Source organism: Cellulomonas sp. JZ18 (genome assembly GCF_009720485.1).
GTDB lineage: Bacteria > Actinomycetota > Actinomycetes > Actinomycetales > Cellulomonadaceae > Cellulomonas.
This window is the reverse complement of the sequence record NZ_CP045245.1, coordinates 2,180,953-2,238,623: the sequence shown is the minus strand read 5'-3', so window position 1 is coordinate 2,238,623 and position 57,671 is coordinate 2,180,953. Positions and strand designations below refer to the sequence as shown.

Annotated in this window: 51 protein-coding genes and 2 pseudogenes (2 of these 53 only partly in view); 28 read left to right on the top strand and 25 right to left on the bottom strand. The window is 75.7% G+C overall.

Translation table 11 applies throughout. The annotated features are described in order from the left end of the window. The 3 genes from fabG to GC089_RS10145 form a co-directional block, all read left to right on the top strand. Positions 1-243, top strand: the 3' end of a protein-coding gene (gene fabG / locus GC089_RS10155; protein ID WP_230685229.1) for a 3-oxoacyl-ACP reductase FabG. It extends 444 nt beyond the left edge of the window; only the last 243 of its 687 coding nucleotides appear in the window; its start codon lies off the left edge, out of view; the stop codon is at positions 241-243. Between the two features lie 62 nt (positions 244-305). After that, positions 306-1,073 (top strand): enoyl-ACP reductase FabI, encoded by a 768-nt coding sequence (gene fabI / locus GC089_RS10150; protein ID WP_155377587.1) that lies wholly within the window; start codon positions 306-308, stop codon positions 1,071-1,073. Between the two features lie 79 nt (positions 1,074-1,152). Next, entirely contained in the window at positions 1,153-1,674 is a 522-nt protein-coding gene (locus GC089_RS10145) for a histidine phosphatase family protein (protein ID WP_155377586.1), read from the top strand. A 52-nt stretch (positions 1,675-1,726) separates the two neighbouring features. Here the strand turns inward: GC089_RS10145 and serB are convergent, their stop codons facing one another. Both serB and glgC read right to left on the bottom strand, forming a co-directional pair. After that, a complete protein-coding gene (gene serB, locus GC089_RS10140; RefSeq protein WP_255449008.1) occupies positions 1,727-2,398 on the bottom strand; it encodes a phosphoserine phosphatase SerB in 672 nt (223 codons plus the stop codon). A 46-nt stretch (positions 2,399-2,444) separates the two neighbouring features. Beyond that, entirely contained in the window at positions 2,445-3,686 is a 1,242-nt protein-coding gene (glgC, locus tag GC089_RS10135) for a glucose-1-phosphate adenylyltransferase (RefSeq protein WP_155377585.1), read from the bottom strand. A gap of 108 nt (positions 3,687-3,794) precedes the next feature. On the opposite strand from glgC, the gene glgA reads away from it, so the two are divergent. Next, positions 3,795-5,021 (top strand): glycogen synthase, encoded by a 1,227-nt coding sequence (gene glgA / locus GC089_RS10130; protein ID WP_155377584.1) that lies wholly within the window; start codon positions 3,795-3,797, stop codon positions 5,019-5,021. A gap of 33 nt (positions 5,022-5,054) precedes the next feature. Here the strand turns inward: glgA and GC089_RS10125 are convergent, their stop codons facing one another. From GC089_RS10125 to GC089_RS10115, 3 genes are all read right to left on the bottom strand, one after another. Then, positions 5,055-5,813: a hypothetical protein gene (locus tag GC089_RS10125; protein WP_155377583.1), complete on the bottom strand. Its 759-nt coding sequence runs from the start codon at positions 5,811-5,813 to the stop codon at positions 5,055-5,057. 81 nt (positions 5,814-5,894) lie between these two features. Further along, a complete protein-coding gene (locus GC089_RS10120) occupies positions 5,895-6,356 on the bottom strand; it encodes a GatB/YqeY domain-containing protein (RefSeq protein ID WP_155377582.1) in 462 nt (153 codons plus the stop codon). Positions 6,357-6,432: 76 nt separating this feature from the next. Continuing rightward, positions 6,433-8,916 (bottom strand): DNA topoisomerase (ATP-hydrolyzing) subunit A, encoded by a 2,484-nt coding sequence (locus GC089_RS10115; protein ID WP_155377581.1) that lies wholly within the window; start codon positions 8,914-8,916, stop codon positions 6,433-6,435. A 151-nt stretch (positions 8,917-9,067) separates the two neighbouring features. Here GC089_RS10115 and GC089_RS10110 point away from each other — a divergent pair, with 151 nt between their 5' ends. From GC089_RS10110 to GC089_RS10100, 4 genes and pseudogenes are all read left to right on the top strand, one after another. Further along, a complete protein-coding gene (locus GC089_RS10110) occupies positions 9,068-11,902 on the top strand; it encodes a GNAT family N-acetyltransferase (RefSeq protein ID WP_155377580.1) in 2,835 nt (944 codons plus the stop codon). Between the two features lie 32 nt (positions 11,903-11,934). Beyond that, positions 11,935-12,506: pseudogene (locus GC089_RS19100) on the top strand (DUF5998 family protein). Further along, a complete protein-coding gene (locus GC089_RS10105) occupies positions 12,503-13,663 on the top strand; it encodes an alkaline phosphatase family protein (protein WP_230684726.1) in 1,161 nt (386 codons plus the stop codon). Before GC089_RS19100 ends, GC089_RS10105 begins: the two are co-directional and overlap by 4 nt. Before the next feature lie 25 nt (positions 13,664-13,688). Beyond that, the gene (locus GC089_RS10100; protein ID WP_155377578.1) at positions 13,689-14,366 is read left to right on the top strand and encodes a thymidine kinase; all 678 of its coding nucleotides are present in this window, start codon (positions 13,689-13,691) and stop codon (positions 14,364-14,366) included. Positions 14,367-14,403: 37 nt separating this feature from the next. On the opposite strand, the gene sepH is transcribed toward GC089_RS10100, so the two are convergent. Further along, entirely contained in the window at positions 14,404-15,501 is a 1,098-nt protein-coding gene (gene sepH, locus GC089_RS10095; RefSeq protein WP_155377577.1) for a septation protein SepH, read from the bottom strand. A gap of 159 nt (positions 15,502-15,660) precedes the next feature. On the opposite strand from sepH, the gene GC089_RS10090 reads away from it, so the two are divergent. Together GC089_RS10090 and GC089_RS10085 are read left to right on the top strand one after the other, a co-directional pair. After that, positions 15,661-16,533, top strand: a complete 873-nt coding sequence (locus GC089_RS10090) for an inositol monophosphatase family protein (RefSeq protein WP_155377576.1) — start codon at positions 15,661-15,663, stop codon at positions 16,531-16,533. Between the two features lie 244 nt (positions 16,534-16,777). Further along, the gene (locus tag GC089_RS10085) at positions 16,778-17,077 is read left to right on the top strand and encodes a DUF4193 domain-containing protein (RefSeq protein WP_135973448.1); all 300 of its coding nucleotides are present in this window, start codon (positions 16,778-16,780) and stop codon (positions 17,075-17,077) included. A 79-nt stretch (positions 17,078-17,156) separates the two neighbouring features. Here the strand turns inward: GC089_RS10085 and GC089_RS10080 are convergent, their stop codons facing one another. After that, positions 17,157-17,648 (bottom strand): DUF3093 domain-containing protein, encoded by a 492-nt coding sequence (locus GC089_RS10080; protein ID WP_155377575.1) that lies wholly within the window; start codon positions 17,646-17,648, stop codon positions 17,157-17,159. Positions 17,649-17,758: 110 nt separating this feature from the next. Here GC089_RS10080 and dut point away from each other — a divergent pair, with 110 nt between their 5' ends. The 4 genes from dut (at position 17,759) to GC089_RS10060 (ending at position 20,234) form a co-directional block, all read left to right on the top strand. Next, positions 17,759-18,280, top strand: a complete 522-nt coding sequence (gene dut, locus GC089_RS10075) for a dUTP diphosphatase (RefSeq protein WP_155377574.1) — start codon at positions 17,759-17,761, stop codon at positions 18,278-18,280. Between the two features lie 88 nt (positions 18,281-18,368). Further along, a complete protein-coding gene (locus tag GC089_RS10070; RefSeq protein ID WP_230684725.1) occupies positions 18,369-19,103 on the top strand; it encodes a DUF3710 domain-containing protein in 735 nt (244 codons plus the stop codon). Then, positions 19,100-19,468 carry an OB-fold nucleic acid binding domain-containing protein gene (locus GC089_RS10065; protein ID WP_155377572.1) on the top strand — a complete coding sequence of 123 codons (369 nt, stop codon included), beginning with the start codon at positions 19,100-19,102 and terminating at the stop codon, positions 19,466-19,468. Before GC089_RS10070 ends, GC089_RS10065 begins: the two co-directional genes overlap by 4 nt. A 4-nt stretch (positions 19,469-19,472) precedes the next feature. Further along, the gene (locus GC089_RS10060) at positions 19,473-20,234 is read left to right on the top strand and encodes a DUF3159 domain-containing protein (protein ID WP_370513984.1); all 762 of its coding nucleotides are present in this window, start codon (positions 19,473-19,475) and stop codon (positions 20,232-20,234) included. Here the strand turns inward: GC089_RS10060 and GC089_RS10055 are convergent. Together GC089_RS10055 and GC089_RS10050 are read right to left on the bottom strand one after the other, a co-directional pair. Next, the gene (locus tag GC089_RS10055) at positions 20,167-20,841 is read right to left on the bottom strand and encodes a TrkA family potassium uptake protein (RefSeq protein ID WP_155377571.1); all 675 of its coding nucleotides are present in this window, start codon (positions 20,839-20,841) and stop codon (positions 20,167-20,169) included. The two genes, GC089_RS10060 and GC089_RS10055, sit on opposite strands and share 68 nt — an antisense overlap. Then, positions 20,838-21,488 carry a TrkA family potassium uptake protein gene (locus GC089_RS10050; protein ID WP_155379108.1) on the bottom strand — a complete coding sequence of 217 codons (651 nt, stop codon included), beginning with the start codon at positions 21,486-21,488 and terminating at the stop codon, positions 20,838-20,840. Before GC089_RS10050 ends, GC089_RS10055 begins: the two co-directional genes overlap by 4 nt. A gap of 105 nt (positions 21,489-21,593) precedes the next feature. On the opposite strand from GC089_RS10050, the gene GC089_RS10045 reads away from it, so the two are divergent. The 5 genes from GC089_RS10045 (at position 21,594) to GC089_RS10025 (ending at position 28,686) form a co-directional block, all read left to right on the top strand. Further along, positions 21,594-23,597 carry an APC family permease gene (locus GC089_RS10045; protein WP_155377570.1) on the top strand — a complete coding sequence of 668 codons (2,004 nt, stop codon included), beginning with the start codon at positions 21,594-21,596 and terminating at the stop codon, positions 23,595-23,597. Further along, positions 23,587-24,849, top strand: a complete 1,263-nt coding sequence (locus GC089_RS10040; RefSeq protein ID WP_155377569.1) for a class I SAM-dependent RNA methyltransferase — start codon at positions 23,587-23,589, stop codon at positions 24,847-24,849. The genes GC089_RS10045 and GC089_RS10040 overlap by 11 nt, the downstream gene beginning before the upstream one ends. 90 nt (positions 24,850-24,939) lie before the next feature. Continuing rightward, positions 24,940-25,116 (top strand): translation initiation factor 2, encoded by a 177-nt coding sequence (locus GC089_RS10035; RefSeq protein WP_155377568.1) that lies wholly within the window; start codon positions 24,940-24,942, stop codon positions 25,114-25,116. Between the two features lie 266 nt (positions 25,117-25,382). Continuing rightward, positions 25,383-28,190, top strand: a complete 2,808-nt coding sequence (locus GC089_RS10030) for an aconitate hydratase (RefSeq protein ID WP_155377567.1) — start codon at positions 25,383-25,385, stop codon at positions 28,188-28,190. 70 nt (positions 28,191-28,260) lie between these two features. Beyond that, on the top strand, positions 28,261-28,686 hold the full coding sequence (locus tag GC089_RS10025; protein ID WP_155377566.1) for a DUF1801 domain-containing protein: 426 nt from the start codon (positions 28,261-28,263) through the stop codon (positions 28,684-28,686). 26 nt (positions 28,687-28,712) lie between these two features. Here GC089_RS10025 and GC089_RS10020 read toward each other — a convergent pair whose 3' ends face one another. The 4 genes from GC089_RS10020 to GC089_RS10005 all read right to left on the bottom strand — a co-directional run bounded on the left by GC089_RS10020 (position 28,713) and on the right by GC089_RS10005 (position 32,492). After that, positions 28,713-29,609, bottom strand: coding sequence for an aminoglycoside phosphotransferase family protein (locus GC089_RS10020; protein ID WP_230684724.1), 897 nt, complete (start codon positions 29,607-29,609; stop codon positions 28,713-28,715). Then, positions 29,606-30,244, bottom strand: coding sequence for a CoA pyrophosphatase (locus GC089_RS10015; protein WP_155379105.1), 639 nt, complete (start codon positions 30,242-30,244; stop codon positions 29,606-29,608). Before GC089_RS10015 ends, GC089_RS10020 begins: the two co-directional genes overlap by 4 nt. 68 nt (positions 30,245-30,312) lie before the next feature. Further along, positions 30,313-31,038 carry a type 1 glutamine amidotransferase gene (locus GC089_RS10010; RefSeq protein WP_155377565.1) on the bottom strand — a complete coding sequence of 242 codons (726 nt, stop codon included), beginning with the start codon at positions 31,036-31,038 and terminating at the stop codon, positions 30,313-30,315. Next, positions 31,035-32,492, bottom strand: a complete 1,458-nt coding sequence (locus GC089_RS10005; protein WP_155377564.1) for a GuaB1 family IMP dehydrogenase-related protein — start codon at positions 32,490-32,492, stop codon at positions 31,035-31,037. Before GC089_RS10005 ends, GC089_RS10010 begins: the two co-directional genes overlap by 4 nt. Positions 32,493-32,660: 168 nt before the next feature. Here GC089_RS10005 and GC089_RS10000 point away from each other — a divergent pair, with 168 nt between their 5' ends. The 6 genes from GC089_RS10000 (at position 32,661) to pflA (ending at position 42,020) form a co-directional block, all read left to right on the top strand. Then, positions 32,661-33,860: a glycosyltransferase family 4 protein gene (locus tag GC089_RS10000; RefSeq protein WP_230684723.1), complete on the top strand. Its 1,200-nt coding sequence runs from the start codon at positions 32,661-32,663 to the stop codon at positions 33,858-33,860. Then, positions 33,857-35,965, top strand: coding sequence for a glycogen debranching N-terminal domain-containing protein (locus GC089_RS09995; protein ID WP_155377563.1), 2,109 nt, complete (start codon positions 33,857-33,859; stop codon positions 35,963-35,965). Before GC089_RS10000 ends, GC089_RS09995 begins: the two co-directional genes overlap by 4 nt. Before the next feature lie 43 nt (positions 35,966-36,008). Then, positions 36,009-36,620 carry a DUF4126 domain-containing protein gene (locus GC089_RS09990; RefSeq protein WP_155377562.1) on the top strand — a complete coding sequence of 204 codons (612 nt, stop codon included), beginning with the start codon at positions 36,009-36,011 and terminating at the stop codon, positions 36,618-36,620. Between the two features lie 120 nt (positions 36,621-36,740). Then, positions 36,741-38,618 carry a 1-deoxy-D-xylulose-5-phosphate synthase gene (gene dxs, locus GC089_RS09985; protein ID WP_155377561.1) on the top strand — a complete coding sequence of 626 codons (1,878 nt, stop codon included), beginning with the start codon at positions 36,741-36,743 and terminating at the stop codon, positions 38,616-38,618. 164 nt (positions 38,619-38,782) lie between these two features. Next, on the top strand, positions 38,783-41,047 hold the full coding sequence (pflB, locus tag GC089_RS09980) for a formate C-acetyltransferase (RefSeq protein WP_155377560.1): 2,265 nt from the start codon (positions 38,783-38,785) through the stop codon (positions 41,045-41,047). Between the two features lie 85 nt (positions 41,048-41,132). Continuing rightward, positions 41,133-42,020: a pyruvate formate-lyase-activating protein gene (pflA, locus tag GC089_RS09975; RefSeq protein WP_155377559.1), complete on the top strand. Its 888-nt coding sequence runs from the start codon at positions 41,133-41,135 to the stop codon at positions 42,018-42,020. Between the two features lie 17 nt (positions 42,021-42,037). Here pflA and GC089_RS09970 read toward each other — a convergent pair whose 3' ends face one another. From GC089_RS09970 to GC089_RS09945, 6 genes and pseudogenes are all read right to left on the bottom strand, one after another. Then, the gene (locus GC089_RS09970; protein WP_155377558.1) at positions 42,038-42,712 is read right to left on the bottom strand and encodes a maleylpyruvate isomerase N-terminal domain-containing protein; all 675 of its coding nucleotides are present in this window, start codon (positions 42,710-42,712) and stop codon (positions 42,038-42,040) included. A 118-nt stretch (positions 42,713-42,830) separates the two neighbouring features. Beyond that, entirely contained in the window at positions 42,831-44,951 is a 2,121-nt protein-coding gene (locus tag GC089_RS09965; protein ID WP_155377557.1) for a 3-hydroxyacyl-CoA dehydrogenase NAD-binding domain-containing protein, read from the bottom strand. Beyond that, positions 44,948-46,165: a thiolase family protein gene (locus tag GC089_RS09960; protein ID WP_155377556.1), complete on the bottom strand. Its 1,218-nt coding sequence runs from the start codon at positions 46,163-46,165 to the stop codon at positions 44,948-44,950. Before GC089_RS09960 ends, GC089_RS09965 begins: the two co-directional genes overlap by 4 nt. Positions 46,166-46,286: 121 nt before the next feature. Further along, positions 46,287-47,548 (bottom strand): annotated as a pseudogene (locus tag GC089_RS09955) (HRDC domain-containing protein). An 82-nt stretch (positions 47,549-47,630) separates the two neighbouring features. Next, a complete protein-coding gene (locus GC089_RS09950) occupies positions 47,631-48,164 on the bottom strand; it encodes a LuxR C-terminal-related transcriptional regulator (protein ID WP_230684722.1) in 534 nt (177 codons plus the stop codon). A 149-nt stretch (positions 48,165-48,313) separates the two neighbouring features. Beyond that, positions 48,314-48,895: a DUF3000 domain-containing protein gene (locus tag GC089_RS09945; protein WP_155377554.1), complete on the bottom strand. Its 582-nt coding sequence runs from the start codon at positions 48,893-48,895 to the stop codon at positions 48,314-48,316. A gap of 160 nt (positions 48,896-49,055) precedes the next feature. Here GC089_RS09945 and gndA point away from each other — a divergent pair, with 160 nt between their 5' ends. The 3 genes from gndA to GC089_RS09930 are packed head-to-tail and all read left to right on the top strand — an operon-like array spanning position 49,056 to position 52,494. Beyond that, positions 49,056-50,510: an NADP-dependent phosphogluconate dehydrogenase gene (gene gndA, locus GC089_RS09940; RefSeq protein WP_155377553.1), complete on the top strand. Its 1,455-nt coding sequence runs from the start codon at positions 49,056-49,058 to the stop codon at positions 50,508-50,510. Next, positions 50,507-51,781 carry a carboxylate--amine ligase gene (locus GC089_RS09935; protein ID WP_155377552.1) on the top strand — a complete coding sequence of 425 codons (1,275 nt, stop codon included), beginning with the start codon at positions 50,507-50,509 and terminating at the stop codon, positions 51,779-51,781. The genes gndA and GC089_RS09935 overlap by 4 nt, the downstream gene beginning before the upstream one ends. Further along, a complete protein-coding gene (locus GC089_RS09930) occupies positions 51,778-52,494 on the top strand; it encodes an aspartate/glutamate racemase family protein (RefSeq protein WP_155377551.1) in 717 nt (238 codons plus the stop codon). The genes GC089_RS09935 and GC089_RS09930 overlap by 4 nt, the downstream gene beginning before the upstream one ends. Positions 52,495-52,574: 80 nt before the next feature. Here GC089_RS09930 and GC089_RS09925 read toward each other — a convergent pair whose 3' ends face one another. The 6 genes in view from GC089_RS09925 to GC089_RS09900 are tightly spaced (at most 5 nt apart) and all read right to left on the bottom strand, a layout consistent with a single transcriptional unit that may run on beyond the window. Further along, positions 52,575-53,060, bottom strand: a complete 486-nt coding sequence (locus GC089_RS09925; protein ID WP_155377550.1) for a hypothetical protein — start codon at positions 53,058-53,060, stop codon at positions 52,575-52,577. Next, complete coding sequence (locus tag GC089_RS09920) at positions 53,057-53,893, bottom strand: dihydrofolate reductase family protein (RefSeq protein WP_196250679.1); 837 nt, start codon at positions 53,891-53,893, stop codon at positions 53,057-53,059. The genes GC089_RS09925 and GC089_RS09920 overlap by 4 nt, the downstream gene beginning before the upstream one ends. Positions 53,894-53,898: 5 nt before the next feature. Beyond that, positions 53,899-55,107 carry a uroporphyrinogen-III C-methyltransferase gene (cobA, locus tag GC089_RS09915; RefSeq protein ID WP_155377549.1) on the bottom strand — a complete coding sequence of 403 codons (1,209 nt, stop codon included), beginning with the start codon at positions 55,105-55,107 and terminating at the stop codon, positions 53,899-53,901. Then, entirely contained in the window at positions 55,104-56,543 is a 1,440-nt protein-coding gene (locus GC089_RS09910; RefSeq protein WP_155377548.1) for a sulfate adenylyltransferase subunit 1, read from the bottom strand. Before GC089_RS09910 ends, cobA begins: the two co-directional genes overlap by 4 nt. After that, positions 56,543-57,484: a sulfate adenylyltransferase subunit CysD gene (gene cysD, locus GC089_RS09905; protein WP_155377547.1), complete on the bottom strand. Its 942-nt coding sequence runs from the start codon at positions 57,482-57,484 to the stop codon at positions 56,543-56,545. Before cysD ends, GC089_RS09910 begins: the two co-directional genes overlap by 1 nt. Next, on the bottom strand, positions 57,481-57,671 hold the final stretch of the coding sequence (locus GC089_RS09900) for a phosphoadenylyl-sulfate reductase (RefSeq protein ID WP_155377546.1). 529 nt of this gene lie beyond the right edge of the window; the window shows 191 of its 720 coding nt (coding positions 530-720); its start codon lies off the right edge, out of view — the gene reads right to left on this strand; its stop codon occupies positions 57,481-57,483. Before GC089_RS09900 ends, cysD begins: the two co-directional genes overlap by 4 nt.

The following is a 57,671-nucleotide window of genomic DNA, read 5'->3' as shown; positions in this document are numbered from 1 at the left end:
ACGCGCGAGCTGGGCGGGCGCAACATCACCGCGAACGTCGTCGCCCCCGGCTTCATCGACACGGACATGACGAAGGCGCTGCCGCAGGACCGCCAGGACGCCTACCTCGCGTCCATCCCCGCGGGCCGGTTCGGCCAGGCCGAGGAGGTCGCGCGCGTCGTGGAGTTCCTCGCCTCGGACGCCGCGGCCTACGTCTCCGGCGCGGTCGTGCCGGTCGACGGCGGCCTCGGCATGGGCCACTGACGCCCGTCCCGCGCGCGCCGCACCCCGCACTCTCTCCCCGCACCACCCACGGAAGGCATCCCATGGCACTGCTCGAGGGCAAGACGCTCCTGGTCACCGGCGTCCTCACGGACGGCTCGATCGCGTTCCACGTCGCGCGGCTCGCGCAGGAGCAGGGCGCGCAGGTGGTGCTGTCGTCGTTCGGCCGCCAGCTGCGCCTGACCCAGGCGATCGCCCGTCGCCTGCCGCAGCCGGCCCCCGTCGTCGAGCTCGACGTGACGTCGGCCGACGACCTCGCCGCGCTCGCGGACCGGGTGCGCGAGCACGCCGACCACCTCGACGGTGTCGTGCACTCCATCGGCTTCGCCCCGCAGTCCGTGATGGGCGGCAACTTCCTCGCCGGCGAGTGGGACGACGTCGCCACGGCGGTCCAGATCAGCGCGTACTCGCTCAAGTCGCTCGCCGTGGCGGCGCTGCCGCTCATGGGCCCGGGCGGCTCGGTCGTCGGCCTGACCTTCGACGCCCGGTACGCGTGGCCCGTCTACGACTGGATGGGTGTCGCGAAGGCGGCGTTCGAGTCGACGGCGCGCTACCTGGCCCGCGACCTGGGGCCGAAGGGCATCCGCGTGAACCTCGTCTCGGCGGGCCCGATCCGCACGACGGCCGCGAAGTCGATCCCCGGTTTCGAGTCGATGGAGGGCGGCTGGCCCGAGCGCGCGCCGCTCGGGTGGGACGTCACGAACCCGGAGCCGACCGCCCGCGCGGTCGCCGCCCTGCTGTCGGACTGGTTCCCGGCGACGACGGGCGAGATCGTGCACGTCGACGGCGGCGTGCACGCCATGGGTCTGTGACCGCGGACGTCGTGCACGTCACCTCCGGCGCCCGCCCGCACGACGGCGCGGGCGCCGGCGACGGTGGGACGCTGGTCCGGTGACCGCCCACCGACTCGTGCTCCTGCGCCACGCGAAGGCGGAGCCCGCCGGCAGCCTGCCCGACCACGAGCGGCCGCTGGCGCTGCCGGGCCGGCGTCAGGCCTCGGCCGCGGGTGCCGCGCTCGCGGCGGCGGGCCTCGCGCCGGCGCACGTGCTGTGCTCGTCCGCGTTGCGCACCCGCCAGACCTGGGAGCTGGTGCGCACGGCGCTCGCCGCGGCGGGCGCGCAGGACCCCGCGCTGGTGGTCACGGACGCGCTGTACGACGCGACGTCCGGCGACCTGGCCGAGCTCGTCCGGCAGGCGCCGGAGGACGCGGGGACGGTGCTCGTCGTCGGGCACGAGCCCACGACGTCGCACGCCGCGGTCACCCTCGCCGGGCCCGGCTCGGACGACGAGGTCGTCGCGCGGGTGCGGCGCGGGGTGCCCACCGCGAGCTGGTCCGTGCTCGAGCTCGACGGCCCGTGGGACGCGACCGCGCCCGGCGCGCTGCGCCTCGTGCGGCTGGCCACCGGGGACTGAGGCGACCGCCCGGCCTGTCCGCGCACGACGGCGGGGGAGGCCGCGCCGGGCGTCAGCCCGCGAAGGGCGGCACGGCGAGCACCGCGTCGAGGCGGCCGTCCAGCGCGACGTCCGCGGCCTGTGCCACGACGGGCTTCGCGTTGAACGCGATGCCGGTGGCCGCGGTGGCGATCATGTCGAGGTCGTTCGCGCCGTCGCCGATCGCGACGGTGCGGTCCAGGGGCAGGCCCAGCTCGTCGGCCCAGGCCGTGAGCGTCGCCGCCTTCGCCGCCCGGTCGACGACCGGTCCGTCGACCCGCCCGGTCAGGTGCCCGTCGCGGACCTCGAGGCGGTTGGCGTGCACGCGCGTGATGCCCAGACCGGCCGCGAGCGGCCGCACGACCTCCAGGAACCCGCCGGACACGAGCCCCACGGGCCAGCCCCGCCGGCCGAGCTCCGCGACGAGCTCGACCGCACCGGGTGTGAGCTCCACCTCGGCCAGCACGTCGTCGAACACCGAGACCGGCAGGCCCGCGAGCGTCGCGACGCGCTCGCGCAGCGACTGCCCGAAGTCGATCTCGCCCCGCATCGCCCGCTCGGTGATCGCGGCGACCAGCGGCAGGGACCCGGCGCGCGCGGCGAGCATCTCGACGACCTCGCCCGTGATCAGCGTGGAGTCGACGTCCATGACGACGAGCCGCCGGGTGTCCGTCGTGACGTCGGCGCGCGCAGGGGTGCTGTCCACGCCCGGCAGGGTAGTGCGGCGCCGGGCGCGGACGCGCGCGCGTCCGTCAGTCGGTGATGACGGTGCCCTTCGGCACGACGGTGATGCCGCTCTCCGTCACGGTGAACCCCCGGGCGCGGTCGTGGTCGTGGTCGAGGCCGATGCGGGCGCGCTCGGGGACGACGACGTTCTTGTCGAGGATCGCGCGGTGCACCTGCGCGTACCGGGAGACCTCGACGTTGTCCATGAGCACCGAGTCGGTGACCTGGGCCCACGAGTGCAGCCGCACGCCGGGGGAGAGCACCGAGGACGACACCGTGGCGCCGGACACCAGCACGCCGGGCGACACGATCGAGTCCGCGGCGTGACCGAGCCGTCCCGCGCCCGCGTGCACGAACTTCGCCGGCGGCAGGCCCGTGTAGCCGGTGTAGACGGGCCACGCCTCGTTGTAGAGGTTGAAGACCGGCTCGATCGAGATGAGGTCGTGGTTCGCCTCGTAGTACGAGTCGATCGTCCCGACGTCCCGCCAGTAGTCGCGGTCGCGGTCGGTGGACCCCGGGACGTCGTTGCGGATGAAGTCGTAGACCCCGGCCGTCCCGCGCTCGACGAACCACGGCACGATGTCGCCGCCCATGTCGTGGCGCGAGTTCACGTTCTGCGCGTCCGCGGTCACGGCGCGCACGAGCGCGTCCGCGTTCGCGACGTAGTTGCCCATCGACGCGAGGATCTCCGTGGGGGAGCCCGGCACCGGCGTCGGGTCCGACGGCTTCTCCCGGAACGCCGCGATGCGTGACGGGTCGTCCGCGTGCGTCTCGATGACGCCGAACTGGTCCGCCATCTCGATCGGCTGGCGGATGCCGGCCACCGTCAGCTCGGCGCCCGACTCGACGTGGGCGTCGACCATCTGCGAGAAGTCCATGCGGTAGACGTGGTCGGCGCCCACCACGACCACGATGTCGGGGCGCTCGTCGTCGATGATGTTGAGGCACTGGTAGATCGCGTCGGCGCTGCCGAGGTACCAGTGCTTGCCGACCCGCTGCTGCGCCGGGACCGCGGCGACGTAGTTGCCCAGCAGCGGCGACATGCGCCACGTGCGCGACACGTGGCGGTCGAGGCTGTGGGACTTGTACTGCGTCAGCACGATCACGTGCAGGTAGTGGGAGTTGATGACGTTCGACAGGGCGAAGTCGATCAGTCGGTAGATCCCGCCGAAGGGCACCGCGGGCTTGGCGCGGTGCGTCGTGAGCGGCATGAGCCGCTTCCCCTCCCCCCCGGCGAGGACGATGGCGAGGACACGCGGCGCTGGCATGGACCCAACCTAGGGCCGCCGGCCCCTCGCAGCGAGGCGACGCGTCGTGCGCGCTAGCGTGTCGTCCAGGACCGGCTGACCAGGCCGGTCACCACCTGGAGGCACCCCGTGCGCGTCGACCTGCTGACCCGCGAGTACCCGCCGCACGTCTACGGCGGGGCCGGCGTCCACGTCGCCGGGCTCACGGCCGTCCTGCGCGACCTGGTGGACGTGCGCGTGCACGCCTTCGACGAGCCGGTGGCCGAGCCCGGGACGCACGGGTACGCCGTGCCCGACGCCCTGCAGGGTGCGAACGCCGCCCTCGCCACCATGGGCGTGGACCTGGCCATGGTCGACGGCATCGGCCGCGACGACGCGGGTGGCGGCACCGACCTCGTGCACTCGCACACCTGGTACGCGAACCTCGCCGGGCACCTCGCGTCCCTGCTGTACGGCGTGCCGCACGTCGTCACGGCGCACAGCCTCGAGCCGCTGCGTCCGTGGAAGGCCGAGCAGCTCGGCGGCGGGTACGCGCTGTCGTCGTGGGTGGAGCGGACGGCGTACGAGGCCGCGGCGGGCGTCATCGCCGTGAGCGCGGGCATGCGCGACGACATCCTGCGCGCCTACCCCGCGGTCGACCCCGACCGCGTGCACGTCGTGCACAACGGCATCGACCTGGACGGCTGGCGCCGTCCCGAGGGCGACGAGGCCACCGCGCGCGCCCGCGCCGTGGTCGAGGGACTCGGCATCGACCCGGACCGTCCCGCGGTCGTGTTCGTCGGCCGCATCACCCGTCAGAAGGGCCTGCCGTACCTGCTGCGGGCCGCCGAGGCGCTGCCCGCGGACGTGCAGCTCGTGCTGTGCGCGGGCGCCCCCGACACCCCGGAGATCATGGCCGAGGTCACGGGCCTGGTCGAGGGCCTGCAGAGCCGGCGCGGCGGGGTCGTGTGGATCGAGCGCATGCTCCCGCGCGACGAGCTCGTGGCGGTCCTCGCGCACGGCACCGTGTTCGTGTGCCCGTCCGTGTACGAGCCGCTCGGCATCGTCAACCTGGAGGCGATGGCCGTCGGGCTGCCGGTCGTCGGCACCGCCACGGGCGGCATCCCCGAGGTCGTCGAGGACGGGGTCACCGGGTGGCTCGTGCCGATCGAGCAGGTGCAGGACGGCACGGGCACGCCGGTGGACCCGGACCGGTTCGTGGCCGACCTGGGCGCCGCGCTCGCGGGCGCGGTCGCGGACCGGGAGCGCGCCGCGGCGTTCGGGGTCGCCTCCCGCCGGCGCGTCGAGGAGCACTTCTCCTGGCGGGCGATCGGCGAGCGGACGCTCGAGGTGTACCGGACGGTCCTGAGCGCCTGAACCGGGCCCACGGGGCCGACCCGGCGCCGGCGGTCAGCCGCGGTCGAGCCGCGTCGCGGCGGCCGCCATCGCGCGGCGTGCCACCCGGTCGACCTCGCGCAGCGCCGTCGCGCGCTGGTCGGCCTGCCAGAGGTTCACCGCGCCGCCGTCGTCCCGCGCGGCCAGCCGCACGATGGCGCGCAGCCGGGCCGCGCTGGTCAGGACGCGCAGCCGCTGCCCCTCGACCCGGTCCGGCAGGCGCGACGGCGTGAGCGCCCCGTCCCGCACGCGGGCGATCTCGTCGGCGGCGTCGGCGCTCCAGCGCGCGACGTCGAGGCCCACGAGCGCCTCGGTCGCCTGGCGCAGCCCGTCCCGCAGCGCACGCTCGGCCTCCTCGAGCGAGCCGACCTGCGCGTGCGCCGCGGGCCGCCAGTCGGCGACACCGACGACCGTCCACCGCACGAGGTGCCCGGGCTCGAGGTCCGAGCCGAAGCGCTCGACCCGGGGCACCACGACCGTCGTGGTGTCCCCGCGCGCGACGAGCAGGCACTCGCCGGCCTCGGTGGCCTCACCGGACGCCGGCGGCGGCACGGCGACGGGCTCCCCGGGCACGGGCAGGGCGACCCCGACCTCGGTCGCGGCGGCCGAGTCGGTCAGCCACTGCACGAGCGGCACGACGTCGTCGTCGCCGCGCCGCACCACGTGCGGCTCGTCCTCGCCCTGCACGGCCAGCGTCGCGCGGCGCGGGTCGCCGGGGGCGGACAGCCACAGGGCGAGCAGGACGGAGCGGGGGAGCTCGAGTGCCGGTGCCACGCGCCCACGGTAGGACGGGCACGGCCCTGCCGAGGCGCGGCGGGGCCGTGCCCTGCGTCACCGCCCGGGACGTCCCGGGCGTCAGGACGCGCGCGCGGCGAGCTCCTCGCGCACGAGCGTCGACAGCGTCCGCCCGTCCGCACCCCGCCCGGCGCGCGCGGAGACCTCCTTCATGACGCGTCCCATGTCCCGCGGGCCCGCCGCGCCGAGCTCGTCGACGACCGTGCGCACGAGGGCGGCCAGCTCCTCACCGGTCGGGGCGGCCGGCAGGTACGCCGCGATGAGGTCGGCCTCCGCGGTCTCCGTCGCGGCCCGGTCCTCGGCCCCGGCGTCGGCGTAGATCTGCGCGGACTCCCGGCGCTTCTTCACCTCGCGCGCCAGCACGGCGAGGACGTCGTCCTCGGCGAGCTCGCGCGCGGCGGGACCCGCCTTGGCCTCGGCGCGCACGGCGGCGATCGCCTGGCGCAGCGTGTTCGTGCGGACGGTGTCGCGGGCCTTCATGGACGCCGTGAGGTCGGCGTCGAGGCGCTCCAGGGTGCTCATGCCCACCAGGGTGCCCGCCCGGTGCGCCGTGCGTCGCCCCGATACCCGGGCGGGCAGCGGGGCGACGCCGGGCGCCTCAGCCGATCGCGTGGACCGGTGCGGACAGCGGCGTGCCCGACCCGTCGCGGCGCGGGTCGGGGTCCGGCAGCGGCACGGGCTGCCCGCCGGAGCCGGTGGCGCGGGCCGGTGCCGGCCCGACGTGCGCGAGGATCAGCGCGTCCTCGCCCTTGAGGAAGCGGTGGGCGCGCACGCCGCCCGTGGCCCGGCCCTTGGCCGGGTACACCGCGAACGGCGTGACCTTCACGGTGCCGGTCTGCGTGCCGGGCAGCGCCGACGAGGCGCCGGCGACGGTGACGACCACGGGGTCGACGTCCTCGGGGCGGACCACGTCGAACGACACGACACGGGCGCCGGCGCCGAGCTTCATGCCCGCCATGCCGCCCGCGGGCCGGCCCTGGGGACGCACGGACGCCGCGGCGAAGTGCAGCAGCGACGCGTCGGACGCGACGAGCACGAGCTCGTCCTCGTCGCGCGCCGGCGCGGCACCGACCACCTCGTCGCCGTCCTTGAGGCCGATCACCTCCCACGCGTCCCGGTTGCCCGGCGCGTCGCCCGGCGCCACGCGCTTGACCACGCCCTGCACGGTCGCCAGCGCGAGCGGCGGCGCGTCCGCGGCCAGCGGGACCAGCGCGACGACGCGCTCGTCCTTCTCGAGCGTCACCGCCTCGCCCACGGGCAGCCCGCCCGACAGCGTCGGCGGACCGTCGGTGGGAGGCAGGGCGGGCAGGTCGAGCACGGGCACGCGCACGACGCGGCCGCGGTTGGTGAGCGCCCCGACCTCGGCGCGCGCGGTCGTCGCGACGGCGGACGCGACGACGTCGTGCCGGCTGCGGTGCGTGCCGTCGCCGCGCACCGGCTCCGTCTCGTCGCCCGTGCGCGCGAGCAGCCCGGTCGCCGAGAGCAGCGCCCAGCACGGGGTGTCGGCGATCTCGAGGGGCGCCGCCGCCTTGCCGCGGCCCGTCGGCGCGGCCGCGGCACCGGCGACGCTCGCGCCCCCGGCGTGCTCGAGCAGGATCGTGCGGCGCGGGGTGCCGAACGTCGCGGCGACCTCCGCCATCTCGTCCGACACGAGCCCGCGCAGCAGCGCGTCGTCGGCGAGCAGCGCCTGCAGCCGGGCGATCTCCTCGGTCAGCTCGGCCTGCTCGCGCTCGAGCTCGAGCCGCGAGAACCGGGTGAGGCGGCGCAGCCGCAGCTCGAGGATGTACTCGGCCTGCGGCTCCGACAGGTCGAAGACCGTGCGCAGGCGCGTGCGCGCCTCGTCGGAGTCCTCGGAGGTGCGGATGACCTGGATGACCTCGTCGATGTCGAGGATCGCCACGAGCAGGCCCTCGACGAGGTGCAGGCGCTCCTGCCGCTTGCGCAGGCGGTAGCGGGACCGGCGCCGCACGACGTCGATCCGGTGGTCGACCCACACCTGCAGCAGCTCGCGCAGGCCGAGCGTGCGCGGCTGGCCGTCGACGAGCGCGACGTTGTTGATGGAGAACGACTCCTCCATCGGCGTGTAGCGGTAGAGCTGCTCGAGCACCGCCTCCGGGTGGAAGCCCGTCTTCACCTCGATGACGAGGCGCAGCCCGTGCTGACGGTCGGTGAGGTCGACCGCGTCCGCGATGCCCGAGAGCTTCTTGGACTGCACGCCCTCCTTGATCTTCTCGATGACCTTCTCGGGCCCGACCGTGTACGGCAGCTCCGTGACGACGATGCCCTTGCGCTTCGGGGTGACGTTCTCGATGCGGGCCGTCGCGCGCGTGCGGAACGCGCCGCGGCCCGTGCGGTACGCGTCACGCACGCCGTCGAGCCCGACGACCTTGCCGCCCGTGGGCAGGTCCGGCCCCGGGACGAACCGCATGAGGTCCTCGAGCGTGGCGTCCGGGTGCAGCACCAGGTGCCGGGCGGCCGCGACGACCTCGACGAGGTTGTGCGGGGCCATGTTCGTCGCCATGCCGACCGCGATGCCCGTCGCGCCGTTGACGAGCAGGTTCGGGATCGCCGCCGGCAGCACCGCCGGCTGGGTCAGCTTGCTGTCGTAGTTCGGGACCAGGTCGACGACGTCCTCGTCGAGACCCTGCGTCATCGCGACCGCCGCCGGCGCCATGCGCGCCTCGGTGTACCGGGACGCGGCCGGCCCGTCGTCGAGGGAGCCGAAGTTGCCGTGCCCGTCGACGAGCGGCAGCCGCAGCGAGAACGGCTGCGCGAGGCGGACCATCGCGTCGTAGATGGGCGCGTCGCCGTGCGGGTGCAGCTTGCCCATCACCTCGCCGACCACGCGCGCCGACTTCACGTACGGGCGGTCGGGGCGCAGGCCCATGTCCGCCATCTGGTAGACGATGCGCCGCTGCACGGGCTTGAGGCCGTCGCGCGCGTCCGGCAGCGCCCGGGAGTAGATGACCGAGTAGGCGTACTCGAGGAACGACCCCTCCATCTCGGTCGCGACGTCGATGTCGACGATCTTCTCGACGAGGTCCTCGGGCGGCAGGTCGGGGGTCGCGGGACGACGCGCCATGGGGTGGTCTGCTCCTCGGGGTGCGGGTGCGCGGCGGGTGCCGCCGCGCCCATTGTCCCGCGTCGCGGGCCGTGTCCCGCCACGGCGCGCCCGCGCCGCGCGCGACGAGCGCCCCCGTGCGCGCGGCGGCGCCCCCGCTAGCCTGGCGGGCATGGCCGACGACGTCCCCCGTGCGCCGCGCGGCACGCCCGCCGAGCCCGGCGCCCCTGCGTACCCGGCGGCGTGGGAGGCCGACGTGGTGCTGCACGACGGCTCCACGACGCGGCTGCGCCCGATCCACCCCGAGGACGCGGACGCGCTGCAGGCGTTCCACGTGGCGCAGTCCGAGCGGTCGACGTTCCTGCGCTTCTTCGCGGCGCTCGAGCGGCTGCCGGAGCGGGACCTGCGGCGCCTCGTCACGGTCGACCACGTCGACCGCGTCGCGCTCGTGGCCGTCACCACGGGCACCACCGGCACCCCGGGTACCACGGGTACCGCGGGACCCGGGCAGGGCGGGGGCCGGGACGACGGGGCGGGGGTGGAGCCGGACGAGCGGATCATCGGCGTCGCGCGCTACGACCGCATCGACGGCGAGACCGCCGAGGTCGCCTTCAACATCGCCGACGCGCACCAGGGCAAGGGCCTCGCGTCGGTGCTGCTCGAGCACCTGGCCGCCGCCGCACGCGAGCGGGGTGTGCGCCGGTTCGTCGCCGAGGTCCTCCCGCAGAACGGACGCATGATCGGCGTCTTCCGCGACGCCGGGTACGAGGTGCGGCAGCGCACCGAGGACGGCGTCGTGCAGGTCACGTTCGACATCGACCCCACGGAGCGCTCGCTCGCCGTCATGGCGGACCGGGAGCACCGCGCCGAGGCGCGGTCGATGCGCGCGCTGCTCGCCGCCCGGTCCGTCCTGCTCGTCGGCCCCGGCCCGGAGCCCGAGCGCGCGCTGCACGCCGCGCACGCGACCCGGGTGCTGACGGGGCTCGCACCGGCTGCCCGCGAGGGCGCGGTCCGGGTGCACGCGGTCGGCGTCGGGCTCGCGACGGGCGAGCACGACGGCGTGCAGGTGCACGACCGGATCGACGACGTGCCCGCCCCCGTGGAGCTCGCCGTGGTCGTGCTCCCGCCCGAGCAGGTGCTCGACGCCGCGCGCCGGCTGGGGGCGCTCGGCGTGCGTGGGCTCGTCCTGCTGTCGTCGGGCTTCGCCGAGGCGGGGCCGGAGGGCCTCGCGCGGCTGCGCCTGCTGCTCGGCGTCGTGCACGGCGCCGGCATGCGCCTCGTCGGCCCGGCCTCCTTCGGGATCGTCAGCCACCGGGACGGGACGACGCTCGACGTGTCCCTCGCCGAGCAGCCGCCCCGTCCGGGCCGCATCGGCCTGTTCTGCCAGTCCGCGCCGCTCGCGGTGCCGCTGCTGGCCGCGGTGGAGCGTCGCGGCCTCGGGCTCGCGCAGTTCGTCTCCGCCGGGCACCGCGCGGACGTCTCCGGCAACGACCTCATGCAGTTCTGGGGCGAGGACGAGGGCACCGACGTCGTCGCGCTGTACCTGGAGTCCATCGGCAACCCCCGCAAGTTCTCCCGCGTCGCCCGCCGCCTCGCGGCGCACAAGCCGGTCGTCGCCGTCACCGCGGGCCGGTCCGGCCAGGTCGTGCCCCCGGGCCACGCCGTGCGGCCCACGCGCGCCCCGCGCCGCACGCTCGAGGAGGTCATGCGCCTGTCCGGGGTGATCCGCGTCGAGAACCAGCACCAGCTCCTCGACGTGGTCCAGGTGCTGGCGCACCAGCCGCTGCCGGCCGGCCGGCGCACGTCGATCCTCGCGAGCTCGGCCAGCGTCGCCGCGCTCGTCGCCGAGGCCGCCGCGGCGGCGGGTCTCGTCGTGACCGGACGCGTCGAGCTGCTCGTCGAGGACGCCCCCGTGCACGAGGCGCGCGCGACCATCGAGCGCCTCTACGCCGACCCGCACACCGACGTCGTCGTGGCCGTGCGCCTGCCCACCCTCGGCACGCCGGACCCGGCCGTCGCGCAGGAGCTCGCGCGGGCGGCCGCCGCCAGCGGCCGCACGACGGTGGCGTGCATGGTCGGTCTGCACGGCATCACCGACGACCTCACGGCCCCCGACGCCGCGGGACGCCTGCGGACCGTCCCCGCGTACAGCGCGCCCGAGGACGCCGTGCTCGCGCTCGGCCACGCGGCCCGCTACGCCGCGTGGCGCGGCACCGACCGCGGCCGCCCGGTGCGCCCGGACGGAGTCGACACGCGCGCCGCCGAGCGGCTCGTCGACGCGCGGCTCGCCGCCGGGCACGCGACCGACGGCAGCCCGGTGCCGTTGTCGCCGGCCGACGTCGCCGAGCTGCTCGGCACGGTCGGCGTGCACGTCTGGCCGTCGGTGCGCGTCCACGACGCCGACGAGGCCGTCGCCGCCGCGCACCGGCTCGGCTGGCCCGTCGCCGTCAAGACGACCGTGCCCGCGCTGCGCCACCGGGCCGACCTGGGTGGTGTGCGGCTCGACGTCGCCGACGAGGCGGAGCTGCGCTCGGACGTCGCCGGGATCCTCGCGCTCGCCGCCGGGCAGGACCCCGGACCCGGCGTCCCGCCGCTGGAGGTGCAGGCGATGGCACCGCACGGCGTGCCCTGCGTGGTGCGCTCCGCCGAGGACCCGCTGTTCGGGCCCGTGCTCAGCTTCGGGCTGTCCGGGGACGCGACGGACCTGCTCGGGGACGTCGCCTACGGCGTGCCGCCGCTCACGGACGTCGACGTCGCGGAGATCGTCCGGACGCCGCGCGCCGCACCGCGCCTGTTCGGGTACCGGGGCCTGCCCCGGCTCGACGTCGCCGCCCTGGAGGACCTCGTCGCCCGCGTGTCGGTGCTGGCGGACGCGCTGCCGGACCTGCGCGCGCTCGAGCTGGCGCCCGTCGTCGTCTCGCCCGCGGGCGTCGCGGTGCTCGGCGCCTCCGCGTCCGTCGCGCCGGCCGACCGGGCCGACGCGCTGCGCCGGCTGGCCCGGACGTGAGGGGTCGGCGTCGCAGGTGGGAGGATGGGCACGTGCCCGCACCGTCGACGACCCTCCAGCACGACCTGCACCGCGCCGGCTACTACCCGGAGCTCGTCGGTGACGTCCTCGACCTCGCGCTCGCGGGGAGGACGTCGTCGCGCACCTGGTGCACCCCGAGACGACCTTCGACGCGAACGAGGTCCGCCGGCACGTCACCGTGCTGGTGCTGACCCCGACGCGCCTGGTCGTCGCGCACGTCGACGACCACCCGGCCGACTCCGAGCACCCCTCGGCGAGCGCGTCCGCCACCACCGAGGCGGTGCCGCTCGCGGAGCTCCGCTCCGTCGCGATCACGCACGTGGTGCCGAACCCGCAGGAGCACCGCTCGGGCGCGGGGGCGACCGAGCTCACGCTCGCCATCGGGTGGGGCGCCGTCCAGCGCGTGGACCTCGAGCCGGCCAGCTGCCCCGACCCGGCGTGCGAGGCGGACCACGGCTACACGGGCACGCTGGCACCGGACGACGTCGTCGTGCGCGTCAGCGCCGCCGCCGAGGGCCGGGACGCGGTGCGCGCCGCGACGGAGTTCGGCCGCACGCTGTCGGCCGCGTCGGCGCGCCGGTGAGCGCCGCCGCCGCGACTCCGGACGCCGAGGAGCTGCTCCTGCCGGGCGCCGGGGAGCGCTCGCTCGCGCAGGTCCTGCCCGCGGTCTGCGCCGCGCTCGGCGCGGACGTGCCCAGGGGCGCGGCGGCACGGGACGCCCTGGGGCTGCCGGCCGCCGAGCGCGCGTGCGTCGTGCTCGTCGACGGGCTCGGCCACCTCAACCTCCTCGAGCGCGGCGGCCACGCCCCGTTCCTGCGCTCCCTGCTGCCCGGCTCCGCGCCCCTCGTCACGACGTTCCCGTCGACGACCGCGACCGCGCTCGGCACGTTCGGCACCGGCGCGGCACCCGGCGCGACGGGGATGCTCGGCTACACCGTCCGCGTGCCGCAGACCGGTGCGCTCGGCAACCTCGTGTCCTGGACGGACCTGCCCGACGCCCGCGCCTGGCAGGCCGAGCCGACCGTCCTCGAGCGCGCCGTGGCCGCCGGCCTGGCCGTCACGAGCGTGGGCCCCGCCCGGTTCGCGGGGTCGGGGCTGACGAACGCCGTCCTGCGCGGGCCCGCCTACGTCGCGGCGGAGCAGCTGGACGCACGCGTGGACGCCACCGTGCGCGCGCTGCGCGCCCCCGGCCTGGCGTACCTGTACTGGGGTGAGGTCGACAAGGCGGGGCACCACCACGGCTGGGGCTCCTGGCAGTGGGGCGACGCGCTCTCCGAGCTCGACGCCGCGCTCGCCCGGCTCGCCCGGTCGCTGCCACGCGGCACGCTCCTCGTCGTCACGGCGGACCACGGCATGGTGGACGTCGACCCCGCCCGGCGCCGCGACCTCGCGGCCGACCCCGTGCTCGGCGCCGACGTCGCGCTGACCGCGGGGGAGCCGCGCGCGCTGCACCTGCACCTCGACCCCGGCGCCGACGCCGTCGCGGTCGCCGACCGGTGGCGCGGTGTGCTCGGGGAGGACGCGGTCGTGGCCACGCGCGAGACCGCCGTCGGCGACGGCTGGTTCGGTCCCGTGGCCGACCACGTGCGCCCCGTCGTCGGCGACGTCGTCGTCGCGATGACCGGCGCCGCGACGGTCGTCGACTCGCGCACGCAGACGCCCGCCTCGATCGCGCTGGTCGGCGTGCACGGGTCCCTCACGGCGCGGGAGATGCTCGTCCCGCTCCTGGTGCGGGCATGAGCGCGGGTCGCGGGGAGGCCTGAGGGTGGCCGAGCTCGTCTTCTTCTCCGGGACGATGGACTGCGGCAAGTCGACCCTCGCGCTGCAGATGCACCACAACCACGCTGCGCGCGGCCGCGACGGCGTGCTCTTCACGCGGCACGACCGTGCCGGCACGGCGACGATCTCGTCCCGGCTGGGTCTGCGCCGGCAGGCCGAGGAGGTGGACGACGGCACCGACTTCTGGGCCGAGGTGGTGACGCGTCGCACCCGGGGGCGTCCGGTGGACTACCTCATCGCGGACGAGGCGCAGTTCTACACCGCGGCCCAGGTCGAGCAGCTCGCACGGGTCGTCGACGAGCTGTCGGCCGACGTCTTCGCGTTCGGCATCACGACCGACTTCCGCGCGCGCCTGTTCCCGGGGTCCGCGCGGCTCGTGGAGCTCGCCGACCGCGTCGAGGTGCTGCAGGTGCGCGCGCTGTGCTGGTGCGGGGCACGTGCGACGCACAACGCGCGCACGGTCGACGGCGTCATGGTCGTCGAGGGTGAGCAGGTGGTCGTCGGTGACGTCGACGGCGCCGACCGCGCGGAGGTCGCGTACGAGGTGCTGTGCCGCCGCCACCACGTCCGGCGCATGACGGCGGCGACGGCGCGCGCGCTCGGGCCCGGCGCGCAGGACGCGCTCTTCGAGGACGAGACCGCCGGGGGCCCGGGCGGGGCGTGACCCGGCGAGCCCGGGTCCCCGCCTCCGGGCCCCGCGGTCACTCGGGCTTCGCGCCGAAGACGATCTCGTCCCAGCTCGGCACCTTCGCGCGGGTCCGCCGTGCGCGGCGCTCCGGGGCGGGCCGGTCCTGCGGGCGGTCCTGCGCGCCCGCGTCGGCGGCCGGTTCGGCGGCGGGCTCCGGCGCCGCCGCGGCGAGGGGCACGGGTGCCGGCGGCACCGGCGCGGGGTCGGGCTCGGGGACGGGCTGCTGACCGCGCGGCGGCGTGAGCACGACGGCCTCCCGCTCGGGGTCCGCGTCCACCGGGTGCGCGCCCGGCACCGACGCCTCGTCGACGCCGACGGCGGAGAAGTCGAACGCGTGCTGCGGGCCGAACCCCTCGAACTCCTCGTCGTCGGCCTCGTCGTCGAGGGGCTGGCGCACGCCGCGGCGTGAGCGCAGCTCGTCGAGCAGCACGTGCGTCGGCTCCGGCTCCTCGACCCGGGGGGCGGGCGCGTCCGCCGGTGCCATCGCGTCGATGTCGAACACCACGTCGCGCACCGCGGCGAGGTGGCGGCGCGCCACGGGCTCGTCGATCTCCGTCTCGGACAGCCAGCGGGCCTCGTCCTCGACGGCGACGACCGCGCGTGCCACGGGGTCGTACGTCCAGCGCGCCTCGCGCGGGCCGTCGGCGACGACGAACCGCGCGACGACGGTCCACGGGCCGCCGCCCTCGCGCGCGGCGTCCCACGCCAGCGACGTCAGGTCCACGCCGCGCGCCGCGAGGCGGTCCGTCACGAGGTCGCCCAGCACGGGGGCACCGGCGTCGCGGCCGACGCGCGTCCCGCGCGCCTGCTCGGCGACGTACTCGCGCTCGGCGAGCACGGGCCCCTCGTACCGGCGCACGGCCTCGACGGGCACGCCGGACGCCTCCGCCACCTCCTGCGCGGTCGCCCCGGCGCGGATGCGCGCCTGGATCTCGCGCGGGCTCAGCGTCCCCGCCTGCTCCGCCCGCAGCTGCTCCAGCTGCGGACGGTCGCGTCGCACCGCCGCGCGCAGCGGCTCGTCGATGCGCAGGCGGTAGCGCTGCCCGTCCGGCGCGACCAGGACGAGGTGCTCACCGTCCTCGTGCAGACCGACCAGCTCCAGCTCACCCATCCGACCTCCCCGGGCTCCAGGAGGAGCCTGCCACCGATCGGGCGCCCCGGCGTGCACCTCGGCCCGGTGCGCCGTCACCCGGTGCGTCACACCGGTCCCGCCCGAGGACGCGCAGGCGCTCCGGGCTGCACGCGCGGGGCCGGACGGCAGGATGGGCCCATGACCGACCCCCGCACCCTCGCCGCACCCGCCCTCGTCGACGACCTCGTGGCGGTCGCCGAGGAGGTGGCGCGCCGTGCCGGCACGCTCGCGCACGAGGGGCGCCCCGCCGACCTGGGGGTGGCGGCGACGAAGACGAGCGCGGTCGACGTGGTCACGGCCATGGACCTCGCGAGCGAGGAGCTGCTGCGCTCGCGGCTCGCCGAGCTGCGGCCCGACGACGGCGTCCTGGGGGAGGAGGGGGGCCACCGAGCCGGCACGTCCGGCGTCACGTGGGTCGTCGACCCGATCGACGGCACCGTCAACTACCTGTACGGCATCCCGGCGTGGTCGGTGAGCGTCGCGGCGGTCGTGGACGACGACGCCGCGGCGCGCGGCACCGCACCGTCGCCCGACACCTGGACCGTCCTCGCCGGCTGCGTGCACGCGCCCGCCGAGGGGCGTACCTACACCGCCGCCCGCGGCCGGGGCGCGCACGCCGACGGACGGCCCCTGCGGCTCGCACCGCCGCCGCCGCTGGAGCTGTCCCTGGTGGGCACCGGCTTCGGGTACCTCGCCGCGCGGCGGCGCGCGCAGGCCCGCGTGCTCACGGAGCTGCTGCCGCGGGTGCGCGACATCCGGCGGGCCGGCTCCGCGGCGCTCGACCTGTGCGGGGTGGCCGACGGGCGGCTCGACCTCTACTACGAGCGCGGCCTGCAGCCCTGGGACATGGCGGCGGCGTCGCTCGTGGTGCTCGAGGCGGGCGGGGCCGTGCGGGGTCTGCGCGGTGCCGCCGCCGGACCCGCGATGACCGTCGCGGGCGCCCCGGGCGGCGTCGACGCCCTGGTCGCGCTCCTCGAGGAGCTGGGCGCTGACGTGGACGACGCGACCTGACGGCGGGCCTGACGGGCCCCCCTGCGCACCCGTGACGTGCGTCCCTCGCACGGGTGACCCCGGACCCGTCGCCACCTGGTCGGCTGTGGCTCCGGTCACGCCCGTGACATGGGCGGGCGTCCGTGTTCGCGTCGGCCGGTCCGGTGGTGCACAATCCGACCGCGCGGGGGAACAAACCAGGGCTGTGAGGCATTGAGCCCCCGTACCCTGACCCCACGGCAGAAGACGGAGTGTGACGCCGCACATGGCAACCGACTACGACGCCCCGCGCAAGACCGAGGAGGACCTGAGCGAGGACTCGCTCCAGGAGCTCCAGGCCCGGCGCTCCGACAAGAACTCGGGCGTGGTGGACGAGGACGAGACGGAGGCCGCCGAGGGCTTCGAGCTGCCCGGTGCCGATCTGTCCGGCGAGGAGCTCTCCGTCCGCGTCCTTCCCCGCCAGGCCGACGAGTTCACGTGCTCCAAGTGCTTCCTGGTGCACCACCGCAGCCAGCTCGCCTACGAGCGTGACGGCCAGCCCGTCTGCTCGGAGTGCGCCGCCTGACCTGCACCGCACGCACCGACGGCCGGTCACCCCGCACGGGGTGGCCGGCCGTCGTCGTGGACGGGCGCCGCGGCGGCGCTCAGGCCGCCGTGCCGCGCAGGGCCGCCACGAGGTCGTCGGGGCGCCGCGTGGAGACGATCCAGTAGGGCGTCGGGTCCTGCGGGTCGCGGACCTCGACCCGCACGGCCGTCCCGATCCACGCGCGCAGGCACGCGTACGCGCGTGCGTCGAGCGCCGGCCCCATCTCGACCCGCAGCTCCTCACGGGTCAGCGTGCGGGGGTCGGCGAGGAGGCGGACGGGGATGCGGGCCGTGCCGGCGCGCAGCGTGCCGCGCTCGACGTGCACGACCGGTGTGGTCAGCACCGCGACCGCGAGTCCGCCCAGCACCGCGAGGACGGCCACGACGAGCGCGAGCAGGTCGTCGACCGGGAGCAGGGCGACGCCGAGCACCGCGCCGAAGGCGACGACGCCGACCCAGCCGAGCGGTCCGGGCCACAGGCGCTCGCGGAAGGCGGGACGCCCGGCGGACGGCGCGGGCGTGGCGGCGGGGTGCTCGGTCGGTGCGGGCATGGCACCAGGATCCCACCGTCGCCGGGCTGCCGCGGCGGCGGCGCGGCGGTGCGCGCGGGGCCCGGGCAGGGGGGTGGCGCGCTGCCGGGCGCGCGGTAGGGTCGGCCCCCGTGACCGAGACCGCCCGCGACCACGCGGCAGCAGCGGACGCCGGTCCGGCGGGCACCGTCGGCGCGGTTCCGGTGCTGCTGCGCCGGCTGGACCCCGACCTGCCCGTGCCGTCCTACGCGCACCCCGGCGACGCCGGCGCCGACCTCGTCGCACGCGAGGACGTCGTGCTGCCGCCGCAGGGACGGCGCACGGTGCCGACCGGCGTGGCGATCGCGCTGCCGGACGGCTACGCGGCCTTCGTGCACCCCCGCTCGGGCCTGGCGTCCCGGCACGGGGTCACGGTGCTGAACGCACCGGGCACCGTCGACGCGGGGTACCGCGGCGAGATCGCGGTCACGCTGGTCAACACGGACCCCGAGCACGCGGTGGAGCTGCGGCGCGGGGACCGGATCGCGCAGCTCGTCGTGCAGCGGGTCGAGCACGTGGCGTTCGTCGAGGTGGACGACCTGCCGGACTCGGTGCGGGGAGCGGGAGGCTTCGGCTCCAGCGGTGGCTGGGGCTCGCCCGCGCCGTCGCCCTGAGAGACGCCTGAGGGACGAACTACCGTCGTCACCGACGGCGTTGATGATGGACGAGGGCGCGCGGGCGCCGGTCGGAGGAGTGGGGATCGTGGGTCTGTTCCGTCGGGGACCGAAGAAGGACGAGGCGGCCGGCACGGCCGACCTCGCGCAGCCCTCGGAGGTCGCGGAGCCGGACGCGAGCGCGAGCGACGGCGGCGAGCCGGGGGCGGCCCAGGGCGTCGGCCCGTGGGACGCCGGTGACGCCGTGCCCGACGTCCCGCGGGTGGACCTCGGTGCGATCCTGCTGCCCGGCGTGCCGAACATGGAGGTCCGGCTCGAGATCGACAAGGCGACGAACGTCGTGTCGGCCGCCACGGTGCTGCTCGAGGGCTCGTCCCTGCAGGTGCAGGCGTTCGCCGCACCGCGCACCGAGGGCATCTGGGACGAGATCCGCGAGGAGATCGCGCGCTCGGTGACGCAGCAGGGCGGGACGGTCGACGACCTGCCGGGCCCGTTCGGCCGCGAGCTGCTGGCGCGCCTGCCCGTCCGCACGCCGGAGGGCCGCACCGGGCACCGCCCGGCGCGCTTCATCGGGTCGGACGGTCCGCGCTGGTTCCTGCGCGGCGTCCTCACCGGTAAGGCGGCCGTCGAGCCCGACGCGGCCCGTGCGCTCGAGGACCTCTTCGGTCAGATCGTCGTCGTGCGGGGCCAGGACCCGCGGCCCCCGCGCGACCTGCTCGCCCTCAAGCTTCCGGACGGCGCGCCGACGCCGCAGGCCCCGGCCGCGGCGGCCCCGCGCTTCGAGCCCCCGACGCGGGGCCCCGAGATCACGGAGATCGGATGACCCTCAAGGACCGGGTCCGCAAGGCCCTCGCCTCGCAGGCCGAGATCGAGGCCGACGAGGAGCGTGCCGACGCCCTCGCCGTGCCGGGCTGCTGCGCGGTCGACCGGCTGCAGGACCGCACGCGCGCGTCGGTGTCCGGCGTGCTCCGCTCGGTGACCCTGCGTCCCCGCGAGGGCGTGCCGGCGCTCGAGGCCGAGCTGTACGACGGGTCCGGCACGCTCGACCTCGTCTGGCTCGGGCAGCGGCAGATCGCCGGCATCGAGCCGGGGCGGCGCCTGCGCGTCGACGGCCTGGTGTGCCGCGTCGACGGGCGGCGCACGCTGTTCAACCCGCGGTACGAGCTGCGCCCGCGGCCGGGGGAGTGAGGGCGTGGACGAGACCTCGCGGGAGCGCCCCGCGGACGAGCCCGTGCTCGACGCCGTCGACGGCGTGACACCGCCGGAGGACGGCGGCGCGCGCGGCATGCGCGCCATCACCGCGGAGCAGTTCTCCGCGCTCGACGCGGTCGGCGGCGTGCGGGGTGCGGTCGAGGCGGTCGCCCCCGGCCTGCTGTTCGTCGTGGTCTACCTCCTCGCGGGGCAGCGGCTGACGCCGGCGCTCGTGGCGGCGGGCGGGGCCGCGGTGCTCGCGGTGCTGGTCCGGCTCGTGCAGCGCACCCCGCTCACGCAGGCCTTCTCCGGCGTGATCGGGGTCGCGGTGGGCGTCGTGTGGGCCTGGCGCACGGGCGACGCGGGCGACTACTTCGCCTACGGGCTGCTCGTGAACGCCGGGTACCTCGTGGGCACGCTCGTCACGATCCTCGTCGGGTGGCCGCTCGTCGGGCTCGTGGTGGGCCTGTTCCGCAACGACGGTCCGCTGACCGGCGGTCCGTGGTCGGCGGTCGTCGACTGGCGGCGCGACCCGGTGCTGCGCCGCCGCTACGCGCTCGCGACGTGGCCGTGGGTGGGGATGTTCGGTCTGCGCCTCGCCGTGCAGCTGCCCCTGTACTGGGCCGGCGAGGTGGCGTGGCTGGGTACCGCGAAGCTCGCGATGGGTCTGCCCCTGACCGCGCTCGCGCTGTGGCTCAGCTGGATGCTGGTGCGCGGGTCAGCAGACGCTGCAGCGCCTCCTCGTCCGCGTCCCGACCGGTGACGAAGAGCAGCTCGTCGCGCCCCTCGAGCGTGTCGTCCGCGCTCGGCGCGATGGGCCGCGCGTCGCGCACGATGCACGCGAGCACGGTGTCGGCCGGCCAGGCCACCTGACCCACGCGGACGCCGGCCAGCGGGGAGTCCTCGGGCAGCGTGAGCTCGAGGATGTCCGCCTTGGACTGGTGGAACGTGAAGATGCGCACGAGGTCACCGACGGCGACGGCCTCCTCGACCATCGCCGTCATGATCCGGGGCGTCGACACCGCGACGTCCACGCCCCACGCGGCGTCGAACATCCACTCGTTCTTGGGGTTGTTCACGCGCGCGACCGTGCGCGGGACGCCGAACTCGGTCTTGGCGAGCAGCGAGATGACGAGGTTCGCCTTGTCGTCGCCGGTCGCGGCCACCATCACGTCGCACTCGTCGGCGCGGACCTCGCGCAGCGTGGGCAGCTCGCACGCGTCGGCGAGGAGCCAGTCGGCCTCGGCGACCTGGGCGACCCGCATCGCGGACGGCTGTCGGTCCACCAGCGTGACCTCGTGCCCGGCCGCGAGCAGCTCCCGGGCGATGGACCGGCCGACCGAGCCGGCGCCCGCGATGACGACCCTCACGGCGTCACCGCCGGGGGAGCGGTGAGCACGCGCTCGACGGCGGGCGCGTCGTCGGCGCGCAGCAGCATGTGCACGGTGTCGTTCTCCTGGAGCACGGTCGCGGCGGTCGGCAGCACGCCGTCGCCGTAGCGGGTGAGGTAGGCGACGCGGGCGCCGGACGCGTCCTCGAGCGCGCGCACGGGCAGGCCCACCCACCCGGCGTGCACGTCGACCTGGGAGAGCTGGATCTGCCCCGAGGCGTCCCGGTACTCGTCGGTGGTGCCCATCGGCAGCATGCGGCGCAGCACCTGGTCCGCGGTCCACCGGACCGTGGCGACGGTGGGGATGCCGAGGCGCTGGTAGATCTCCGCGCGGTGCGGGTCGTAGATGCGTGCGACCACGTTCTGCACCCCGAACGTCTCGCGCACGACGCGCGCGGCGAGGATGTTGGAGTTGTCGCCGTCGGAGACGGCGGCGAACGCGTACGCGTCGTCGATGCCGGCGGTGCGCAGGGTGTCGCGGTCGAAGCCGAGGCCGGTCACCTTGTTGCCGGTGAAGTCCGCGTCGAGGCGGCGGAACGCGTCGGGGAACTGGTCGATGACGGCCACGGAGTGCCCGCGGGACTCCAGGGACTGCGCCAGGGTGGCCCCCACGCGGCCGCAGCCCATGATGACGAAGTGCACAGCCGGTCACGGTATACCCGCCCGCCCCCGCGCACCCCCTCGGGGCGCGGGTCGTGTACGGAACCCCGGCGGGGCATACGATCGCTGACCGTGTCGGACCTCGCTGACGCCGCGAAGCGGCTGCTGCTCGGCCGCCCGGTCCGCAGCGACCGGCTCGGCCACACGCTCCTGCCCAAGCGCATCGCGCTGCCCGTGTTCGCCTCCGACGCGCTGTCGTCCGTCGCGTACGCACCGGACGAGATCCTCCTGACCCTCTCGATCGCCGGGCTCGCCGCGCTGACGATCTCGCCGTGGGTCGGCCTCGGCGTCGTGCTCGTCATGGTGACGGTGGTCGCCTCGTACCGGCAGAACGTGCACGCGTACCCGTCGGGCGGCGGGGACTACGAGGTCGCGTCGGTGAACCTCGGGCCGAAGGCCGGCGTGACGGTCGCGAGCGCGCTGCTCGTGGACTACGTGCTCACGGTCGCGGTGTCGATCTCCTCGGGCGCCCAGTACGCGGCCACGGCCATCCCGGCGCTGCGTGGGCACGAGACGGCGTTCGCGGTCGCGCTCGTCGTGGTGCTCACGCTCGTGAACCTGCGCGGTGTGAAGGAGTCGGGCTCGGCGTTCGCGGTCCCCGTCTACCTGTTCATGTTCGCCATGGGCTCCCTCGCCGTCGTCGGGGCGTTCCGCTACTTCACCGGCACGCTGCCCCCGGCGGAGAGCGCGGGCCTCGAGCTGACCGCCGAGGCCGGGTTCGACCAGGGGCTCATGGGCCTGGCCGGCGGGTTCCTCGTGCTGCGCGCGTTCGCGTCGGGCTGCGCGGCCCTGACGGGCGTCGAGGCGATCAGCAACGGCGTGCCCGCGTTCCGCAAGCCGAAGTCGCGCAACGCCGCGACGACGCTCCTGCTGCTCGGCTCGATCTCGATCGCGATGATCATGTCGATCCTGCTGCTCGCGCAGGCGACGGGCGTGCGGTTCGCCGAGTCGCCGGCGGAGCAGCTGCTGCGCGACGGGGTGCCCGTGGGCGAGGACTACGTCCAGGACCCCGTGATCAGCCAGCTCGCCCACTCGGTGTTCGACGGCGCCGACGTGCTGTTCGTGCTCGTCGCGGTCGTCACCGGGCTCATCCTGGTCCTCGCGGCGAACACGGCGTTCAACGGCTTCCCCGTGCTCGGCTCGATCCTCGCGCGCGACGGGTACCTGCCGCGTCAGCTGCACACACGCGGGGACCGGCTCGCGTTCTCCAACGGCATCGTGACGCTGGCCACGGCCGCCGCCGTGCTCATCTGGGCCTTCGACGCGCAGGTCACGCGCCTGATCCAGCTGTACATCGTGGGCGTGTTCGTGTCGTTCACGCTGTCGCAGCTCGGCATGGTGCGGCACTGGACGCGTGCGCTGCGCACCGAGGTCGAGCCGCGGGCCCGCGCCCGGATGGTCCGCTCGCGCGCCATCAACACCGTCGGTCTCGGCATGACGGGGACCGTGCTCGTCATCGTCCTGGCCACCAAGTTCCTGCTCGGCGCGTGGATCGCGATCCTCGCGATGCTGGTGGTGTTCGTCGCGATGCAGGGCGTGCACCGGCACTACCAGCACGTGCGCGCGGAGCTCGCGCTGGGTGACGACGCGGAGGCGGCCCGCGCGCTGCCCAGCCGCGTGCACGCGGTCGTCCTGGTCTCGCACCTGCACCGGCCGACGATGCGGGCGCTGGCGTACGCCCGCGCGTCGCGGCCGCAGGTGCTCGAGGCCGTGACGGTCGGTGTCGACCCCGAGGACGTCGCCGCCCTGCGTGCGCAGTGGGAGGCGGCGGACCTGCCCGTGCCGCTCAAGGTGCTCGACTCGCCGTTCCGCGAGATCACGCGGCCCGTGCTGACGTACGTGCGCTCGATCCGCCGCGACAGCCCCCGCGACCTCGTGGTCGTCTACATCCCGGAGTACGTCGTGGGGCACTGGTGGGAGCAGCTCCTGCACAACCAGAGCGCGCTGCGGCTCAAGAGCCGCCTGCTGTTCACCCCGGGCGTCGTCGTCGCGTCGGTGCCGTGGCAGCTGGCGTCCAGCGAGGGCCAGACGGGCCTGGAGGAGACCGTGCGAGGACCGGTGAAGCGTGTCATCTGAGAGCACGGAGGCGCTCGGCGACGTCGTCGAGCTGGAGGTCGGGCCGGTCGCCCACGGCGGCCACTGCGTGGCCCGCCACGAGGGACGCGTCGTGTTCGTGCGGCACACGCTGCCGGGCGAGCGGGTGCGCGCCCGGCTGACCGACGCGGGGGAGACGGCGAAGTTCTGGCGGGCGGACGCGGTCGAGGTGCTCGACGCCTCGCCCGACCGCGTCCCGCACGTCTGGCCCGCCGCGGGGCCGGGCGGCGTCGGCGGAGGCGAGCTGGGCCACGTGGCGCTGCCGGCCCAGCGCGCCTGGAAGGAGGCCGTGCTGGCCGAGCAGCTGCGCCGGCTCGCGCGGCTCGACCTGGCGCCGCCGGTGCTCGCCGCCCCGGGCGACGACGAGCGCGGCGGCCTCGGGTGGCGCACCCGCATCGACCTCGTCGCGGACCGCGCCGGCCGGGCGGGCATGCACCGGCACCGCTCGCACGACGTCGTCCCGCTCGACGCGATGCCGCTCGCCACGCCCGAGGTCGCCGCGCTCGGCCTCTTCGAGCGCCGGTGGCCCGCGGGGTCGCGCGTCGAGGCGGTGGCGCCCGCCGACGGATCGCCCCCGCTCGTGCTCGTCGACGGCACGCCGTTCGACCGGGGGCGCGGACGGCCGGACCCGCGGCCGAACGCGCGGACGGCGGTGCGCGAGAGCGTGGAGGTGGACGGGCGCCGCCACGAGTACCGCGTGGCGGGCGCCGGCTTCTGGCAGGTGCACCGCGAGGCCCCGGCGGTCCTGGTGCGGGAGGTGCTGCGCGGCGTGGGCGACGTCGCGGGCGCGACCGTGCTCGACCTGTACGCGGGGGCCGGGCTGTTCTCGCTCCCGCTCGCGGACGCGGTCGGAGCGGACGGCCGCGTCGTCAGCGTCGAGGGGGACGCGCGGGCGGTGCGGGACGCGCGCCGCAACGCGCACGACCGGCCGCAGGTCGAGCTGCACGCGGGCGACGTCGCCGACGCGCTGCGCGGCCGGGGCGGACCGCCCGTCGCCGCGCACGCCGACGTCGTCGTCCTCGACCCGCCGCGGACGGGCGCCGGACGCCGCGTCGTGGACGCCCTGGCCGCGCTGCGCCCCGAGCGCGTCGTCTACGTGGCCTGCGACCCGGCGGCGCTCGCGCGGGACGTCGCGCTGCTCGGGGAGCACGGCTGGACCGGCCTGGAGATCACGGGGTTCGACCTGTTCCCGCACACGCACCACCTCGAGACGGTCGCGGTCCTCCGCCGCTGAGCGGACGCCGCGCGCCGGTGCGGCGGCACGCCTACCGTGGGCCTGACGGCCCGCGGACGGGTCGGGCCGCGCACGACGGGAGGTGGGATCGTGACCGAGTCGCAGGACGCCCAGCGCCGGCTCGCCGAGGCCAGCCGCATCGCGAGGCGCGAGCTGGACAAGCAGGGCACGCCCGACTACGACCACCGGGCGCACGAGCGCGCGGTCGAGGCCGAGCGCAAGGCCGCCGAGGCGGCGCGCGCCGCCCGCGGTGCGCAGACGCGCTGAGGGGCGTCGCGCCGGTGCGCGACCACCGGAGGGGTGGCCCGCGGGCCGGGCCGCCCCTCGTCCCGTGCCGGGCGCGTCGTGCGTGCACCGGCCCCCGCTGAGCGGGTAGGGTGTATCTCGACATCAAGATATCTACGACGGGCGCCGCTGCCGGTGGCAGCGACCGCGCGTCACGAGGTCGCGCGCGCCGGTCCTAGGCTGGGCCGCGGCCGCCCCCGCCGGGCCCCCCAGACGTCGCCCGGCCACTCGCCAGCGAAGGAGCCCACGTGAGCAGCGTCGACAGCTTCGGATCGAAGGGAACGCTCGAGGTCGGTGACGACTCGTACGAGATCTTCCGACTCTCCGCGGTCCCCGGTGTGGAGCGGCTGCCGTACAGCCTGAAGATCCTCGCCGAGAACCTCCTGCGCACGGAGGACGGCGCGAACATCACCGCGGACCACGTCCGCGCGCTCGCCGGGTGGGACCCGCAGGCGCAGCCCGACACCGAGATCCAGTTCACGCCGGCGCGCGTGATCATGCAGGACTTCACGGGCGTGCCGTGCGTCGTCGACCTCGCGACGATGCGCGAGGCGGTCGCGGACCTCGGCGGCGACCCGTCCCGCATCAACCCGCTCGCCCCGGCCGAGCTCGTCATCGACCACTCGGTGCAGATCGACGTGGCTGGCCGCCGCGACGCGTTCGAGCGCAACGTCGAGCTCGAGTACGAGCGCAACCGTGAGCGCTACCAGTTCCTGCGCTGGGGCCAGACCGCGTTCGACGACTTCAAGGTCGTCCCGCCGGGCACCGGCATCGTGCACCAGGTCAACATCGAGTACCTCGCCCGTGGCGTCATGGTCCGCGACGGCCGCGCGTACCCCGACACGTGCGTCGGCACCGACTCGCACACGACGATGGTCAACGGCCTCGGCGTGCTCGGCTGGGGCGTCGGCGGCATCGAGGCCGAGGCGGCCATGCTCGGCCAGCCGGTGTCGATGCTCATCCCGCGCGTCGTCGGCTTCAAGCTCACGGGCTCGATCCCGGCCGGCGTGACGGCCACGGACGTCGTCCTGACCATCACCCAGATGCTGCGTCAGCACGGCGTGGTCGGGAAGTTCGTCGAGTTCTACGGCGAGGGCGTCGCGTCCGTGCCGCTCGCCAACCGGGCCACCATCGGCAACATGAGCCCCGAGTTCGGCTCCACGGCGGCGATCTTCCCGATCGACGGCGTGACCATGGACTACCTGCGCCTGACCGGCCGGTCCGAGCAGCAGCTCGCGCTCGTCGAGGCGTACGCCAAGGAGCAGGGCCTCTGGCACGACCCGAGCGCGGCCGGCTACGTCGAGCCCGTGTTCTCCGAGTACCTCGAGCTCGACCTGTCGACGGTCGTCCCGTCGATCGCCGGCCCGAAGCGTCCGCAGGACCGCATCGAGCTGTCGGCGGCGAAGGAGTCGTTCGCGACGTCGATCCTCGACTACGTCGACCCGCACGAGGCCGCCTCCTTCACGGGCCTGGACGAGTCGGTCGTCGAGACCTTCCCCGCGTCCGACCCGATCGCCGCGGGCGAGCACGCGGACGGCTCGGACAAGCCGGCGCGCGTCGAGGGCGGCGACGCCGCGCGTCGTCCGCACAAGCGCGTCCCCGTCACGCTCGCGGACGGCACGCAGACCGAGCTCGACCACGGCCACGTGGTCATCGCGTCGATCACGAGCTGCACCAACACGTCGAACCCGTCGGTCATGCTCGCGGCCGCGCTGCTCGCCCGGAACGCCGTCGAGAAGGGCCTCACGGCCAAGCCGTGGGTCAAGACGTCGATGGCGCCGGGCTCGCAGGTCGTGACGAACTACTACGAGAAGGCGGGCCTGTGGCCGGCCCTCGAGAAGCTCGGCTTCCACCTGGTGGGCTACGGCTGCGCGACGTGCATCGGCAACTCGGGCCCGCTGTCGGACGAGATCTCCGCCGCGGTGAACGAGCACGACCTCTCGGTCGTCTCGGTGCTCTCGGGCAACCGCAACTTCGAGGGGCGCATCAACCCCGACGTGAAGATGAACTACCTCGCGTCGCCCCCGCTCGTCATCGCGTACGCGCTGGCCGGGACGATGGACTTCGACTTCGCGAACGAGCCCCTCGGCCACACCGAGGCCGGCGAGCCGGTGTTCCTCGAGGACATCTGGCCCTCCCCGGAGCAGGTGCAGGCGACGATCGACGCGTCGATCGACCGCCAGATGTTCGAGTCGGACTACGCCGACGTGTTCGCGGGCGACGAGCGGTGGCGCTCGCTGCCGACGCCCGAGGGCGACACGTTCGCCTGGGACGCGGAGTCGACCTACGTCCGCAAGCCCCCGTACTTCGAGGGCATGGGCGCCCAGCCGGAGCCCGTCACGGACATCACCGGCGCGCGCGTGCTCGCCAAGCTCGGCGACTCGGTGACGACCGACCACATCAGCCCCGCGGGCTCCATCAAGGCCGACTCCCCGGCCGGGAAGTACCTCGCGGAGCACGGCGTCGAGCGTCGCGACTTCAACTCCTACGGCTCGCGCCGCGGGAACCACGAGGTCATGATCCGCGGCACGTTCGCGAACATCCGCCTGCGCAACCAGCTGGTGCCGGGCGTCGAGGGCGGCTTCACGGTCAACCACCTCACGGGCGAGCAGACGACGATCTACGACGCGTCGGTCGCCTACCAGGAGGCGGGCGTGCCGCTCGTCGTCCTCGGCGGCAAGGAGTACGGCTCCGGCTCGTCCCGCGACTGGGCGGCCAAGGGCACGCGCCTGCTCGGCGTGCGCGCCGTCATCACGGAGTCGTTCGAGCGCATCCACCGCTCCAACCTCATCGGGATGGGCGTCCTGCCCCTGCAGTTCCCCGAGGGCGAGACGGCCGACTCGCTCGGCCTGGACGGCACGGAGACGTTCGACATCGCCGGCGTCACCGCGCTCAACGAGGGCACGACGCCGCGCACGGTGAAGGTCACCGCGACGAAGGCCGACGGCTCGGTCGTCGAGTTCGACGCGGTCGTGCGCATCGACACCCCCGGCGAGGCGGACTACTACCGCAACGGCGGCATCCTGCAGTACGTGCTGCGCTCGCTCGTCGGCTGACGAGCACACGGCGGACGGCCCGCCGGCACCCGGACCCCCGGGCGCCGGCGGGCCGTGCCATGATCGGGTGATGGCCGACGCCACCCCCAGGACGGTCGAGGACGACGGCGACGTCGCGGCGTTCCTCGCCTCGGTGCAGGACGTCCGCCGCCGCGAGGAGGCGCGCAGGCTCCTCGCCCTGCACGAGCGTGCGACGGGGCAGCCCGCCCGCATGTGGGGCGGCTCGATCGTGGGGTTCGGCCGGTACCACTACCGGTACGCGTCGGGACGCGAGGGCGACGCCGCGGCCGCCGGCTTCTCGCCCCGCACGGCCAGCTCGACCGTCTACTTCCCGCTCGGCCTCGACGGCCTCGAGGACGACCTCGCCCGGCTCGGGCCGCACACGACGAGCGTGTCGTGCCTGTACCTCAAGCGGCTCGACGCCGTCGACCTCGCCGTGCTCGCGGCCATGGTCCGCCGGTCGTACGCGCGCGTCGTCGCGCACGTCTGGGGCTGAGGCCCACCGCGCGTCCGGCTCGCCTGTCAGCGCCCGTCCGAGGCGATCTGCACCGCCGCGTGCCGGCCGACCGCGGCCATGAGCGGGTACTCCTCGGGGTGGGCGAGCAGGACGGGGACCAGGGCCGCGGCCCAGGCGCGGGCACGGACCCACGTCGCGTCGTCCCACCCGCGCAGGGCGGTGGTGCGCGCACGGAACGCCGCGCGCCCGTCGGCGTCGAACGTGAGCCACGCCGTCGCGAGGTCGGACGCGGGGTCGCCCGCGGTGAGGTCGCCGAAGTCGATCAGCCCGGCCAGGTGGCCGTCCCGGCTGACGAGGTTGCCGGGGTGCGGGTCGCCGTGCAGCCACACGGCGGCGCCCCGCCAGGCCGGTGCGGCGAGGCCCGCGGTCCACGCGCTGCGCAGGGCGGTGCCGTGCGGCAGGTCGCTCCCGAGCCGGTCGGCGACGACCGCGTCGCGCTCGGCGAGCGGCACGCCGCGGTAGGGGTTCGGCGGCGCACCGGGCGGTGCCGGGACGTGCAGCGCCGCGAGGGCGTCCGCGAGCTCGGTGGCCCAGGCGGTCCGCGCCGCGACCTCGGTGGCGGCGACGACCTCGCCCGGCAGCCACGGCACGACGCTCCACGCCCACGGGTAGCGGGGGCCGGGGTGCCCCGCACGCACCGGAGTGGGCACGGGTACGGGCAGGTGCGGGGCCAGCACCGGCAGCCACGTCTGCTCCCGCTCCACGAGCGCCGACGACATCGCGCGGACCGGGAACCGCAGCGCCAGGTCGGCGCCGAGGCGCCAGGTGATGTTGTCCCACCCGTTCGTGCGGCCGTGCAGCGGCAGGTCGGCGAGGTCCGGGTGCTGCTCCGTCAGCAGCGCCCGCGCGAGGGCGGCGTCGACGTCGTGCTCGATCATCGGGTGGGTCGGCGGCGGGGTCACGGGGTCACGGTACGGCGGTCGTCCCACGGCCGGGTCCAGCCGAGCGCGTCGAAGATCCCCGAGAGCACGATGGCGGTGAACCCCCACACGAGCACGCCGCCGTCGAGCTCGAACGCGGGCGTCCGGCTGCGGCCGCGGGGGACGGGGTGGACCACGACGGCGCGCCGCGCGGGGTCGAGCAGGTCCGCGACGGGTGCGCGGAACACGTCGACCGCCTCGCGGTGGTCCACCGCGGCGACGCGGGACGGTCGCGTCCACCAGGCCACGACCGGGGTGACGACGTTGCTGCTGACGGGCAGCGGGATCTCCGCCAGCTCGCCGAGCACGTCGACGCCGTCCGGGTCCAGGCCCGTCTCCTCGACCGCCTCCCGCAGGGCCGCGCCCGTGGGGCCGTCGTCGCCCGGGTCGATGCCGCCCCCGGGGAACGCGACCTGGCCGGGGTGGTGCCCGAGCGTGGCCGCGCGGCGCTGCAGCAGCACGTCCAGGTCGTCCGGCACGTGCCCGTGGCCGTGCTCGTGCGCGGGGACGGAGTCGAGGACGCCGAACAGCACCAGCACCGCGGCGCGCCGGACGCGCGCGGGGTCCATGCGCAGACCGGTCGGGTCGCCGGGCCACCGCACGCCCGTCCGGACCATCCGGAGCAGCTCGTCCCGCGGCCCCGACGACCCGGCGGCGGGACCGGTGCTGTCGCGGCCGGTCGCGGTCACGCGCGCGCCCGCACCCGGTCGGCGAACGCGCCGAACGCCTTCTCCGCGGCGGGGACCAGACCGGGCAGGTGCCGTTCGCCGCCGGTCCGGATCGCCTCCACCTCGTCCTCGTCGAGATCGGCCGTCATGTCGGGCGTCGCCAGCCAGAGGTCCAGCATCGTGGCGTCCAGCTCGGGGTGGAACTGCAGCCCGACCGCGCTGCCCGCGCGGAACGCCTGCACCTCGGTCACGGCCGACGACGCGAGCAGCGTCGCGCCCGGCGGCAGGTCGACCTCGTCCGAGTGCCAGTGCAGCACCGTCGGGGACGAGCCCACCGCGCCGAGCGCCCCGACCACGGGGTCGTCCGCGACGACGTCGACCGGTGCGAACCCGACCTCGCGCGCGGTGCGCCGGTGCAGGGCCGCCCCGAGCGCGAGGGCCAGCAGCTGCGCGCCGAGGCACACCCCGAGCACCGGCACGTCGGCGTCGACCGCCGCACGCAGCAGCGCCCGCTCCGCGGCCAGGCCCGGGTGGCCGGCGACGTCGTCCGCGTCCATCGCCCCGCCCATGACGACGAGCCCCGCCAGGTCCTGCACCGCCGGCAGCCGTGGCTCCGCCTGGTGCAGCACCGTGCGGACCGTGCACGGCGTCGCGGCCAGCGCGCGGCCGATCAGCCCGGGTCCCTCGTGCGGCGCGTGCGTCAGCACGAGGACGGGACGCGGTGCGGCGCCCGGCCCCGTCACCAGCCGTCCGGCAGCGGCCGACCCTCGTCGTAGCCGGCGGCGGACTGGATGCCCACCACGGCGCGCTCGTGCAGCTCCTCGAGGGTGGTCGCGCCGACGTACGTCGCGGCCGAGCGCACGCCCGCCGTGATGTGGTCGACGAGGTCCTCCACGCCGGGGCGGCGCGGGTCGAGGTACATGCGCGAGGACGAGATGCCCTCCTCGTACAGCGCCTTGCGGGCGCGCTCGAACGCCGACCCGCCGCGCGTGCGCGCGGCGACGGCCCGCGCGGACGCCATGCCGAAGCTCTCCTTGTAGAGGCGGCCCTGGCCGTCGGTGTGCATGTCGCCCGGGGACTCGTGCGTCCCGGCGAACCAGGAGCCGATCATCACCTGGGACGCACCGGCGGCGAGCGCGAGCGCGACGTCGCGGGGGTGCCGGACGCCGCCGTCGGCCCAGACGTGCCGGCCGAGCCGACGCGCCTCCGCCGCGCACTCGAGCACCGCGGAGAACTGCGGACGGCCGACCGCCGTCATCATGCGCGTCGTGCACATCGCGCCCGGACCCACGCCGACCTTCACGATGTCGGCGCCGGCCTCGACGAGGTCGCGCACGCCCGCCGCGGTGACGACGTTGCCGGCGACCACCGGCACGTGCGGGTCGACCGAGCGGACCGCGGCCAGCGCGTCGAGCATCTTGCGCTGGTGGCCGTGCGCCGTGTCGACGACGAGGGTGTCGATGCCGGCCTCGAGCAGCTCCGCCGCCTTGGCCTTGACGTCGCCGTTGATGCCGACCGCCGCGGCGATGCGCAGCCGCCCCTCGGCGTCGAGCGCCGGGGTGTAGATGGACGAGCGCAGCGCGCCGACGCGCGTGAGCACGCCGACGAGGCGGCCGTCGCGCACGACGGGGGAGAAGCGGCGCCGCTCGTGGTGGAGCCGCTCGAACGCCTCCTCGAGCCCGCGCGTGCCGTGCTCCTCGACGACCGAGAGCTCGATCGTCGTGGGGTCCGGCGTCATGACCTGGTCGACCTGCGTGAACAGGTCGACGCCGCGGCAGTCCGCCTCGGTGACGACGCCGACCGGGCGCCGCTCCGCGTCCACCACGACCGCCGCGCCGTGCGCGCGCTTGGCGATGAGGGAGAGCGCCGTGTGGACGGTGTCGTGCGGGTCGACGACGGTCGCGGTCTCGACGACCGGGTGCCGCTCCTTGACGCTCGCCACGACGGTCGCGACGACGTCGGTGGGCGTGTCCTGCGGCAGGACCGCGATGCCGCCCCGGCGGGCGATCGTCTCGGCCATGCGGCGGCCGGCCACGGCGGTCATGTTGGCGACGACGAGCGGGATCGTCGTCCCGGTGCCGTCGACGGACGTGAGGTCGACGTCGAAGCGGGAGGTGACCTCCGAGCGGGACGGGACGAGGAAAACGTCGCCGTAGGTGAGGTCCGAGGTGGGCGTGTGGCCCGGGAGGAAGCGCATGAGGATCCCCTTTCCGACTCATGCTACCTGCTCGCCGTCGCGACCACGGGGGACGTGCTGGCACTCGCGCCCCGAGAGTGCTAAGAGAAGTGCGGGCGCCCACGGCGCCCCCAGGACCGGGCAGGTGGTCAGCTGCCCCTCGGACACGTCGTAGGAGGACGACACCCCATGACTGTCGTGGAGCTCGCGTCGGCGCCGAGCGCGCCGCAGGTCCCCACGTCCGCACCGCTGCGCGTCGCGATGGTCGCACCGCCGTGGTTCGAGCTGCCGCCCGCCGGCTACGGCGGCATCGAGTCGGTGGTCGCCGACCTCGTCGACCAGCTCGTCGCCCGCGGGCACGACGTCACGCTCGTCGGCGCCGGCCGGCACCGCACCGCCGCGCAGCGCTTCGTCCAGGTCTTCCCCGAGCCGCCGTCGGACCGGCTCGGCACCCCCGCACCCGAGGTCATCCACGCCGCCGCCGCGGCGGAGGCGCTCGACGGCCTCGACGTCGACCTCGTCCACGACCACACCCTGGCGGGCCCGCTGCTCGCGCGCGGCCGCGCCGTGCCGACCGTCGTGACGATGCACGGCCCCGTGACCGGCGAGCAGGGGGACTACCACCGCCGGCTCGGCCGGACGGTCGACCTCGTCGCGATCTCCGACGCCCAGCGCCGCCTGAACCCGGACCTGCACTGGGTGGGCCGCGTGCACAACGCGGTCGACGTCGCGTCCTTCCCCTACCGGGAGGACAAGGACGACTACGTGCTGTGGCTGGGCCGGTTCAACCCGGACAAGGGCCCGGACCTGGCGATCGACGCCGCGCGCGCGGCCGGCCGTCGCATCGTCCTCGCGGGCAAGCGGAACGAGCCGGGGGAGCGGGCGTTCTTCGACGACCGGATCGCGCCCCGCCTCGGACCCGGCGTCGAGTACGTCGGGGAGGCGGACGCCGCGCTCAAGCGCGAGCTGCTGGCCGGTGCGCGCGCGCTGGTCTTCCCCGTCTGCTGGGAGGAGCCCTTCGGCATGGTGATGATCGAGGCGATGGCGTGCGGGACGCCCGTCGTCGCGCTGCGCCGGGGCGCCGTCCCGGAGGTCGTCACGCACGGCGAGACCGGGGTGCTGCTCGACGACCCGGCCCACCTGCCCGCCGCCGTGCTGTCCGCCGACGACCTCGACCCGGCCGCGTGCCGACGCCGCGCCTTCGAGCACTTCGACCTGCCGGTCATGGCGGCGGGCTACGAGGCCGTCTACCGCGCCGCGGTCGCGCGGGCGGACGACGGCCGCACGGGCACCGCGCGGCGCCACCGCGGTCGCTCCGCCGCCCGTCCCCACCGCACCGCGCGCGCCGCCGCGGCGCGCGCGGGCCTCGGTCAGGAGGTGGGCGCGTGAGCGTCGTCCCCGTGGCCGCGACGACCGCGGCCGTCGACCAGCACGCGGCCGTGCCCGCCCGCGACGAGGTCACGCTCGTCGAGGGGGCGTCGTTCTGCGTGAGCGACCGGGCCGGCGACATCGAGCCGGACCGTCCGCAGGGGGTGTTCTACCGGGACACGCGCATCGTCTCGTCGTGGCGCCTGCTCGTCGACGACGAGCCGGTCCAGGCGCTCGCGGTGGTCCCCGGGGAGCCGTTCGGTGCGCGCTTCCTCACCCGCGCGGCGGCGCGTCCGGGCCAGGACGACGGCACGCTCGTCGTCGAGCGGCGCCGGCTCGTCGCGGACGGGATGCGCGAGGACCTGCTCGTCACGAACCACGGCACGGAGCCGGCCGGTCTGACGGTCCAGCTGCTCGTCGACGCCGACTTCGCCGACCTGTTCGACGTCAAGGACGGCCGGCCGGGGCGGCGCGGGGCGGTGCGGCGCCGGCACGACGGGGACGCCGTGACGCTCGAGGCGGGGCACGGCTCGCGCCGCCGCGGCGTGCGGGTGCACGGCCACGGCGCCCAGGCGCACCCGGGCGCGCTGTGGTGGCGCGTCGTCGTCCCGCCGCACGGCACGTGGCGGACGACCGTCGAGGTCCTGCCCTCCACGGACGAGGGCGAGGTCGACGCCTCGTTCCCCATCGACCGTCCCGTCGAGCAGTCGACCCCCTCGCGCCGCATGCGGGACTGGCGGCGCGCGCGGCCGGAGGTGCGCTGCGCCGACCCGCGCCTGCGCGAGGCGGTGCGCCGGTCGCTGCTCGACCTCGGCGCGCTGCGGATCTCCGACCCCGTCCTGCCCGGGGCCGACGTCGTCGCGGCCGGTGCGCCGTGGTTCATGGCGCTGTTCGGGCGCGACTCCCTGCTCACGAGCGCGCTCGCGCTGCCGTTCGACCCCGACCTCGCCGTCGGCACCCTGCAGACGCTCGCCGCCCACCAGGGCCGGCGCCTCGACCCGCTGAGCGAGGAGGAGCCGGGGCGCATCCTGCACGAGGTGCGCCGCGGGGACGAGCAGCGCGCGCTCGGCGGCAGCGCGGTCTACTACGGCTCGGTGGACGCGACGCCGCTGTTCGTCGTCGTGCTCGACCTGGCGGCCCGCTGGGGCGTGCCGCTCGAGGACGTCCGCGCGCTGCTGCCGGCCGCCGACGCCGCGCTGGAGTGGGTCGAGCGGTACGGGGACCGCGACGGCGACGGCTTCGTGGAGTACCAGCGCTCGACCGACCGCGGCCTGCTGCACCAGGGCTGGAAGGACTCGCACGACGCGATCTCGTTCGCCGACGGCCGGCCGGCGACGGGTCCGGTCGCGCTGGTCGAGGTGCAGGCCTACGTGCACGGCGCCTACCGGGCGCGGGCGCACCTGGCGTCGGTGCTCGGCGACGAGTCGGGTGCCCGCGCCTGGGAGCGGAAGGCCGAGCGGCTGCGGGACGCGGTGGACGAGGCGTTCTGGCTGCCGGACCGCGGGTACTACGCGCTCGCGCTCGACGGTCGCAAGGAGCGGGTCGACGCGCTCGCCTCCAACCAGGGGCACTGCCTGTGGACCGGGCTGGCCACGGGCGACCGGGCGGCCCAGGTCGCGGAGCACCTGCTCGGCCCGGCCCTGTTCACCGGCTGGGGCGTGCGCACGCTGGCGACCACGGCGGGGCGGTACAACCCGGTGAGCTACCACAACGGGTCGGTGTGGCCGCACGACAACGCGCTCGTCCTCGCGGGTCTCGTGCGCGCCGGCCTGACGGACCACGCGCACCGGCTCGCCGAGGGCCTGCTCGACGCGGCCGCCGCGTTCGGGGGACGGCTGCCGGAGCTGTTCTGCGGGTTCGACCGCGGTGACGTCCCGGTCCCGGTGCCGTACCCGACGTCGTGCTCGCCGCAGGCCTGGGCCGCCGCGAGCCCGCTCGGCCTGCTGACCGCGCTGCTGCGCCTGGACCCGTGCGTGCCGCACGGACGGCGCACCGCGGACCCCGCGCTGCCCGCCGCGTGGGGGCCGGTCGAGGTGCGCGGCCTGCCGCTCGGCGACGACCGGTGGGACGTGCGCGACGGGGACGTCGCCGAGCAGGGGGCCTGCGGCGGGCTGCTGACCGCCTGACGAGGTCCGGGCCCGCGGCGGGCGCGGCCGGTAGGGTCGCCGCATGCTCGTGGCGCTCACCGGGATCGGCCTGTCGGCCGCCGCGGGCCTCAACGCCTACGTGCCGTTCCTCGTCGTGGCGCTGCTGGCCCGCCTGACGGACGTCGTCGTGCTCCCGTCCGCGCTGACGTGGATGGAGAGCTGGTGGGCCATCGGCGTCGGCGCCGTGCTGCTGCTGACCGACGTCGTGCTGGACAAGGTGCCCCTGGTCGACACGCTCAACGACGCCGTGCAGACGGTGATCCGCCCCGCGACCGGCGGTGTCGTCGCGGCGGCCACGACGGCCGCCGAGGACCTCGAGGGCTCGACGTGGATGAGCGAGCACCCGTGGGTCCCGATCGTCGGCGGGGTGCTCGTGGCCCTGCTCGTGCACGGCGGCAAGGCCGCGGTGCGGCCGGTGGTCAACGCGACGACCGGCGGCACCGGGGGACCGGTGGCGTCGGTGGTCGAGGACGTCACGTCGGTCGGGCTGAGCCTCGTGGCGGTGTTCGTGCCGGTGCTGGTGGTCGTCGTGCTCGGGCTGCTCGTGTGGGCGTTCGTGGCCCTCGTGCGCCGTCGGCGGCGACGTCGTCGGTCCCCGGTGCCGCCGCGACCGGGGATCGCGGGCACCGGCTGAGCCGGCCCTGAGCGCGGGCGGCGCCCGCACGTCCACCTCGTCCGCGCCGCCTAGACTGGTCCGTCACTGAGGACGTCCCGTCGCCCCCGCGGCAGGGTCGCCGCACCGGGAGGAGACCTCGTGGGACTGCTGGACCGCATCACGTCGCCGCAGGACGTGCGCGCGCTGCCGGCGCAGGACCTGGACCGGCTCGCCGCCGAGATCCGCGACTTCCTGGTCGCCCAGGTCTCGCGGACGGGCGGGCACCTCGGTCCCAACCTGGGCGTCGTCGAGCTGACGATCGCTCTGCACCGCGTCTTCGAGTCGCCGCGGGACACCCTCGTCTTCGACACGGGCCACCAGGCGTACGTGCACAAGCTGCTGACCGGGCGGCGGGACTTCTCGCGCCTGCGCCGCCGCGGCGGCCTCTCGGGCTACCCGAGCCGGGCCGAGTCGGAGCACGACGTCGTGGAGAACTCCCACGCCTCGACGGCCCTGTCCTGGGCCGACGGGATCGCGAAGGCGCGCCAGCTGCGCGGCGAGGTCGACCGCCACACGGTCGCCGTCATCGGCGACGGCGCGCTCACGGGCGGCATGGCCTGGGAGGCCCTGAACAACATCGCGGCGGACGCGGACCGGCGGCTCGTCGTCGTCGTCAACGACAACGGGCGCTCGTACGCGCCGACCATCGGCGGGCTCGCGCAGCACCTCGACGCGCTGCGCACGACCCGCGGGTACGAGTCGGTGCTGTCCTGGGGCAAGTCGACGCTGCGCCGCTCGGGCCCGCCGGGACGCCTCGCGTACGAGGCCCTGCACGGGCTGAAGAAGGGCATCAAGGACGTCGTCGCGCCGCAGGGCATGTTCGAGGACCTCGGGCTGAAGTACATCGGCCCGGTCGACGGGCACGACGAGGCGGCGGTGGAGACGGCGCTGCGCCGCGCCCGTGCGTTCGGCGGCCCGGTGATCGTGCACGTCATCACGGAGAAGGGGCGCGGGTACACGCCCGCGGAGCAGGACGTCGCCGACCGGTTCCACGCGGTCGGGCAGATCCACCCCGAGACGGGGCTGCCGCTCGCCCCGTCGCGGTTCGGCTGGACCAGCGTGTTCGCCGACGAGATCGTGCGGATCGGCCGGCGCCGGCCGGACGTCGTGGCGATCACGGCGGCGATGCTGCAGCCGGTCGGGCTCGCGCCGTTCGCCGACGAGTTCCCGGACCGGGTCTTCGACGTCGGCATCGCGGAGCAGCACGCGGCGACGTCCGCGGCGGGCATGGCGTTCGCCGGCCTGCACCCGGTCGTGGCCGTGTACGCGACGTTCCTGAACCGCGCGTTCGACCAGGTCCTCATGGACGTCGCGCTGCACCGCGCGGGCGTGACGTTCGTGCTCGACCGGGCCGGGATCACCGGCGACGACGGCGCGAGCCACAACGGCATGTGGGACATGGCGATGCTCTCGGTCGTGCCCGGCCTGCGGCTCGCGGCCCCCCGGGACGAGCCGACGCTGCGGGCGGCGCTGCGCACCGCGGTCGACGTCGACGACGCGCCCACGGTGGTGCGGTACCCGAAGGGCGCGATGGGGGACACCGTCCCGGCGGTCGACGAGGTCGACGGGGTCGACGTGCTGGCGCGCCACGCGGGCGAGGGGCGGCGCGTCCTCGTCGTCGGCGTCGGGCCGATGGCGACGACCGCGCTCGCGACCGCCGACATCCTCGCCGGGCACGGGCTGGACGTCACGGTCGTCGACCCGCGCTGGGTGCTGCCCGTGCCCGAGGCGCTCGTCAAGCTCGCGGGCGAGCACGACCACGTGGTCACGCTGGAGGACGGTCTCGTCGACGGCGGCGTCGGCTCGCTGGTCGGGCAGCGCGTGCGCGAGGCGAACCTCGTGACGCCCGTCCAGGCCGTCGGCATCCCCGCCGCGTTCCTCGACCACGCCCTGCGCGACGAGCTCGTGGACGCGCTGCGCCTGCGGCCGCACGACGTCGCCGCGGACGTGCTCGCGGCGCTGGAGGCGCGGGGCTGAGCGGACGGCCGGCGCACGCCCGCCGGCCGTCGCGCGCAGCTGTGCGGCACGTCACGCCGTGCCCGCGGACCCTCCGGGGACCGGCGGGACGGAGGTCCTGAGACATCCCATCACTGCGCTCCTAGCGTCGAGGTATCGACCCCGGACGACCTCAGGAGCGTCAGATGTCCCTCACCGTGGAGCCCGTCAGCGAGACCGCCGTACCGGCGGCGTGGCACGGCTTCGTGACCGGGCCGTGGACCGACACGGTCGACGTCCGCGACTTCATCCAGCGCAACTACACGCCCTACACGGGCGACGCGAGCTTCCTCGCCGGCCCGACCGCCCGCACGACGGGGATCTGGGACAAGCTCAGCGCGATGTTCCCCGCCGAGCGCGAGAAGGGCGTCCACGACGTCGACCCGACGACGCCGTCGACGATCACGTCCCACGCGCCGGGCTACATCGACGAGGCGAACGAGCTCGTCGTCGGCCTGCAGACCGACGCGCCGCTCAAGCGCGCGATCATGCCGAACGGCGGCTGGCGCATGGTGCAGACGTCCCTGCAGACCTACGGCTACGAGGCGCCGCAGGAGATCGTCGACATCTTCACGAAGTACCGCAAGACCCACAACGACGGGGTCTTCGACGTCTACCCGCCGAACGTGCGCGCCGCCCGCAGCTCGCACATCATCACGGGCCTGCCCGACGCCTACGGTCGCGGCCGCATCATCGGCGACTACCGCCGGGTCGCGCTGTACGGGGTCGACGCGCTCATCGCGGCGAAGAAGCTCGAGAAGGCGTCGCTCGACATGGAGCGCTCGGTCGAGGACGTCATCCGGGACCGCGAGGAGCTCGCGGAGCAGATCCGCGCGCTCGGCGAGCTCAAGCAGATGGCCGCGTCCTACGGCTACGACGTCTCCGCGCCGGCGACGACCGCCCGCGAGGCCGTGCAGTGGCTGTACTTCGCGTACCTGGCGGCGGTGAAGGAGCAGAACGGCGCCGCGATGTCCCTGGGGCGCACGTCGACGTTCCTCGACGTGTACCTGCAGCGCGACCTCGACGCCGGCCTCATCACCGAGGAGCAGGCGCAGGAGCTCGTCGACGACTTCGTCATCAAGCTGCGGATCGTGCGCTTCCTGCGCACGCCGGAGTACGACCAGCTGTTCTCGGGCGACCCGACGTGGGTCACCGAGTCGATCGGTGGCATCGGCGAGGACGGGCGCCCGCTCGTCACCAGGACGTCCTTCCGCTACCTGCAGACCCTGTACAACCTGGGCCCGGCGCCCGAGCCGAACATGACGGTGTTCTGGAGCGAGCGGCTGCCCGAGGGCTTCAAGCGGTTCTGCGCGCAGGTGTCCATCGACACCTCGGCGGTGCAGTACGAGTCCGACGAGCTCATCCGCGCCTCGTGGGGCGACGACGCCGCGATCGCGTGCTGCGTCTCCCCGATGCGCGTGGGCAAGCAGATGCAGTTCTTCGGCGCCCGCGTGAACCTGGCGAAGGCGCTGCTGTACGCGATCAACGGCGGCCGTGACGAGGTCACCGGCAAGCAGGTCGCGCCGGTCGCCGCCCCGGTCGAGGGGGAGGTGCTCGACTACGACGACGTGCTGGCGAAGTTCGACCGCACCATGGACTGGCTCGCCGAGACGTACGTCGACGCGCTCAACTGCGTGCACTACATGCACGACAAGTACGCGTACGAGCGCATCGAGATGGCGCTGCACGACCGGACGGTCCTGCGGACCCTCGCGTGCGGCATCGCCGGTCTCTCGGTCGTCGCCGACGCGCTGTCGGCGATCAAGCACGCGAAGGTCCGCGCGCTGCGCACGGCCGACGGGCTGGTGACGGAGTACGCCGTCGAGGGCGACTTCCCGACCTACGGCAACGACGACGACCGCGCCGACGACATCGCGGTGTGGGTCGTCCGGCGCTTCATGGAGAAGATCCGCGCGCTGCCGACGTACCGGAACGCGCTGCACACGCAGTCGGTGCTGACGATCACGTCGAACGTCGTGTACGGCAAGGCGACCGGCTCCACGCCGGACGGGCGCAAGGCCGGCGAGCCGTTCGCGCCGGGCGCGAACCCGATGAACGGGCGCGACACCCACGGCATGCTCGCCTCGGCGCTGTCGGTCGCGAAGCTGCCGTACTCGGAGGCGCAGGACGGGATCTCCCTGACGTCGTCGATCGTGCCGTCCGGGCTGGGCCGGACGAAGGACGAGCAGGTGACGAACCTCGTGGGCCTGCTCGACGCGTACGTGCTCTCCTCCGGCTACCACATGAACGTCAACGTGCTGAACCGCGAGACGCTCCTGGACGCCATGGAGCACCCGGAGAACTACCCGCAGCTGACGATCCGCGTGTCCGGCTACGCCGTGAACTTCGTCCGCCTCACGCGCGAGCAGCAGCTCGACGTGCTGTCGCGGACCTTCCACGGCGGGGTCTGACCCGCCCCGCGGCCCCGGCCCGGTCCGCTGGCACCGGGCCGGGGCCCGCGTACCGCTCCCGCACCGCCGACCCCCGGAGGTCCCCGTGACCACGACCACCACCGAGCAGACCGGCGCCCCGGTCGTCGCGCTCGGCACGCCGCTGGTCGCCGGGTCGCACACCCGCGCGCACGGGAACGGCACGGCGGGCCTCGAGACGACCGAGGCGGAGCGGGCCGAGCGGCTGGCCGCGGTCCGCGAGGGCCGGCTGGGCTCGGTGCACTCGTGGGAGCTCGTCACGGCGGTGGACGGTCCGGGCACGCGCCTGACCGTGTTCCTGTCCGGCTGCCCGCTGCGGTGCCTCTACTGCCACAACCCCGACACGATGGAGATGCGCCGTGGCACCGACGTCGCGGCGGACGAGGTCCTGGCCAAGGTCGCCCGCTACCGCGGTGTGTTCCGCGCGACCCGCGGCGGCCTGACGATCAGCGGCGGCGAGCCGCTCATGCAGCCCGCGTTCGTGCGCCGCCTCGTCCGCGGTGCCGCGGCGATGGGCGTGCCGGTGGCGATCGACACCTCCGGCTTCCTGGGCGCGCACGCCACCGACGCGATGCTCGACGACGTCGACCTCGTCCTGCTGGACGTGAAGTCGGGCCTGCCCGAGACCTACCGCCGCGCGACCGGCCGCGAGCTGCAGCCGACCCTGGACTTCGGCCGCCGTCTCGGCGTGCGCGGCACGCGGATGTGGATCCGGTTCGTGCTCGTCCCGGGGCTCACCGACGCCCCGGAGAACGTCGCCGCCGTGGCCGACCACGTCGTGTCGTTCGGACCCGCCGTGGAGCGCGTCGAGGTGCTGCCGTTCCACCAGATGGGCCGAGACAAGTGGGTCGAGCTGGGCATGCGGTACGAGCTCGGCGACGTCGAGCCGCCGACGCGCGCGGCGACGGAGGCGGTGCGCGACGTCTTCCGCGCGCGAGGGCTGACGACGTTCTGACCGGCCGCCGCCCGGCCTCAGAACGCCGCGACCGTCTCCGGTGCGCGCTGGGGACGGGTCAGCGTGCGCACCAGCGCCGCCTGCCCGTGGCGGCGGACCGCGAGGTCGGTGAGCGTGCGCAGCACCGGCACGACCGCGCCGGCCGGGAGGTCCGGCGTCGGGAGCCCGACGCTCGAGGCGAGGTCGTCGGCGTGCACGACCATCTCGAGCAGGCGCGTGACGAGGAAGTCGTCGGTCGCCATCACGGCGCCCGTCCACGGGACGAGCACGGCGGGCCCCGCGCCGGCCAGCGCCGCGTCGAGCCGTGCCCGCGTGGCGTCCAGGCCGGCCCGGACCGCCTCGGGTCCGTCGGCCGCGGCGTCGCGCGAGCGGGTGCGCACGGCGACGTTGGAGGGGCCGTCGAGGTCCTCCTGGATCCACGCGGCCTGCGCGAAGTGCTCGTCCAGGGTGACGGCCGGCGCGTGCCCCGCGGCGGGGGCGGGTGCGGTGAGCACCTCGACCGTCCGCAGCGGCTGCAGCGTGAGGTGGTACGCGAGCGCGCCGACGCTCATGCCCGCGCACGAGGACTCGGTGCCCCACGCCGCCACGACCTCCGGCCGCGCGACGAGGTCCGCGACCACGCGGGCGGAGTCGGTGACCGCTGCGCGGTCGAGGGCGTCGGCGAAGGTCAGGGGTGGCAACGTGGTGAGCACGCCGTCACCCTGGCGCAGCGCCGTCACCCCGGGCAAGCGAGCACGCCGAGGGGGCGGACGCCGGACGGGTGCCCGCCGGCTCACGGCCGGCGGGCACCCGTCGAGGTGCGGACCGCGCTCAGCGACCCGGGACGTTCGCGACGCCGTCGGGCAGCAGGCGCCGCCCGAGGACGCGCTCGCTGTACCCCGTGCGGTCGAGGTACGGCGTGATACCGCCGAGGTGGAAGCCCCAGCCCGCGCCGAGGATCATGCACAGGTCGACCTGCTGCGGCGTGGCGACGACGCCCTCGTCGAGCATGTGCCCGATCTCCACCGTCAGGGCCGTGAGGACGGCGTCGAGCACGCCCGCCTCGTCGAGGGCGGCGCCGGCTGCGGGCGTCTCGCGCGCGGAGTCGAAGACAGCCTGGACCGCGGGGTCGACGCGCTTCGGCAGCCCCTTGGCGGGTGCCGGCCGGACGACCGTCGTGCCCTCCGCCACGAGCTTCTCGAGCCCGGGGGAGCGCGGGAACCGGTCGCCGAGGTCCTCCCGCAACGACGTCAGCACGTGCAGACCCACGGCCGGGCCGACGAGGTCGAACAGCTCGAACGGCGGCATGGGCAGGCCCAGCGGGTCGAGCGCGCGGTCCGCGACCTCGACGGGCGTGCCGTTCTCCACGGCCTCGACGATCTTGCCGAGCAGCAGGACGAGCAGCCGGTTCACGACGAACCCGGGCCGGTCGGCCACGAGCACGGCCGTCTTGCGCAGCTTCTGCGCCACGGCGAAGCCCGTCGCGAGGGCGGCGTCGGACGTGCGCTCCGCGCGCACGACCTCGACCAGCGGCATCGCGGCCACGGGGTTGAAGAAGTGCAGGCCGACGACGCGCTCCGGGTGCTGCAGGTCCGCCGCCATGCGGGTGACCGACAGCGCCGAGGTGTTCGTCGCCAGGACCGTCTGCGGCCCGACGACCTGCTCGAGCTCCGCGAACACGCGCTTCTTGAGGTCGAGCACCTCGGTGACGGCCTCGATGACGAGGTCGCAGCCGGCGAAGACGGACAGGTCCGTGGAGCCGGTGACGGAGGCCGTGATGCGCGCACCCGCGTCGGGGGTCATCCGGCCGGTCGAGACGAGCCGCTCGACCTGCTGGCGCACGGCCGCCAACCCGTGGTCGACGCGCGCCTGGTCGAGGTCGCGCATCACGACGGGCACGCCGAGGCGCTGCGCGAACAGCAGCGCGATCTGCGACGCCATGAGCCCCGCGCCGACCACGCCGACGCGCGTGACGGGCTGCGCGAGCGACGGGTCCGGAGCGCCCTCGGGCCGCTTGCCGCCCTGCACGAGACCGAACGCGTAGACGCTCGCGCGCATCTCGTCGCTCATGATGAGGTCGGCCAGCGCCTCGTCCTCGGCCGCGTAGGCCGTCTCGACGTCGGTGTCGCGCGCGGCGGCCATCAGGTCGAGCGCGCGGTACGGGGCCGGGCGCGACCGGTGGACCGTCGCGTCGAGCCGCTCGCGTGCCGCCGCCACGACCGCCTGCCACGTCGCCGCGTCGTCCAGGGGACGCCGCTCGACGACGACGGAGCCGTCGAGGACCCGAGCCGCCCACCGCACCGACTCCTCGAGGAAGTCGGCCGGGTCGAGCACGACGTCCACGAGCCCGATCTGCGCCGCCTGCGCCGCGGTGTACGGCTTGTTGGCCGCCGGGCGGGTCAGCACGACCTCGAGCGCCTTCTCGATGCCGACGAGCCGCGGCACGCGGTACGCGCCGCCCCAGCCGGGCACGAGGCCCAGCCCCGTCTCCGGCAGCGCGAGGGCCCGCACGTCGGCCGCGGCCGTGCGGTAGTCGCACGCCAGCGCGAGCTCGAGCCCGCCGCCCAGCGCCGCGCCGTTGACGAACGCGAACGTCGGCACGCCCATGTCGTTCAGCAGGCGGTACGCCGCGTGCCCGCCGCGACCGAGCTCGAGCGCCTGCTCGCGGCTCGTCACGGACGCGACCTGGGTGAGGTCCGCCCCGGCGGCGAGGTAGTACGGCTTGCCCGTGACGGCGACGGCGGCGACCTCACCGGCGGCCACGCGCTCGCGCACGGCCGTGAGCGTCGCCGTGAGCTCGGCGATGCCCTGCGGGCCGAACGTCGTCGGCTTCGTGTGGTCCAGCCCGTTGTCGACGGTGACGAGGACCAGCGTGCCGAGCCCGCCGGGCAGGCGGACGTCGCGGGCGTGCGCGTGCGTGACACGCTCGGGGCGGGGGGTGCTCGTGCTCATCGCGCGTCCTCCGTGAAGTGGGGGTTCTCCCAGACGACCGTGCCGCCCTGGCCGAGGCCGACGCACATCGTCGTCAGGCCGTACCGGACCTCGGGGCGCTCCTCGAACTGCCGCGCGAGCTGCGTCATCAGCCGCACGCCGGACGACGCGAGCGGGTGCCCGACGGCGATCGCGCCGCCGTACGGGTTCACGCGCGGGTCGTCGTCGGCGATGCCGAAGGCGTCGAGGAACGACAGCACCTGCACCGCGAACGCCTCGTTGATCTCGATGAGGCCGATGTCGTCGATCGTCAGGCCCGCCCGGGCGAGCGCCTTCTCGGTGGAGGGGACCGGCCCCAGGCCCATCACCTCGGGCTCCACGCCGGCGTACGCGAACGAGACCATGCGCATGCGGACCGGCAGGCCCAGCTCCTCGGCCACGTCCTCGGCCGCGAGCAGGCACGAGGCGGCGCCGTCGGTGAGCGGGGCCGACGTGCCCGCCGTGACGCGCCCGCCGGGGCGGAACGGTGTCGGCAGCCCCGCGATCGCCTCGACCGTGGTGCCGGGGCGCGGCGGCTCGTCGGCGGTGGCCAGGCCCCACCCGCGCTCGGGGTCGCGCAGCGCGACCGGGACGAGGTCGGGCTCGATCTGCCCGGCGGCGAGCGCCTTCGCGAACTTCTCCTGGCTCGCGACCCCGTACGCGTCGGCGCGCTCGCGCGTCAGCGCGGGGAACCGGTCGTGCAGGTTCTCGGCGGTCACGCCCATGTTGAGGGCGTCGGCGGCGACGAGCCGCTCGGCCATGAAGCGGGGGTTCGGGTCGGCGTCGAAGCCCATCGGGTGGCGGCCCATGTGCTCGACGCCGCCGGCGATGGTGACGTCCTGCGCGCCGTAGCCGATGGCCGCCGCGGTCGTGGTCACGGCCGTCATCGCACCCGCGCACATGCGGTCGATCGCGAACCCGGGGACGGTCGGCGGCAGGCCCGCCAGCATCGCGACCGTGCGGCCGAGCGTGAGGCCCTGGTCGCCCTGCTGCGTGGTCGCGGCGAGCGCGACGTCGTCCACGCGCTCGGGCGGCAGCTGCGGGTGCCGGCGCAGCAGCTCGCGGACGGTCCTCACCGCGAGGTCGTCGGCGCGGGTGTGCGCGTACAGGCCGTCCTTGCGGGCGCGGCCGAAGGGGGTGCGGACGCCGTCGACGAAGACGACGCGGCGTGCGGCGGGTGGGGACGAGGTCGTCATCGATCCTCCTGGGACGGCGGTGTCCGGGCGCCCGGCGGGCGGGGCGCGCGTCGGGACCATCGTCCCCGGACGCGCGAAGTTACTCAAGGGTAACAGCGGCTGCCGCGGGCGTCCGCCGACGTCAGGACGCTGCGAAGGCCTCCGCGAGCCGCTCCGCGACGAGCTCGACCTGCCACTCGCGGGCGCCGCCCGCCCGCAGCGTCCCGGCCACCGCGGCCGCGTCCGCGGGCGACGGCGGGGACCACGCGAGCCGCCGCAGGAGGTCCGGCTGGAGCAGGTTCTCGACCGGCACCGACCACTCCTGGGAGAGCTCCGCGACCACGGCCCGGCCCGCGACGAGACGGCGCGCGGCGGCGGGGTCGCGGTCCGCCCAGGCGCGCGGCGGGGGCGGGCCGTCGCTCGACGGGCCGCGCGGCGACGGCAGCGCCGAGTCCGGCAGCGCCATCGCGCGGTCGATCGCGGACTGCCACAGCGCGGCGCGCCGGCGCGTGCCCTTGCCGGCGAACGCCGGCAGCGCCACGAGCTGGCCGACGGTCCGCGGCAGGGCCTGCGCGGCCGCCACGATCGCCGCGTCGGGTAGGACCCGGCCCGGGGAGATGTCCCGCTCGCGCGCGTTCCTGTCGCGCGTCGCGTAGAGCTCGCGCACCACCGCGAGGCGTCGCGGCTCGCGCAGCGTGTGCAGACCGGACACGCGCCGCCACGGGTCGGTGCGCGGTGCCGGCGGGGGCGCGAGGCGGACGGCCTCGAACTCCTGCCGTGCCCACTCCGCCTTGCCGGACTCCGCCAGCCGCTCCGCGAGCACCTGGCGCACCTCGACGAGCACCTCGACGTCGAGCGCGGCGTACCGCAGCCACTCGGGCGGCAGCGGCCGGGTCGACCAGTCGACCGCGGAGTGCTCCTTCGCGAGCCCGAGACCGAGCGTGTCGGCGACGACCGCCGCCAGCCCGACGCGCTCCATGCCGAGCAAACGGGCGGCGAGCTCGGTGTCGAAGACGCGGCTGGGTCGCATGCCCTGCTCGGCCAGGCCCGGCAGGTCCTGCGACGCCGCGTGCAGCACCCACTCGACGCCGACGAGCGCGTCGGACAGCGGCGACAGGTCCGGCAGCGCGATCGGGTCGATGAGCGCCGTCCCGGCCTCCTCGCGCCGCAGCTGCACGAGGTAGGTGCGCTGGCCGTAGCGGTAGCCGGACGCGCGCTCGGCGTCGACGGCCACCGGGCCGGTGCCGGCGCCGAACGCCTCGACCACCGCGGCGAGGGCCTCGGGGGTGTCCACCACCGGGGGACGCCGTCGGCCGGCTCGAGGAGCGGGACGACGGGGCGCGCCTCGGTGTCCGGCGTCGCGTCGTCCGGACCCGGGGCGTCGGGGGCCGTGACGGGGTCCATGACGACCACCGTAGGCGACGGGACCGGGAGCGCCGTGCAGCGCCGCTCCGCGCCGGGTGCGGCGTGCGTCACCGCGCCGCCTTCAGTCGATGAGGCGGTTGCGGATCGCGATCGCGACGAGCTCCGCGCGGTCGCCCGTGCCCAGCTTGCGCGAGATGCGGGCGAGGTGGCTCTTGACCGTCAGCGCCGAGAGCCCGAGCTCCTCGCCGATGAGCCGGTTCGTGCGGCCCTCGGCGACGCGTGCCAGGACGCTCAGCTCCCGGGCCGACAGGTCGGCGACGGGTGCGGGGGCCGGCGGCGGCACGAGCCGTGCGGGCGGGGCGACGTCGGTCCCGGCGGCCACGCCGCCGCGCAGGCCGCCGGCGAGCAGGGCGCGCAGCTCCGCGCGGCTCGCGCGGCGGGCGAGCACGACGACACGGGCCGCACCGCGACGGCGCAGCGTCCGGACGAGCGCCTCGCCCTCGCCGTCGCCGATCTGGGCGACCACGACGCACATCGGGTTGCGGGCCGGCCCGCCGGCCTGCGGGGGCCGGCGCACCGTGGGGACCTGGGCCGCGCCGGGCGCGCGCCGGGCCGAGATCTCGCGGACGTCGCGTCGCAGGGGCTCGATGGTCACGTCCGGAGGATCGGCACCCCACCCCCTCCACTTGAGGCACCCGCGCCGGCTCGGGGCCCGCGCGGCGCCCCCGGCGGTCGGTTGGCGCCGGTCTGGGCGGTTCTGACCCGGGTGAACGTCCACCCCCGGACGGGGGACGGGTGCGCAGGTCAGCGCCGCGGCAGGGGCACGACGCCCTCGGGCAGCGGCGGCAGGCCGGCGGCCGTGCACAGCAGGGTCGTCCACGCGGTCAGGTGCGGGCCGAGGTCCTCGTCCCACGCCGTCCACGACGCGCGGATCTCCAGCTCGGTCTGCTCGTCGCGCCGCTCGAGGGCGCCGAAGCTCTGCGACAGCACGCGCGTGACCGTGCCGCCCGCCGCGTGCGGCGCCACGCCGGCCGCCTCGAGCGCGTCGCCGAACCACGTCCACGCCACCTCGGCGAGCAGCGGGTCCGCGCCGACCTCGGGCTCGAGCGACGCACGCACGAGCGTCACCAGCCGGAACGAGCCCTCCCAGGCCTCCTGGCCCTCCGGGTCGTACAGCACCACGAACCGCCCCGAGGCGAGGTCCTCGGCCGCGACCGAGCGGCGCGCGGTGCGCACCTCGGCCGTCAGCGCCGCCGAGTACGGGGCGATGCGGCCCGGGCCGGGCACCTCGTCGAGGACGACCTCGGGGCGCACGGGCACCGCGCGCAGCGAGCGGAGCGCCCGCACGAACTCGGCGGGGACGTCGTCGGGTCCAGCGGGGGTCACGCCGGTGAGAGTAGGGCGGTGCCACGCGTCTCGACGTCCGGCACGCCGCAGGGCCGGTGCCGTTCGTCCGACTAGTCTCGACTCCCGTCACCGCACGTCCGCGTCGCGACGCCGGCCACCGGCGGGCGCGGGTGCACCCTCGCGTCGAAGGAGTCCCGTGATGTCTGTCCCCGCGTCTGACCAGGGCACCGCGCAGATCGGTGTGACCGGACTGGCGGTGATGGGCCGCAACCTCGCGCGGAACTTCGCGCGCCACGGCTACACCGTCGCGGTGCACAACCGGACCCCCGCGCGCATGCACTCGCTCGTCGCCGAGCACGGCGACGAGGGCACCTTCGTGCCGGCCGAGACGCTGGCCGACTTCGTCGCCGCGCTCGAGCGTCCGCGCAAGGTCGTCATCATGGTCAAGGCGGGCGCCCCGACCGACGCCGTCATCGACGAGCTCGTCCCGCTGCTCGAGCCCGGCGACATCGTCGTCGACGCCGGCAACGCGCACTTCCCCGACACGGTCCGCCGCGAGGCCGCGCTGCGCGAGAAGGGCCTGCACTTCGTCGGCACGGGCGTGTCCGGCGGCGAGGAGGGGGCGCTCAACGGGCCGTCGATCATGCCGGGCGGCACGCGCGAGTCGTACGAGTCGCTCGGGCCGATCCTCGAGGCGATCTCCGCCAAGGTCGACGGGGTGCCGTGCTGCACCTACGTCGGACCGGGCGGCGCCGGTCACTTCGTCAAGATGGTCCACAACGGCATCGAGTACGCCGACATGCAGCTCATCGCCGAGGCCTACGACCTGCTGCGCCAGGGCCTGGGCGCCTCCGCGAAGGAGATCGGCGAGGTCTTCGAGGCCTGGAACACCGGCGACCTCGAGTCGTTCCTCATCGAGATCACCGCCGACGTGCTGCAGCACGTGGACGCCGCCACCGGCAACGCGTTCGTGGACGTCGTCGCGGACGCGGCCGAGCAGAAGGGCACCGGCCGCTGGACGGTCCAGAACGCGCTGGACCTCGGCGTGCCGATCACGGGCATCGCGGAGGCGACGTTCGCCCGCGCGCTGTCCGGCTCGGCCCCGCAGCGTGCCGCCGCGCGCGGCGTGCTGCCCGCGGACACCGTCGCCTGGCACGTGCCCGAGCCCGGCCGGTTCATCGAGGACGTGCGTCTCGCGCTGTACGCGTCGAAGGTCGTCGCGTACTCGCAGGGCTTCGACCAGATCGCCGCCGCCTCGCGCGAGTTCGGCTGGGACATCGACCGTGGCGCGATGGCCCGCATCTGGCGCGGCGGCTGCATCATCCGCGCGCGCTTCCTCGACCGGATCACCCAGGCCTACGAGCGGGACGCGGACCTGCCGCTGCTGCTGGCGGACCCGTACTTCACGTCGGCGGTGGCGAACGGCGTCGCGGCGTGGCGCCGGGTCGTCGCGGCCGCCGCGACCCACGGCGTGCCGACGCCCGCGTTCTCGTCGTCGCTCGCCTACTACGACGGCGTGCGGGCCGAGCGCCTGCCGGCGAACCTCATCCAGGCGCAGCGCGACTTCTTCGGCGCGCACACCTACCGCCGGGTCGACCGCGAGGGCGTCTTCCACACCGAGTGGTCGGGCGACCGGTCCGAGACCGCCGAGTGAGCGCGGCGCGTCCCACGGGGGCGCAGGTCCCGGTGCCGGACCTGCTGCCCGTGGTCCTGGGCGGCGACATCGGTGCGTACAGCATCGCGCGGACGTTCCACGAGGCGTACGGCGTCCGCTCGGTCGTGCTGCCGTCGGTCTCGACGGGGCTGACCCGGCACTCGCGGATCCTCGACGCGGTCGTCGAGCCCGGCATCGACGACGCGGCCACGGTCGTGGCGCGCCTGCGGGCGATCGCCGAGCAGCACCCGGGCCGGTCCCGGGTGCTGCTCGGCAGCGCCGACTGGCTCGTGCGCACGATCGTGGAGAACCGGGCCGAGCTCGAGGACCTGTACACGATCCCGTACGTCGACGTCGCGACCCTGGACCGCGTCACGGACAAGGTGCTGTTCGGCGAGCTGTGCGTCGAGCTGGGCATCGACCACCCCGCGACGGTCGTGCACGACGTGCAGGCGGGCGGGACGCCCGACACCTCCGCGCTGCGCTTCCCGGTCATCGCCAAGGCGGCCGACACGGCCGCGTACCACCTCGTCGAGTTCCCGGGGAAGAAGAAGGTCTTCACCGTCGACTCGCCGGCCGACCTGGCGGACCTGCTCGAGCGGGTGCGCGTCTCGGGGTACCAGGGCCGCTTCGTGGTGCAGGACCTCATCCCGGGCGACGACTCCGGCATGCGGATCCTCACGTGCTACGTCGACCTCGACGGCAAGGTCCGGTTCTCCGCGTTCGGCCACGTCCTGCTCGAGGAGCACACGCCCGGTGCGCTCGGGAACCCCGCCGGCATCGTCACGGGGCACGACGAGGAGATCGTCGCGCAGGCGACCCGTCTGCTCGAGCACCTCGGGTGGCGCGGGTACGCGAACTTCGACCTGAAGTACGACCCGCGCGACGGGCGGACGGTGTTCTTCGAGCTCAACCCGCGGCTCGGGCGGTCGAACTTCTACATCACCGCCGGCGGGCGCAACACGGCCGAGCTCTACGTGCGTGAGCACGTGCAGGGGCTGGACCCGCTGCCCGACGGCGCGGCCGACCACCTCACGTCGCCGCACCTGTACACGGTGCTGCCCATGGCGCTCCTGCTGCGGTACGTCACCGACCCCGGGGTGCGGGCGCAGGTCCGCGGCCTGCAGCGGTCCGGCCAGGTGACGAACCCGCTGTGGTACTCCGCGGAGACCCACCCGCGGCGTCTGGCGTACCTCGCCGCCGCCCAGGCGAACCAGGTCCGCAAGTACCGCCGGTACCACCCGTGGCCGGCCCGGGGGGCGCAGGCGTGAGCGGCGAGGTCGGGGTGATCGGCGGCGTGGGCCCCGCGGCGACGGTGAGCTTCCTCGACCTCGTCGTGCGGCACACGGACGCCGGGCGCGACCAGGACCACGTCGACATGGTCGTGCTGCAGCACGCGTCGATCCCCGATCGCACCGCCTACATCCTGGGGGACTCGCCCGACGACCCCGGGCCCGTCATGGCGGCCGACGCGCGCCGGCTCGAGGCGCTCGGCGTCGACTTCGTCGTCGTGCCGTGCAACACGGCGCACCACTTCACCGACGAGGTCGCGGCCGCCGTGCGGATCCCGGTGCTGAGCATCGTCGACGAGACCGTCGACGAGGTGGCCGCGCGCCCCGGTGCGTCCGCCGTCGGCCTGCTCGTCACGAGCGGCACCCTCGCGTCCGGCGTCTACCAGCGGGCGGCCGCCGAGCGCGGGCTGGCCGTGGTCGAGCCGGAGGCGGACGAGCAGGCCCGCGTCATGTCGATCATCTACGACCAGGTGAAGGCCGGGCGCCCGGCCGACGTCGACGCGCTGCGCGCCGTCGCGGGTCGGCTCGCCGAGCGCGGGGCGGACGTCGTCGTGCTCGGGTGCACCGAGCTGTCCGTGGTGGCACTCCAGCACGACCTGCTCGCGGACCCGCTGTTCGTCGACTCGCTCGACGTGCTCGCGCGCCGCACCGTGGTGCGGTCGGGGCGACGGCTGCGCGGCGAGGCCGGCTGAGCGGCGACGGCTGCGTAGCAGGGCGGACGCGACGGAGGGCGGGACCCGCGGGTCCCGCCCTCCGTCGCGTCGCCGTGACGTCAGCCGAGCTCGCTCGTCCCGCTGTACAGGTGCAGCACCGGCACGTGCAGCTCGTCGCGTGCGCGCGACGCCCAGTCGGTGTGGAACGTGTCCTCGACCAGGTGCGGGTACGTGACGACGACGACCTCCCGGACGTCGCCGGCCGCGACGGCGGTGCGCAGGGCCGGCAGCGGGTCGTCGTCCGTGATCTGCCCGGTCGCGTCCCGCCCGGCGGCACGGAACGCGGCCACGCTGCCGTCGATCTGCTCCTGCGCGGTCGCGCGGGCCTGGGCACGGCTCGGCTCCTTGCCGAGCGCGCGGTCCCACGCCTCGCGCAGCTCGCCGAGGCTGAGGGCGTCGACGATCCACGGCACGAGGGGCCGCTCGGTGTCGGCCGGGACGAGTACCCGGTAGGCGAGCTGCTCCTCCTCGTGCAGCGCGAGGATGTGGCGGACGTCGGCGTCGGCGAGGGTGTCCTCGGTGAGGACCAGGATCGTGTCGGTCACGCGCCCGAGCCTACGGGCGCGGCGCTGACCTCGCCGGACGTCGCACCGGCGGCCGTCGGACCCCGCAGGTCCCACCGCGCGAGCAGCGTGCCCTGCGCGTGCAGGAGGTGGCGCAGGTGCGCGCCCGCGGGCGGGTCGAGGCGGGAGCCGCCGGCGAGCACGCCGGGCGCCGCCGGCCCGGCGAGCAGCGGTGTGGTGGTCAGGCACAGCTCGTCGACGAGGTCGGCCGCGAGCAGGTCGGCGAGCAGGGACGGCCCGCCCTCCGTGAGCACCTGGCGCACCCCCCGGTCGGCGAGGGCGTCGAGCGCGGCCGCGAGGTCGAGCCGCCCGTCGACCGCGGGGACCTGGAGGACGCGCTCGGCGCCGACGCAGCGCACGGCGGCGTCCCGGCCGTCCGGTCCCGTGACGACGAACGGCGGCTGCCCGCCGGGACGCACGTCCGCGGGGACCTCGCCGCGCCGCGTCACGACCGCGAGCGCGATGTGCGGCGCGCGCCCGAGGGACGCCCGGGCGTCGCGCAGGTGCTCCGCCACGGGCAGCTCGCGGTACCCCTCGACGCGGACCGTGCCCGCACCGACGAGCACGACGTCCGCCAGTGCGCGCAGCACACGGAACATCCGGCGGTCGGCCGGGCTGCTGATCGACGCCGACCGGCCGTCGGGCCCCGCACCGGCCCCGTCGAGCGTCGCGACCATGTTCGCGCGCACGTGCGTGCCCGCGCGGTCCTCCGCGTCCGCGAACAGCGCGAGCAGGTCCGGCTCGCCCTCGCGCACCGGGAGCACGCCGGCCCGGTCGCGGGGGAGGAGCAGGTCGTAGGCGGGGGCGGGCTGCACGCCGCTCAGGCTAGGGGCTGCGGACCGAGCACCGCGGCGAGCGACGCGACGTGCCCGACGACGACCACCGCGGGGTTCTGCACGCCGACGGCAGCGGCGCGGGCCGCGATGTCCGCGACCGTGCCGAGCGTCGTGCGCTGCCCGGGCAGCGTCCCGCTCTCGACGACGGCCACCGGCGTCGCCGGGTCGAGCCCGTGCGTGCGCAGGCGGTCCATGTGGTCGCCGAGGCGTGCGACGCCCATGAGCAGCACGAGCGTGCCGCGCAGCCGGGCCAGGGTCTCCCAGTCGGTCTCGGCGTCGTGGGCCGAGACGACCGTCACCTGCCGGGCCACGTGCCGGTGCGTCACGGGGACCCCGGCGGCCGCGGGCACGGCGATCGCGCTCGTCACGCCCGGCACGACCTCGACCTCGACGCCCGCGTCGCGGCACGCCTGCAGCTCCTCGCCGCCGCGCCCGAGCACGAACGGGTCGCCGCCCTTGAGCCGCACGACCCGCTGCCCGGCCTGCGCGCGCTCCACGAGCAGCCGGTTGATCTCGTCCTGGGTGAGGGTGTGCGCGTGCGGGGCCTTGCCCGCCTCGACGACCTCGACGCCCGGCTCCAGCTCGTCGAGCAGCGCACGCGGGGCGAGGCGGTCGACGACGACGACGTCCGCCTCCGCGAGCGCGCGGCGCCCGCGGGTCGTGATGAGGCCCGGGTCCCCGGGACCGCCGCCGACGAGCGTGACCCGGCCCGGTCCGGGCCGGTGGCGGCGCACGGGCAGGGCGCCCGCGTCGAGCAGGCCCTGCAGCGCACCGCGCAGCGCCACCGCGCGGCGCGGGTCGCGGCCGGCGCCGACGGCGAGGGTCACGTCGCCGGCGCGGGCGACGGCGGGCGTCCAGGCGCTCGACGCGGCGGCGTCGTCGGCCCGCACGCACCAGGTGCGGTCCGCCTCGGCGTCGGCGGCCACCTGGTCGTCCGTCCGCCGGTCGCCGGTCGCGGTGTGCACGAGCCAGGCGCCGTCGAGGTCGCCCGGGGCGTACGGGCGCGCGTGCCAGCGCACGCCACCGCTCGCGGCGAGCTCCGCGAGGTCCTCGCACAGGGCCGGTGCCACCACGTGCACGTCCGCACCGTCCGCGAGCAGCCCGCGGGCGCGGCGCGCCGCCACCGGCCCGCCGCCGACGACGACGACGCGGCGGCCCGTCACGTCGAGCAGGAGCGGGTGGCGGGCGCTCATATCCCGGCCCCGGCCAGCCAGTCGTCGTCCCGCTCGTCGGCCCGCACGGGCGCGAGCCGGTCGAGCAGCGTCGGCCCGACCATCCCGGCGGCGAGGGTGCTGCCGTCCGACGGGTCCACGAGCAGGAAGCCACCGGTGCGGCGGTGCGTCGCGTAGTCGTCGAGCACGACGGGCTCGGCGAGCCGCACCCGCACGCGGCCGATCGCGTTGAGGCCGAGCGAGCGCGGCGCGGCGTCCGACGACGTGTCCGTGGCGTCGATCGTGCGCACCGTGTCCACGGGGTCCCACTGCTCGACCGTCAGGGTGTCGACGTCGAGGCGGGCGTCGACCTCCCGCAGCAGCGCGCGGACCGTGCGCGTGCCGGTGCGGACGAGCACGCGCGCCCCGGGGACGGAGCGGCGCTCGGTCAGCCAGCAGACGGTGCCGACCAGGTCCTGCCCGGTGGCGACGTCCTCGGCCGCGGGGACGAGCACGTCGCCGCGCGCGACGTCGAGGTCGTCGGCGAGGCGCACGGTCACCGACAGCGGCGCGGCCGCCTCGGCGAGCGGGCCGTCGAACGTGTCGATCCCCACGACCCGGCTGGTGCGTCCCGACGGCAGCACGCGCAGCTCGTCACCGACCCGCACGACGCCGGACGCGACCTTGCCCGCGTACCCGCGGTAGTCGGGGTGCTCGGGCGTGCGCGGGCGGATGACGTACTGCACGGGCAGCCGCAGCGCCTCCGCGGCGGCGTCACGGCCGACGGGCACCTGCTCGAGCAGCTCGAGCAGCGTGGGCCCGTCGTACCAGGGGGTCCGGTCCGAGCGCACCACGACGTTGTCGCCGTCGAGCGCCGACAGCGGCACGGCGTGCACGTCGGGGAGTCCGAGCACGTGCGCGTAGTCCGCGAACTCGCGCGCGATGGCGGTGAACGTCGGCTCGTCGAAGCCCACGAGGTCCATCTTGTTCACCGCGAGCACGACGTGCGGGACGCCCAGCAGCGCGGTGAGCGCGGCGTGCCGGCGGGTCTGCTCGAGGACGCCCTTGCGCGCGTCCACCAGCACGATCGCGAGCTCGGCCGTGGAGGCGCCCGTCACCATGTTGCGCGTGTACTGCACGTGCCCGGGCGTGTCCGCCAGGACGAACGCGCGGCGCGCGGTCGAGAAGTACCGGTACGCGACGTCGATCGTGATGCCCTGCTCGCGCTCGGCGCGCAGGCCGTCGGTCAGCAGCGCCAGGTCGACGGCCGTCCCGTCGCCGCCGCGCGCCCGCGTCGCCCGCTCGACGGCCGAGAGCTGGTCGGCGAGCACGGACTTCGTGTCGTACAGCAGCCGCCCGATGAGCGTGCTCTTGCCGTCGTCGACCGAGCCGGCGGTGGCCAGGCGCAGCAGGTCGCGCTGCGCGTGGTCGGCGGCGCCGGCCGCCGCGGGGAGGTCGGTCGTGGTCTGGGTGCCCATCAGAAGTACCCCTCGCGCTTGCGGTCCTCCATGGCGGCCTCGGAGGCCCGGTCGTCCGCGCGGGTCGCCCCGCGCTCGGTCAGCCGGCTCGCGGCGACCTCGGCGATGACCTCGGCCACCGTCGCGGCCGTCGAGTCGACCGCACCCGTGCAGCTCATGTCCCCGACCGTCCGGTAGCGCACGGTCCGGCGCTCGACGACCTCACCGGGACGGGGGCCGCCCCAGCCGCCGGCCGTCAGCCACATGCCGTCGCGCGCGAACACGTCCCGCTCGTGCGCGTAGTAGATCTCCGGCAGCGGGATCCGCTCGCGCTCGATGTACCGCCACACGTCGAGCTCGGTCCAGTTCGACAGCGGGAACACGCGCACGTGCTCGCCCGGCTTGTGCCGGCCGTTGTACAGGTCCCACAGCTCGGGCCGCTGCCGACGCGGGTCCCACTGCCCGAACTCGTCCCGCAGGGAGAACATCCGCTCCTTCGCGCGCGCCTTCTCCTCGTCGCGGCGCCCACCGCCGAACACCGCGTCGAACCGGTGCTCCGTGATGGCGTCGAGCAGCGGCACCGTCTGCAGCGGGTTGCGCGAGCCGCCGGGCGTCTCGACGACCCGGCCGTCGTCGATGGCGTCCTGCACGCTCGCGACGACCAGGCGCAGGCCGTGCTCGGCGACGGTGGCGTCCCGGTAGGCGATGACCTCGGGGAAGTTGTGCCCCGTGTCGACGTGCATGACCGGGAACGGGACGGGCGCGGGCCAGAACGCCTTGCGTGCCAGGTGCAGCATGACGATCGAGTCCTTGCCGCCCGAGAACAGCAGCACCGGGCGCTCGAACTCGCCGGCGACCTCGCGCATGACGTGGATCGCCTCGGACTCCAGCGCGTCGAGCTGGGTCAGGGGCGGCGCGGCCGTCGTGGTCGCGCCGGGCAGGGTCGTGGTGCTCGTCGTCATGTGTGCAGCCCGCATTCCGTCTTGTTCGTGCCTGCCCAGCGCCCGGCCCGCGGGTCCTCGCCCGGGGCGACGGGACGCGTGCAGGGGGCGCAGCCGATGGACGTGTAGCCCGCCTCGCGCAGGGGGTTGAGGACGACGTGGTGCTCGGCGACGTACGCGTCGACGTCGTCCTGGGTCCACGCCGCGA

Coding starts and splice junctions, on each gene's coding strand:
- fabI (WP_155377587.1), top strand. CDS start 306: ATGGCACTGCTCGAGGGCAAGACGCTCCTGGTCACCGGCGTCCTCACG.
- glgC (WP_155377585.1), bottom strand. CDS start 3,686: ATGCCAGCGCCGCGTGTCCTCGCCATCGTCCTCGCCGGGGGGGAGGGG.
- GC089_RS10120 (WP_155377582.1), bottom strand. CDS start 6,356: ATGAGCACCCTGGAGCGCCTCGACGCCGACCTCACGGCGTCCATGAAG.
- GC089_RS10115 (WP_155377581.1), bottom strand. CDS start 8,916: ATGGCGCGTCGTCCCGCGACCCCCGACCTGCCGCCCGAGGACCTCGTC.
- GC089_RS10110 (WP_155377580.1), top strand. CDS start 9,068: ATGGCCGACGACGTCCCCCGTGCGCCGCGCGGCACGCCCGCCGAGCCC.
- sepH (WP_155377577.1), bottom strand. CDS start 15,501: ATGGGTGAGCTGGAGCTGGTCGGTCTGCACGAGGACGGTGAGCACCTC.
- GC089_RS10090 (WP_155377576.1), top strand. CDS start 15,661: ATGACCGACCCCCGCACCCTCGCCGCACCCGCCCTCGTCGACGACCTC.
- GC089_RS10085 (WP_135973448.1), top strand. CDS start 16,778: ATGGCAACCGACTACGACGCCCCGCGCAAGACCGAGGAGGACCTGAGC.
- GC089_RS10080 (WP_155377575.1), bottom strand. CDS start 17,648: ATGCCCGCACCGACCGAGCACCCCGCCGCCACGCCCGCGCCGTCCGCC.
- GC089_RS10065 (WP_155377572.1), top strand. CDS start 19,100: ATGACCCTCAAGGACCGGGTCCGCAAGGCCCTCGCCTCGCAGGCCGAG.
- GC089_RS10050 (WP_155379108.1), bottom strand. CDS start 21,488: ATGGGCTGCGGCCGCGTGGGGGCCACCCTGGCGCAGTCCCTGGAGTCC.
- GC089_RS10025 (WP_155377566.1), top strand. CDS start 28,261: ATGGCCGACGCCACCCCCAGGACGGTCGAGGACGACGGCGACGTCGCG.
- GC089_RS10015 (WP_155379105.1), bottom strand. CDS start 30,244: ATGGTCCGGACGGGCGTGCGGTGGCCCGGCGACCCGACCGGTCTGCGC.
- GC089_RS10005 (WP_155377564.1), bottom strand. CDS start 32,492: ATGCGCTTCCTCCCGGGCCACACGCCCACCTCGGACCTCACCTACGGC.
- GC089_RS10000 (WP_230684723.1), top strand. CDS start 32,661: ATGACTGTCGTGGAGCTCGCGTCGGCGCCGAGCGCGCCGCAGGTCCCC.
- GC089_RS09990 (WP_155377562.1), top strand. CDS start 36,009: ATGCTCGTGGCGCTCACCGGGATCGGCCTGTCGGCCGCCGCGGGCCTC.
- pflB (WP_155377560.1), top strand. CDS start 38,783: ATGTCCCTCACCGTGGAGCCCGTCAGCGAGACCGCCGTACCGGCGGCG.
- GC089_RS09965 (WP_155377557.1), bottom strand. CDS start 44,951: ATGAGCACGAGCACCCCCCGCCCCGAGCGTGTCACGCACGCGCACGCC.
- GC089_RS09960 (WP_155377556.1), bottom strand. CDS start 46,165: ATGACGACCTCGTCCCCACCCGCCGCACGCCGCGTCGTCTTCGTCGAC.
- gndA (WP_155377553.1), top strand. CDS start 49,056: ATGTCTGTCCCCGCGTCTGACCAGGGCACCGCGCAGATCGGTGTGACC.
- cobA (WP_155377549.1), bottom strand. CDS start 55,107: ATGAGCGCCCGCCACCCGCTCCTGCTCGACGTGACGGGCCGCCGCGTC.
- GC089_RS09910 (WP_155377548.1), bottom strand. CDS start 56,543: ATGGGCACCCAGACCACGACCGACCTCCCCGCGGCGGCCGGCGCCGCC.
- cysD (WP_155377547.1), bottom strand. CDS start 57,484: ATGACGACGAGCACCACGACCCTGCCCGGCGCGACCACGACGGCCGCG.